Annotated in this window: 46 protein-coding genes, 2 riboswitches and 2 other annotated features (2 of these 50 running past the window's edge); of the genes, 39 read left to right on the top strand and 7 right to left on the bottom strand. The window is 35.4% G+C overall.

Annotated elements, in window-relative coordinates:
- Positions 1–11, top strand: the end of a protein-coding gene (locus NBE98_RS21090) for an MASE3 domain-containing sensor histidine kinase (protein WP_250816974.1). 2,062 nt of this gene lie to the left of the window's left edge; the window shows 11 of its 2,073 coding nt (coding positions 2,063–2,073); its start codon lies off the left edge, out of view; its stop codon occupies positions 9–11.
- Positions 12–54: 43 nt separating this feature from the next.
- Here the strand turns inward: NBE98_RS21090 and NBE98_RS21085 are convergent, their stop codons facing one another.
- The 3 genes from NBE98_RS21085 to NBE98_RS21075 all read right to left on the bottom strand — a co-directional run bounded on the left by NBE98_RS21085 (position 55) and on the right by NBE98_RS21075 (position 1,921).
- Positions 55–306: a hypothetical protein gene (locus tag NBE98_RS21085; RefSeq protein ID WP_250816973.1), complete on the bottom strand. Its 252-nt coding sequence runs from the start codon at positions 304–306 to the stop codon at positions 55–57.
- A gap of 73 nt (positions 307–379) precedes the next feature.
- Positions 380–694, bottom strand: coding sequence for a hypothetical protein (locus tag NBE98_RS21080; protein ID WP_250816972.1), 315 nt, complete (start codon positions 692–694; stop codon positions 380–382).
- 129 nt (positions 695–823) lie between these two features.
- A complete protein-coding gene (locus NBE98_RS21075; RefSeq protein WP_250816971.1) occupies positions 824–1,921 on the bottom strand; it encodes a GGDEF domain-containing protein in 1,098 nt (365 codons plus the stop codon).
- Between the two features lie 246 nt (positions 1,922–2,167).
- Between NBE98_RS21075 and NBE98_RS21070 the strand changes: the two genes are divergently transcribed.
- The 5 genes from NBE98_RS21070 to NBE98_RS21050 are packed head-to-tail and all read left to right on the top strand — an operon-like array spanning position 2,168 to position 7,774.
- On the top strand, positions 2,168–3,655 hold the full coding sequence (locus NBE98_RS21070; protein ID WP_250816970.1) for an efflux RND transporter periplasmic adaptor subunit: 1,488 nt from the start codon (positions 2,168–2,170) through the stop codon (positions 3,653–3,655).
- Positions 3,656–3,684: 29 nt separating this feature from the next.
- A complete protein-coding gene (locus NBE98_RS21065; RefSeq protein WP_250816969.1) occupies positions 3,685–4,401 on the top strand; it encodes an ABC transporter ATP-binding protein in 717 nt (238 codons plus the stop codon).
- Complete coding sequence (locus tag NBE98_RS21060; protein ID WP_250816968.1) at positions 4,398–5,567, top strand: ABC transporter permease; 1,170 nt, start codon at positions 4,398–4,400, stop codon at positions 5,565–5,567. Before NBE98_RS21065 ends, NBE98_RS21060 begins: the two co-directional genes overlap by 4 nt.
- Before the next feature lie 19 nt (positions 5,568–5,586).
- Positions 5,587–6,273 (top strand): response regulator transcription factor, encoded by a 687-nt coding sequence (locus NBE98_RS21055; RefSeq protein ID WP_250816967.1) that lies wholly within the window; start codon positions 5,587–5,589, stop codon positions 6,271–6,273.
- Positions 6,263–7,774 carry a sensor histidine kinase gene (locus tag NBE98_RS21050; RefSeq protein WP_250816966.1) on the top strand — a complete coding sequence of 504 codons (1,512 nt, stop codon included), beginning with the start codon at positions 6,263–6,265 and terminating at the stop codon, positions 7,772–7,774. The genes NBE98_RS21055 and NBE98_RS21050 overlap by 11 nt, the downstream gene beginning before the upstream one ends.
- Before the next feature lie 48 nt (positions 7,775–7,822).
- Here NBE98_RS21050 and NBE98_RS21045 read toward each other — a convergent pair whose 3' ends face one another.
- Entirely contained in the window at positions 7,823–8,131 is a 309-nt protein-coding gene (locus tag NBE98_RS21045) for a winged helix-turn-helix transcriptional regulator (protein WP_250816965.1), read from the bottom strand.
- 197 nt (positions 8,132–8,328) lie between these two features.
- Positions 8,329–8,667, bottom strand: coding sequence for an EamA family transporter (locus NBE98_RS22650; protein WP_490016181.1), 339 nt, complete (start codon positions 8,665–8,667; stop codon positions 8,329–8,331).
- A 186-nt stretch (positions 8,668–8,853) separates the two neighbouring features.
- Between NBE98_RS22650 and NBE98_RS21040 the strand changes: the two genes are divergently transcribed.
- The 8 genes from NBE98_RS21040 (at position 8,854) to thrS (ending at position 17,987) form a co-directional block, all read left to right on the top strand.
- Positions 8,854–9,636 carry a Cof-type HAD-IIB family hydrolase gene (locus NBE98_RS21040; RefSeq protein ID WP_250816964.1) on the top strand — a complete coding sequence of 261 codons (783 nt, stop codon included), beginning with the start codon at positions 8,854–8,856 and terminating at the stop codon, positions 9,634–9,636.
- 199 nt (positions 9,637–9,835) lie between these two features.
- Positions 9,836–10,699 carry an AraC family transcriptional regulator gene (locus NBE98_RS21035; protein WP_250816963.1) on the top strand — a complete coding sequence of 288 codons (864 nt, stop codon included), beginning with the start codon at positions 9,836–9,838 and terminating at the stop codon, positions 10,697–10,699.
- 101 nt (positions 10,700–10,800) lie between these two features.
- Positions 10,801–11,886 (top strand): Gfo/Idh/MocA family protein, encoded by a 1,086-nt coding sequence (locus NBE98_RS21030; protein ID WP_250816962.1) that lies wholly within the window; start codon positions 10,801–10,803, stop codon positions 11,884–11,886.
- 19 nt (positions 11,887–11,905) lie between these two features.
- Positions 11,906–12,652 (top strand): sugar phosphate isomerase/epimerase family protein, encoded by a 747-nt coding sequence (locus tag NBE98_RS21025; RefSeq protein WP_250816961.1) that lies wholly within the window; start codon positions 11,906–11,908, stop codon positions 12,650–12,652.
- A 14-nt stretch (positions 12,653–12,666) separates the two neighbouring features.
- Entirely contained in the window at positions 12,667–13,593 is a 927-nt protein-coding gene (locus NBE98_RS21020) for a sugar phosphate isomerase/epimerase family protein (protein ID WP_250816960.1), read from the top strand.
- A gap of 13 nt (positions 13,594–13,606) precedes the next feature.
- A complete protein-coding gene (locus NBE98_RS21015) occupies positions 13,607–14,635 on the top strand; it encodes a Gfo/Idh/MocA family protein (protein ID WP_250816959.1) in 1,029 nt (342 codons plus the stop codon).
- Positions 14,636–14,724: 89 nt separating this feature from the next.
- A complete protein-coding gene (locus NBE98_RS21010; RefSeq protein WP_250816958.1) occupies positions 14,725–15,603 on the top strand; it encodes a DMT family transporter in 879 nt (292 codons plus the stop codon).
- Positions 15,604–15,672: 69 nt separating this feature from the next.
- Positions 15,673–15,885 (top strand) — a binding site (T-box leader).
- A 164-nt stretch (positions 15,886–16,049) separates the two neighbouring features.
- Positions 16,050–17,987 (top strand): threonine--tRNA ligase, encoded by a 1,938-nt coding sequence (gene thrS / locus NBE98_RS21005; RefSeq protein WP_250816957.1) that lies wholly within the window; start codon positions 16,050–16,052, stop codon positions 17,985–17,987.
- Positions 17,988–18,054: 67 nt separating this feature from the next.
- Here thrS and NBE98_RS21000 read toward each other — a convergent pair whose 3' ends face one another.
- Both NBE98_RS21000 and NBE98_RS20995 read right to left on the bottom strand, forming a co-directional pair.
- Positions 18,055–18,801: a hypothetical protein gene (locus NBE98_RS21000; protein WP_250816956.1), complete on the bottom strand. Its 747-nt coding sequence runs from the start codon at positions 18,799–18,801 to the stop codon at positions 18,055–18,057.
- A gap of 167 nt (positions 18,802–18,968) precedes the next feature.
- The gene (locus tag NBE98_RS20995) at positions 18,969–20,168 is read right to left on the bottom strand and encodes a M20 family metallopeptidase (RefSeq protein WP_250816955.1); all 1,200 of its coding nucleotides are present in this window, start codon (positions 20,166–20,168) and stop codon (positions 18,969–18,971) included.
- An 86-nt stretch (positions 20,169–20,254) separates the two neighbouring features.
- Positions 20,255–20,360: riboswitch (SAM riboswitch) on the bottom strand.
- A gap of 169 nt (positions 20,361–20,529) precedes the next feature.
- Positions 20,530–20,631: riboswitch (SAM riboswitch) on the top strand.
- Positions 20,632–20,756: 125 nt separating this feature from the next.
- On the opposite strand from NBE98_RS20995, the gene NBE98_RS20990 reads away from it, so the two are divergent.
- From NBE98_RS20990 to larAH6, 25 genes are all read left to right on the top strand, one after another.
- Complete coding sequence (locus NBE98_RS20990; RefSeq protein WP_250816954.1) at positions 20,757–21,944, top strand: pyridoxal phosphate-dependent aminotransferase; 1,188 nt, start codon at positions 20,757–20,759, stop codon at positions 21,942–21,944.
- 105 nt (positions 21,945–22,049) lie between these two features.
- A complete protein-coding gene (locus NBE98_RS20985; protein WP_250816953.1) occupies positions 22,050–22,874 on the top strand; it encodes a MetQ/NlpA family ABC transporter substrate-binding protein in 825 nt (274 codons plus the stop codon).
- A gap of 20 nt (positions 22,875–22,894) precedes the next feature.
- Entirely contained in the window at positions 22,895–24,175 is a 1,281-nt protein-coding gene (gene larAH10 / locus NBE98_RS20980) for an NPN-dependent 2-hydroxyacid racemase, LarAH10 family (protein ID WP_250816952.1), read from the top strand.
- Between the two features lie 329 nt (positions 24,176–24,504).
- Positions 24,505–26,124 (top strand): ribosomal protection-like ABC-F family protein, encoded by a 1,620-nt coding sequence (gene abc-f / locus NBE98_RS20975; protein ID WP_250816951.1) that lies wholly within the window; start codon positions 24,505–24,507, stop codon positions 26,122–26,124.
- An 84-nt stretch (positions 26,125–26,208) separates the two neighbouring features.
- Positions 26,209–26,466 carry a cupin domain-containing protein gene (locus NBE98_RS20970; protein ID WP_250816950.1) on the top strand — a complete coding sequence of 86 codons (258 nt, stop codon included), beginning with the start codon at positions 26,209–26,211 and terminating at the stop codon, positions 26,464–26,466.
- 2 nt (positions 26,467–26,468) lie between these two features.
- Positions 26,469–26,849 carry a YkvA family protein gene (locus tag NBE98_RS20965; RefSeq protein WP_250816949.1) on the top strand — a complete coding sequence of 127 codons (381 nt, stop codon included), beginning with the start codon at positions 26,469–26,471 and terminating at the stop codon, positions 26,847–26,849.
- A gap of 105 nt (positions 26,850–26,954) precedes the next feature.
- Positions 26,955–35,570, top strand: coding sequence for a glycoside hydrolase family 94 protein (locus NBE98_RS20960; RefSeq protein ID WP_250816948.1), 8,616 nt, complete (start codon positions 26,955–26,957; stop codon positions 35,568–35,570).
- Between the two features lie 108 nt (positions 35,571–35,678).
- Complete coding sequence (locus NBE98_RS20955; RefSeq protein WP_250816947.1) at positions 35,679–36,053, top strand: desulfoferrodoxin; 375 nt, start codon at positions 35,679–35,681, stop codon at positions 36,051–36,053.
- An 86-nt stretch (positions 36,054–36,139) separates the two neighbouring features.
- Positions 36,140–36,374, top strand: a binding site (T-box leader).
- A gap of 57 nt (positions 36,375–36,431) precedes the next feature.
- Entirely contained in the window at positions 36,432–37,436 is a 1,005-nt protein-coding gene (gene trpS, locus NBE98_RS20950; protein WP_250816946.1) for a tryptophan--tRNA ligase, read from the top strand.
- A gap of 356 nt (positions 37,437–37,792) precedes the next feature.
- Positions 37,793–38,596 (top strand): DUF368 domain-containing protein, encoded by an 804-nt coding sequence (locus NBE98_RS20945; protein ID WP_250816945.1) that lies wholly within the window; start codon positions 37,793–37,795, stop codon positions 38,594–38,596.
- Positions 38,597–38,846: 250 nt separating this feature from the next.
- A complete protein-coding gene (locus NBE98_RS20940; protein WP_250816944.1) occupies positions 38,847–41,213 on the top strand; it encodes a helix-turn-helix domain-containing protein in 2,367 nt (788 codons plus the stop codon).
- A 293-nt stretch (positions 41,214–41,506) separates the two neighbouring features.
- Positions 41,507–42,499 carry a sugar ABC transporter substrate-binding protein gene (locus tag NBE98_RS20935; RefSeq protein WP_250816943.1) on the top strand — a complete coding sequence of 331 codons (993 nt, stop codon included), beginning with the start codon at positions 41,507–41,509 and terminating at the stop codon, positions 42,497–42,499.
- A 79-nt stretch (positions 42,500–42,578) separates the two neighbouring features.
- Positions 42,579–44,072, top strand: coding sequence for a sugar ABC transporter ATP-binding protein (locus NBE98_RS20930; RefSeq protein ID WP_250816942.1), 1,494 nt, complete (start codon positions 42,579–42,581; stop codon positions 44,070–44,072).
- A gap of 60 nt (positions 44,073–44,132) precedes the next feature.
- On the top strand, positions 44,133–45,152 hold the full coding sequence (locus NBE98_RS20925; protein WP_250816941.1) for an ABC transporter permease: 1,020 nt from the start codon (positions 44,133–44,135) through the stop codon (positions 45,150–45,152).
- A gap of 167 nt (positions 45,153–45,319) precedes the next feature.
- Positions 45,320–46,372 (top strand): LacI family DNA-binding transcriptional regulator, encoded by a 1,053-nt coding sequence (locus NBE98_RS20920; protein ID WP_250816940.1) that lies wholly within the window; start codon positions 45,320–45,322, stop codon positions 46,370–46,372.
- A gap of 185 nt (positions 46,373–46,557) precedes the next feature.
- Entirely contained in the window at positions 46,558–47,787 is a 1,230-nt protein-coding gene (locus NBE98_RS20915) for an NAD(P)-dependent malic enzyme (RefSeq protein WP_250816939.1), read from the top strand.
- A 103-nt stretch (positions 47,788–47,890) separates the two neighbouring features.
- Entirely contained in the window at positions 47,891–48,919 is a 1,029-nt protein-coding gene (locus NBE98_RS20910) for a type II glyceraldehyde-3-phosphate dehydrogenase (RefSeq protein WP_250816938.1), read from the top strand.
- Positions 48,904–50,166 (top strand): phosphoglycerate kinase, encoded by a 1,263-nt coding sequence (locus tag NBE98_RS20905; protein WP_250816937.1) that lies wholly within the window; start codon positions 48,904–48,906, stop codon positions 50,164–50,166. Before NBE98_RS20910 ends, NBE98_RS20905 begins: the two co-directional genes overlap by 16 nt.
- Before the next feature lie 166 nt (positions 50,167–50,332).
- Positions 50,333–51,232 carry a transketolase gene (locus NBE98_RS20900; RefSeq protein WP_250817649.1) on the top strand — a complete coding sequence of 300 codons (900 nt, stop codon included), beginning with the start codon at positions 50,333–50,335 and terminating at the stop codon, positions 51,230–51,232.
- Between the two features lie 27 nt (positions 51,233–51,259).
- Positions 51,260–52,240 carry a transketolase family protein gene (locus NBE98_RS20895; protein WP_250816936.1) on the top strand — a complete coding sequence of 327 codons (981 nt, stop codon included), beginning with the start codon at positions 51,260–51,262 and terminating at the stop codon, positions 52,238–52,240.
- Positions 52,241–52,303: 63 nt separating this feature from the next.
- Positions 52,304–53,095: a 5-deoxy-glucuronate isomerase gene (locus NBE98_RS20890; protein ID WP_250816935.1), complete on the top strand. Its 792-nt coding sequence runs from the start codon at positions 52,304–52,306 to the stop codon at positions 53,093–53,095.
- 24 nt (positions 53,096–53,119) lie between these two features.
- Positions 53,120–54,976: a 3D-(3,5/4)-trihydroxycyclohexane-1,2-dione acylhydrolase (decyclizing) gene (gene iolD / locus NBE98_RS20885; protein ID WP_250816934.1), complete on the top strand. Its 1,857-nt coding sequence runs from the start codon at positions 53,120–53,122 to the stop codon at positions 54,974–54,976.
- 147 nt (positions 54,977–55,123) lie between these two features.
- Positions 55,124–56,020, top strand: a complete 897-nt coding sequence (gene iolE, locus NBE98_RS20880; protein ID WP_250816933.1) for a myo-inosose-2 dehydratase — start codon at positions 55,124–55,126, stop codon at positions 56,018–56,020.
- A 16-nt stretch (positions 56,021–56,036) separates the two neighbouring features.
- On the top strand, positions 56,037–57,062 hold the full coding sequence (iolG, locus tag NBE98_RS20875) for an inositol 2-dehydrogenase (protein ID WP_250816932.1): 1,026 nt from the start codon (positions 56,037–56,039) through the stop codon (positions 57,060–57,062).
- A gap of 68 nt (positions 57,063–57,130) precedes the next feature.
- Positions 57,131–57,671, top strand: partial view of a nickel-dependent malate racemase, LarAH6 family gene (gene larAH6 / locus NBE98_RS20870; protein WP_250816931.1) — the 5' portion only. The gene runs 710 nt beyond the window's last position; only the first 541 of its 1,251 coding nucleotides appear in the window; the start codon lies at positions 57,131–57,133; its stop codon lies off the right edge, out of view.

The following is a 57,671-nucleotide window of genomic DNA, read 5'->3' as shown; positions in this document are numbered from 1 at the left end:
TCTACTCGTAAATAAAGAAGGGAGCCTTTTGAGGGCTCCCGTTTTTTTCTGTGTTTAGCAATCCATTGATTCTACAGTTCCACCAACTCTTCTTATTTGATCAAAGAGTTGTTCATGATGACAGTTAGGTTTGCATTCTCCGCCGAATATAGGTAACCTAAGAATTAAGCATATTCCTGTAGGGGAAGCAAGTTCAACAAGGTTTAAAATATTTATTGCAGCAGTTGCAGGTATATAGATACGAAATACTGTTCCGCATTTCTGTTTGCAGTTATGGTCTTGAATAGGTTGTAAATATTGAGACATAGTTAGCCCTCCTTTGAAAACTACTTTTCTTCAATAGCTTGTCAATGCTTGTTTGATTTTTTGGATAGCAATGTTAACATTCTCTGCATTCTCCAGCTAAGAATGGAAGTCTGAGAATTAGGCATATTCCTGTAGGTGCTGCTAATTCTACAATATTCAATACATTAATTTCTGCTCCTGCAGGAATGTTAATTCTAAATACTGTTCCACACTTTTGATTGCATTCACAATGATGCTCATGATGCTCATGGTGCTCATGGTGCTCATGATGTTGTTCGCAGTGATGTTCATTATTGTATTGTAGTGGTTGTGTTTGTGAACAAGGTCTTGTGTAGGAATTTTCGCGGTTTCCATAATAATTATCAGGTTGTCCAAATATATTGTTCATGGTTTGCACCTCCTTTTTGTAGTACATACTATTCGGCATCTCGATGGAATGTTACATATGGAATATAAAATTTTAAAATAAATAGAGTGCTGGAAGCACTCTAATAATCAATTTTATATTAAGTTGAATTTATGCACATACTTTGTTACGACCGCTGTGCTTTGCCCTGTATAATTCATTGTCTGCCTTCTCCATAATATTATCAATTTCTTTAATAGTCTCATCATAAGTTGCAACCCCTATAGAGATTGTAACTTTAATCTTTTGTCCATCAGAAGAAAAGAAATCATTTGAAGCTATGGTGGTCCTTATGATTTCGGAAAGTCGTATAGCTTCTATGCTTGAAAAGTTAGGAAGAATAACTGAAAACTCTTCCCCTCCCATTCTAGATATAAAGCCCGATTTTCCACAGGTTTCCTTAAGTACTAATGCCAATTCTCTAAGTACAATATCTCCGGTAGCATGGCCGTAAGTATCGTTTATTTTTTTGAAATGATCAATATCAAGCATTAAAACTGAAAGTCTATTTCCTTGTTGCAACGCTTCCTTAGTGTATTTATTAATTTCTGTATCAAAAGTTCTTACATTATTTAAACCTGTTAAAAAATCTGTAGTTGATTCATTTTTAAGTCTTTCGACATATATAAAGGAATTGTATAAATTATTAGTGATTATATATACTAAAAAATCAACGAATGCAGAACCAACCCAAAAACCAATAAGTGTTTCAACTAAAAGCACTTTATTGGGTATTAGAAAAAACAAGAGAACAGTGTAGCAGACTATTGAAAATATAAACATGTATGTCCATTTTTTTGTTCTAGATATTTTTCTTGATCCTATATGATAGCAGAAAATTGCTATAGTAAACATGGCAATAGTTGCAGATATTGAGTACATATTTAAACCTAGATAAATTATTCTAAAAGAAACTATCATAAATGTGGTGACTAAGATTGAGCTAAGAGAAGTAAACATGGACACTACTATAATAGGAACATATCTAAAGTCCAATATTAAGCCAGGCATAAGATTTACACTAAAGGTAATTAATAGTATTCCAGAAATACCTCCAATAAAGCCGGCAGTTAAGTGAAGTTTTTTTGATGAATTTTTATGTAAGCCAGTCTCGCTAAAGACTTGACTTGCGATAAATAGGGTTGTAACTAATATACAGGCATTTATGAATAATTGCCTTGTTATATAAGCTGAATTAAGTGAAAACATAGAACCCTCCACGTATTTCTGATTATGAAAATAAGAAATATTAATCCTTGCTATAGTGGTATTACTACCATAATACAAGATAATTTGAGTATAGTAAACAGTGGTTTGAAAGAACAACATTTGCTTGATTTGTTAACAGATTGTTTACAAAACTGCCATTCACCTGACACTGAACCTAAATAGAATTTAAATTAAGATAATTGTAGGGTTTATGCAATTTATAATATAGGTTTGGGAGGATAAAAGATGAAAAGTAAGCTAATTAAAGCGTTAATAGCTTGTGTAGTCGTTGTTGGAATTTCTGGAGGAGGCTATTATGGTTATAAGAAGGTGTTTGCAGCTAAGCAAGTTACAGCACCTACAGCTAGGTCCATAACAGTTGCAGCAAGAAAAATGAATCTTCAAGTAAATGTGCAAGGAACTGGTGCTGCATATTCATCAAATACTAAAGAAGTGATGCCCGGCAATAACGGAAACATAAAGGACCTTAGCTTTAAAATAGGAGATACAGTAACAGCTGGACAAAAGCTTTTTGTTTCTGATAGCGATGATGTTAGACAAGCTGTAACTACAGCTCAAAACAACTTAAATGATGCAAATTTAAACTTAACTTCAGCACAAAACGAGCTAACTGCAAGTCAAAAGGATTTATCTGATGCTGAAGCAGCTGCAAGTACTGCTGCTTCAACTAACTCTCAGTCAAGTGACACAAGCAAATCAAATAATAATCAGTCAAACAGCAGTCAAGGAACTAAATCAGTGGATTCACTGAAGCTTCAAGTTCAAAGAAATCAGGCATCTGTTGAGCAAGCTAAGCTAAAAGTGACAGCTGCAAAGGATAAGCTGACTTCAGCTAAGGATGCAGTTGGTAAAATGACAGTAACTGCTCCAATAGCCGGTGTTATTACTGCAGTAAACTTAACAAATGGAGATAGTGCTCAGCAAAATAAGGCAGTACTTACCATTGTAGATATGAGCGCAATTAGGGTTAAGGTAGCTGTCGATGAACTTGATATTGAAAAAATTAAGCTAGGACAAAAGTCTGAAGTAAAATTCGATGCTATAAAAAACAAGACCTATGAAGGTACAGTTGAAACAATTGCTCAGGAAGGAAAAAGCACTAATAACGTAACTACCTATGATGTAGTAGTCGCAATAACTAATTCTGAAGGAATTAAACTTGGCATGAATGCCAATGTAAATATTCTGGTTGAAAATAAGGAAAATGCTTTAGTAATACCTGCTGAAGCTTTAGTTGAAATGAATGGCAAAAGATATGTAAGAGTTGAAAACTCTGAGGGTAATACTGGAACACAAGGTACAGGTACTAATCAAGCAGCGACTGGAACTCCAGCAAATAATCAAGTAACTGCTAATAGTCAAGGTGCTCCAGCGCCATCGGGTTCGGCAACAACTCAGAGTGGTAAAAATAATAATGCTAATAACTCTAATAAATCTGCTAAACAGGCTGCAAGAACTAATCAAAGAAACACTGCTGCAACAACAACAAATACACAAAATGTAAGTGTGGGTAAATTAGTTGAAATAAAAACCGGACTTGAAAATGAGAATTATATTGAAGTCTTAGAAGGAGTTACAGAAGGTCAGAAGCTTTTAGTTGCCTTGCCTCAAACTAGTACAACAAATAACAATCAAAATCAAGGCAGAAATGCAATGGGCAGCTTCGGGGGAGGGGCGCCATCAGGAGCACAAGGAGGCTTCCCAAGAAACTAAATGTATTTTTGAAGAAAGGGGGAAGGTTTATGACAGATAACATAAAAGGCGAAGAAGTAATTAAAATAACAAATTTAGATAAAGTTTATAATATGGGCAGCAGTAGCTTTAAAGCATTGGATGATGTTAGCTTAAGCATCTCTAAGGGGGAATATGTGGCTATAGTAGGACCATCTGGTGCTGGTAAGTCAACACTCATGAATATAATAGGCTGTCTGGATACGCCAACAGAAGGCGAATATATTCTAGATGGATTAAATACAAAATGCAGTGACAACAAGCTAGCAGAAATAAGAAACAAAAAGATTGGCTTTATATTTCAAAACTATAACTTGCTGCCCAAATTAAATATAATGGAAAATGTGGAGCTTCCGCTTCTTTACTTAGGATATCCAAACAGCAAGATAAGGGAAAAAGCAAAGGAAGCTATTGAAAAAGTTGGACTTACAAGCCATATAAAGCATAAACCATCAGAGCTTTCGGGAGGGCAAATGCAAAGAGTTGCTATTGCTAGAGCCTTAGTTACTGACCCGCAGATTATTCTTGCAGACGAGCCTACTGGAGCCTTAGACAGCAAAACAGGAAAAGAAGTATTAAAGATGTTAGATGATTTAAATAAAGAAGGTAATACTATAATTATGATTACTCACGATAAGGAAATAGCATCAAATGCAAAGCGTATTATCACTGTAAAAGATGGAAAAATACAGTCTGACAGCCTCAATGATTGTGAGGTGGGAGCATGAGACTATCAAAACTTTTGAAGGTAGCAATGTCTTCTGTTTGGAATAATAAAATGCGATCCTTTCTTACGATGCTGGGCATAATAATTGGTATTTCTTCAGTTATAATACTTGTAGGCATGGGAGAAGGTACAAAAAAGAAAGTTACTGAGCAAATTGAAAAGCTTGGTACTAACTTAATTACCGTAAGTATAACAGGAAACAGAACATCACCCATCTCAGAGCAAGAAATAGAAGAATTAAAAACTAAACCTGGAATTAAAGAAATAGCACCTAGCATATCTGGAAATGCGAATTTAAAGGCCGGGGATAAATCTGGAACTGCAAGCCTTGAAGCATCTACGCCTAACTATACTTCAATTAGGAAGGTAAATGTAAGCCAAGGAAGATTTATTTCGCAAAGAGATATAGACAACAGATTCAAGGTGTTGGTTATAGGACCTGAAACAGCTACCAATATGTTTGAAACTACTAATGTTGTGGGCAAGACAATGTATGTTAACGGAATTGAGTTTACAATAATAGGCGTGCTTGAATCACAAGGAACTTCAAATGCAGGCTCGAACGATGATAAAATTATACTGCCAATATCAACTGCGCAAAGACTTCTTAAAAACTCTACAATAAGAACTTTTTATATAGAAGCAGAGAATAAAGACAAAGTAAGCGAAGCTATGGCTTACTTGCAATTGTTCTTAAATAAAAAGTATAATAATGATACAAAGAGCTTTAGGGTTATGAACCAAACCACTCTCCTTGAAACAGCTAACGCAACAACTGAAAGCATGACAACAATGTTAAGCGGCATAGCTGCTATTTCACTAGTAGTCGGAGGCATAGGCATTATGAATATAATGCTAGTATCAGTAATTGAAAGAACCAGGGAAATAGGTATAAGAAAAGCAATTGGAGCTAAGAGAAGAACCATACTTCTTCAATTTTTAATAGAGGCTGCAACTATAAGCAGTCTAGGCGGAATTGCAGGTGTTCTCACAGGATATTTAGGAGCTTACCTAGGGCTTAAGTACTTTAACACTACTATACTTATCTCTGGCAATATAGTTTTAGCTGCCTTTGGCTTCTCAGCAATAGTTGGAATTATATTTGGGATATACCCGGCAAATAAAGCTTCTAAGCTAAATCCAATCGATGCGTTAAGATTTGAATAAGACATAATAAAGGTGAAATATGAAAGAAAAAATTTTAATTGTTGATGATGAAGAAAGAATGAGAAAGCTTATTGCTGCTTATCTTCACAAAGAAGGTTATGAAACCTTTGAAGCTGAAAATGGTGTTCAGGCATTAAATATGTTTAAGAGCCAAAGCTTTCATTTAATAATACTAGACGTGATGATGCCTATTATGGATGGTTGGTCAACCTGTAGGGAAATTAGGAAGACCTCAGATGTTCCTATAATTTTTCTTACTGCAAAGGGTGAAGATGAGGATAAGCTTATAGGCTTTGAACTTGGAACAGATCATTATGTTACTAAGCCTTTTAATATGAAGCTTTTAATAGCAAGAATAAAAACACTTTTAAACAGAGCATATAAAACGGAAATGAAGCAGAAGAAGGAACATTTATATGATGGACTTCATGTAGATGAATTATCTCATAAGGTATCAATAAATGGAATAAGCTTAAATCTGTCTCCCAAAGAATACGATTTATTAATATATTTTATAGCAAATAAAGACATTGTTTTAAGCCGCGAAAAAATACTGGATTATATATGGGGCTTTGACTTTGAAGGTGATCTTAGAACTGTAGACAGCCATATAAAAAGGCTAAGAGAAAAGCTTGGTGAAAAGGCATACTTAATTTCAACGGTTAGAGGAACAGGATATAGATTTGAGGCAAAGAATGAAGAATAGACTACTTAATGATTTAAAGAGTAAATTTAATAGCAATACAAGTATAACTAGGAAACTATTTATAATCACAGCTATATTCTTTGCTGCTTTTGTTGGAAGCACTTTGATAATTCAATCATTGTTTTTTGAACGTTTTTATATAAGCAAGAAAAAAAGCGATTTAATAAATAATATTGAAAGTTTTAGAAGTGAATACAACAAGTCAAAGGATGTTGTTGCGGCTATGGAAGTGGCTGCTGAACATGAGGCAAATAATAATATTAAAATAGTAATTTTAGACAGCTCAAGCAGATTAAAATTTAATCAATCAAAATTTAGAAACGAAGGAAACAAAACAAAGGATCTTACTGACTTTATTAGATTATGGAGCGAGCAAACCAATAAATCAATTTTGGTAGACAACAAAACACAAACTTATCTAGTAAGCAATAGAGATGGTGATACAAGGAACATCGTTGCAGTGAATTATAATAGCGATAAAACAGAAGTTATCTTTGCTTTGTCTTCGCTTCAGCCAGTTAATGAAGCTGTGGGAGTAATAGAAAAGCTGTATTTTTATTTTACTCTCGTAGCAGTTTTGTTTACTATCCTTCTTGCATTTATATACTCTAAAATGATAGCTAAACCATTGGTAAAAATCAATAAGGTAGCTACAAAGATGGCACAGCTAGATTTTACTGAAAAGTGTCAGGTTGACAATAAGGATGAAATAGGAAATGTAGCTGCATCCTTAAATTTCCTATCAGAAAATCTTGATAATGCTTTAACTTCATTAAAGCAAGCCAATACTAAGCTTGAAGAGGATATCGAAAAGGAAAGAAAGCTTGAGAAAATGAGAAAAGAGTTTGTGGCAGCAGTTTCCCATGAGCTTAAGACGCCTATAAGCCTTATTGATGGTTATGCAGTAGGTCTGAAGGATGATATCTTTGAAGGCGCAGATAGAGACTACTATCTTGACATAATAATTGACGAAGCGGAAAAGATGGGAAACCTTGTTTCAGACATGTTGGATTTATCCTACCTAGAGTCAGGAAGCTTTAAATTAAAAAGAGAAAAATTTAATTTAACCGAGCTTATAGAGCACACCATTAAAAAATATGAAACTATTTTTGAGGAGAAAAGAGCAGAATTAAAACTAGACCTTCTACCGCAGGTTATAGTTAATGCAGATTGGAATAGACTAGAGCAAGTGCTTACAAACTTTGTTACTAATGCTTTGCGCCATGTAAATGAAGCTGGAAGTATATATGTTAACGCAAGAGAAATGGAAAACAGCTTTGTAGTCGAGGTGGAAAATACAGGTTCTTCAATACCTGAAGAGGATATTGGGAGGATATGGGATCAATTTTATAAAATTGACAAGGCAAGAACAAGAAAGCTTGGAGGTACTGGAATAGGGCTTTCCATAGTTAAAAATATTCTTGTGCATCATGATTACTCTTATGGAGCTATAAACACAGATAATGGTGTAAAATTCTATTTTGAAGTACCCAAACTTTAAATAAAAACAAGACCCGCAGCTTAGTTTAAGCCCTCGGGTCTTGTTTCTTTATGTCCATCTTTCAGCCCATTTTTGAATTTCATTCATAGAACTTTCCAAACTTCTGCCTTTTTCTGTTAGCTCGTATTCAATGCGCACAGGCATTTCAGGATAAACTTTTCTAACAAGAATACCTTGTTCTTCAAGTTCCTTAAATCGTTCTGTTAGCATACGAGCGCTCAGGTTTGGAATTATTTCCTGTATATCTGAAAATCGTTTTGCTCCACTAAGGAGAGAACGGATTATAAGTCCAGTCCATCTCTTTCCAAGAAGCTCAAAGGCAGCTTCAAATCTAGGACACATATGAATTTTTTCCATAGTAATCATCTCCTATGATTATTTTATCATATTTGCTTAAAAAAAATAAGTACCTAATTATTGAAGTTCAATTTTGTTGGTTTTTATAAGTATAATGAAATTGTATAAAGAATATACAGAGTTAAGATAATTTATTAATTAAAATAGATATAGCAATAAAAAATCTGGATTGAGTTTATTATATCAATCCAGACTATTTATTGCTTAGTTATTATAAAAACACCAACAACTATGATTAAGGTGCCTACCAGGGTGTTCTTAGTGATAGGTTCCTTAAACATTAAATAGCCAAAAAATAGTACCACTATATAACTGATGCTTTGCAGTGGGTATACTTTTGTTAAATCAAATTTTTTTAGTATAGAAAACCAGTAAAAGGTAGAAATGATATATACTGCTATCCCACCAAGCATGTATTTATTCAAAAGAAGATGTATAAGCTGTTTTATGGAGGACATGCTTTCTTGCTTTAATCCTGCCTTCCATAAGAGCTGTCCGCAAGCTAAAAGTATAGAGTTAAAGAAAACTAAAACCACAGCACTGATTTTAAAAACCTCCTCTGTTATGTTAAATAAAAATATAGCTAATTACTGATAGTGTATGAAAGTGGACGGTAAATATTCAAGTACAGATGCAATAACCTAGCAATATCACATTTGAAAAAATATATACAATGGTATACTATATTATTAATTCACTGAACTTAATTAAGGAGAACTATAATGATACAAGCTATATTTTTTGATATTGATGGAACTCTAATTTCCAGTAAGTTAAAAACTTGTTCAGCTTCTACTAGAAAAGCATTAGCAAAGCTTCGTGAAAAAGGAGTTTACACCTTTGTAGCTACAGGACGGCACATTTTAGAAATTGAGAAAGAACACTTAATAGATGGGCTCTATTTTGATGCATATATCACTTTAAATGGTCAGTATTGCTTTAATAGTAAAGAGGTAATTTACCAAAATGAAATTAATAAGGAAGATATAAAGAACTTAATCAAACAAATTGATGAATCTCCATATCCTTGCATGTTTGTAGAAAAGGATAATATGTATATCAACATAATAAACCAACGAGTGATAGAGGTTCAAAAATCAATATATTCGTCACTGCCTCCCATTATGGATATTCACAGGGCTTTAGAAAACCCTGTTTATCAAATAATTCCTTATATAGATAGCAAGCAAGCGGAACTTTATCCTTTAAGCGTGCTTAAGCATTGCAAGTCAATTCGATGGAATCCCTATGCAATAGATATCATTCCGGCTAGCGGCAGCAAAATGGAAGGTATCAAAAAGCTTTTAGAGTATTATAAGATTCCACCTGAAAATACCATGGCTTTTGGCGATGGAGAGAATGACATAGAAATGCTTGATTGCGTAGCTATTGGTATTGCTATGGGAAACGCTGGTGAGAAGGTAAAAAAAGTTGCGGACTATATTACTGACAGTGTAGAAAATGACGGTGTAGCTCAAGCTCTAGAATATTTTAATTTGGTTTAAAAAATAGAATAGGCTAAGAATACTTAATATAATATACTTAGCCTATTAAACGTAGAAAGGGCCTGTTTCATATAGCGATGATAATTATAATGGTACAATAATTATTTTGGCAGCAATATTAAAGTAAAGATGTAAAACTAAGAGATTGAAACTACAACAAGCTAGTAAGCTAAAATATAATAAAAGGGTAGGGTGAGATATGGAAGCTTGGCAGGAAAAAAATCTGCTTGATCCTAGTTTTCCATTCAAATTGATTATTGACGGTGGAAAGTGCCCTGTCTCTCATCATTGGCATGATGAAGTTGAAATTATATACATGACTAATGGCAGCGTTAAGGTTGGTGTCAATAACAAGATGTATAATATTAAAGCTGGTGATATCCTACTAATAAGCAGTGGAGATATACACTGTTTTTTGCCTGATTCCAGTATAGGGAGCCGAATAGTTATACAATTTAATCTTGCTATTTTTGACAGCCTTGGAGCTTTTATGAATGAGAGAAAAGAAATTAGGCCGCTGTTTGATTGCTCAAAAAGGCTTAGCTCAGAATGGAGAACTGAAGTTAAGCAGGAGATGGAAAATCAGATTAAGGGTATTTTTGAAGAGTATAATAAAAAAGAAGAAGGGTACAAGCTTGCTCTTAAAGCAAGGCTTTATGATTTAGTTGTGCTTCTGCTTAGAAAGGTTCCTATGGAGAGACTCAGCTTTGAAGAAGAAAACAGACACAGAGAGGCTCTAGGAAGACTGGAAAATATATTTAGGTTTGTAGAAGATAATTATTTATCAGATATAAGTTTGGAAGAAGCTGCAAAGACAGCAGGTTTTAGCGTATATCATTTTACAAGGTTTTTTAAAATGAAAACAGGCATAACCTTTGGTCAATATTTGAGCAGTTTTAGAGTAACAAAGGCCGAATGGCTTCTCATGAATAATGAGCATAGTATAACAGAAATAGCCTATAAGTGCGGTTTTAACAGCGTTAAAACCTTTAATAGAGTTTTTAAACAGCTAAAGGGCTACTCTCCTTCGGAGTATAAAAAGCAAAATATGAGAACAAGTTAGCAATCATCGGGGAGTAATTCCCGATGATTTTTTATATAATGAATTTGTAAACGAAAACAAGGTAAATTATAAATTTACTCTACATATAAAGGAGGATATATATGAAAAATAAAAAGCTTCGAATTGGTATTATAGGCTGTGGGGGAATAGCTAATGGAAAACATATGCCAAGCTTAGCCAAGCTTAATACAATAGAGATGGTGGCCTTTTGCGATATTATTGAAGAAAAGGCTAAGGCTGCTGCCGAGAAATATGGTAGTGAGAATGCAAAGTACTATACTGATTACAAAGAATTATTAAATGATAAATCCATAGACGTTGTACATGTTTGCACGCCTAACAAATCCCATTCGTTTATTACAGTGGATGCTTTAGAGGCAGGCAAGCATGTAATGTGTGAAAAGCCAATGGCTAAAACTGCTGCTGATGCACGTCTAATGGTTGAGGCTGCAAAGAGGACAGGTAAAAAACTTACTATAGGCTATCAGAACCGTTTTAGAGCTGATTCACAGTATTTACATACTGTTTGCGAAAAGGGCGATTTAGGGGAAATTTATTATGCAAAGGCCCATGCTATAAGAAGACGAGCAGTGCCAACCTGGGGGGTATTTTTAAATGAAGAAGAACAGGGTGGAGGACCATTAATAGATATTGGAACACATGCTCTAGATTTAACTCTTTGGATGATGGGGAATTATAAGCCAAAATCCGTAATGGGAACGGCTTATCATAAGCTTTCAGGCAGGAAAAATGCGGCTAATGCCTGGGGACCATGGGATCCTGAAAAGTTTACTGTGGAAGACTCTGCTTTTGGTTTTATAACCATGGAAAATGGAGCAACTATAGTTCTTGAGTCAAGCTGGGCTTTAAATAGCCTAGACGTTCGTGAAGCTCAAACAACTCTTTGTGGCACAGAGGGTGGAGCAGACATGATAGGGGGACTTAGAATAAATGGAGAAAATTTAGGCAGGTTATACGATACAAAAGTTGAGTTAAACTCTGGGGGGGTTGCTTTTTATGATGGTAAACAAGAAAGCGACGCAGATTTAGAAGCAAGGCTTTGGATTGATAGCATACTTAATGACACTGAAGTTGTTGTAAAACCAGAGCAGGCGCTAGTAGTTACAGAAATATTGGAAGCTATATACGAATCTTCAAAAACAGGTAAAGCAGTATATTTTGAATAAGCTAATGGGAGGATGCAAAATGAATATTCCTGTTGCATTACAGTTATACACTCTTCGTAGTGAATTAGAAAAGGATTTTATCGGTACACTGAAAAAAGTTGCTGATTTAGGCTATAAGGGAGTTGAGTTTGCAGGTTTTGGTGGATTTTCAGCTTTGGAGCTGAAGTCTTATCTTGATGCCTTTGGGCTTAAGCCTGCAGGTGCTCATATTGGAATTGAACAATTAACAGGTAATCTTGACCAAGTTATTGATTATAATCTTCAGCTTGGCAATAAATATATTGTCTGCCCTTGGGCAAGCTTTGAAGGCAAAGAAGACTATTTGAAAATGGCTGAGCTTTTAAAAGAGGTAGGAACAAAGCTTAAGAACTCAGGACTTCAGCTTTGCTATCATAATCATGCTCATGAACTTGAAAAGTTTGAGGGTGAATACGGACTAGATATTATATATAACAAAGTGCCTGCGGAACTTCTGAAAGCTGAGATAGATACTTATTGGGTGACTTATGCTGGATTAAATCCAGTTGAATATATTAAAAAATATGCTGACAGAATTCCGCTGCTTCATATAAAGGACATGGAAAACAGCGAAAATAGAGAGTTTGCTGAAATAGGAACTGGAACGATCGATATAAAAGCTATAGCTAAGCAGTCAGAAAAAAATGAAACGGAATGGCTTATTGTTGAGCAGGATGTATGCAAGAGAGAACCTCTTGAGAGTGTAAGGATAAGCCTTGAGAATTTAAGAAAAATGAATTTAGCTTAAAAGGAGAGATATAAATGCATTTAGGATTTTTAACAGTTTGTTTAGGAAAGATGCCGTTAAAAGAAAAAGCAAAATGGGCAAGTGAGGTTGGATTTAAGGCTCTTGAAATTGCCTGCTGGCCAAATGAAAATGACAGGGACTATTCCAGCTGTGATATAGATGTAGATACTTTGACTGCTGAGAAGGCAGAAGAAATAAAAGCCTATTTTGAAGAATACGGCTTAAAAATTTCTTCTCTTGCTTACTATGATAACAATTTGGACAAAGATCCTGTAAGAAGAGCTTTTATAAATAATCACACTAAAAAGGTTATTGATGCGGCAGTTATGCTTGGCACACCATTAGTTGGAACCTTCGTAGGACGAAACATAGAAAAAGATATGGAAGAAAACTTTAATGAGTTTGAGGTGGTTTTTACTGAGCTTGTAGCATATGCTGAGGAAAGAGGCATAAAGCTTATGATTGAAAACTGCGATATGAAAGGTTGGCAATATCCAGGCATACCAGGGACAATTTCTTACACTCCGGAGCTTTGGAGAGAAATGTTTAGAAGAGTACCAAGCAAGAGCTTTGGATTAAACTTCGACCCATCGCACTTAGTTCCTCAATTTATAGATTATTTAAGAGCTGCTGAAGAGTTTTCAGACAGGATATTCCATGTTCATGCAAAGGATGCAGAGATACTTCAAGAAGGCCTATATAACTATGGAATAAACAATAGAAAGCTATTCAAAGCTGGAGAAGACAATTTTGGCTACTGGAGATACCGCATGCCAAGTCTTGGACAAGTAGATTGGGAAAAACTAATTGACCTTCTAAGGAGCAAGGGTTATGATGGATTCATAAGCACTGAGCACGAAGACCCATTGTACGAAGGCAGTGAAGAGAAAGTTAAAGAAGGCTTAGTTATTGGGTTAAAACATTTAGAAAAATTTATATAGGGGAGTGAGAGGTGTGAAAAAATATAGAGTTGGTGTAATTGGGTGCGGCAATATATTTCCTATGCATGCCTTATCTGTAAACAGCCTTGAGAATGCTGAAGTTGTAGCTGTTTGTGATGTGAAAGAAGATAGGGCAAAGGAAAAAGCTAAGCAGCTTAATTGCAGTTATTATGTTGATTATAAAGAAATGATAGAAAAGGAAAAATTGGATGTAATCCATATTTGCCTTCCTCACTATCTTCATGCACCTGTAGCAATTTATGCTGCAAGTAAGGGAATAAATATTCTAACAGAAAAACCTATGTCAATAAAGCTTGAAGATGCAGAAGCTATGATTAGCGCGGCAAAAGATAATAACGTAGTTTTAGGAGTTATATTTCAAAACAGATATAATCCGGGTTCACAACTTATAAAGAGAACCCTTGAATCAGGAGAACTTGGTAAAATAATATCAGCAAAGCTTTCTGTAACCTGGAATCGTTCCGACGAATATTACAGTAAAAGCGATTGGAAGGGTACATGGGATAAAGAAGGCGGTGGAGTTATAATTGACCAAGCTATTCATACCATGGATTTACTGAGATGGTTTATTGGAAGTGAAATCGAATATGTAGATGCGAATGTAAGTAATAGAGCACATGAAATTATTGAAGTTGAGGATTCAGCTGAAGGTGTCATTAAATATAAAAATGGAGTAGTTACTGGTTTTTATGCCGTAAACTACTATGGGTACGATGCTCCTGTTGAGATAGAAATCTACTGTGAAAATGGAATAGCTAAGATGATTGCCGACAAGGGTATTGTTAAATTTAAGGATGGAAGAGAATTTACTGCAGATAACAATCCTAATGAAACTTTCAGCTATGGAAATGGAACAAAGGGTTATTGGGGAGTCAGCCATGTTAAGCAGATAAAGAATTTTTACAGTTCATTAGATGCAGGTGTAAGCCCTGAAATAACTGGGGACGAGGCAATAAAAACTCAAAAAATGATTTGTGCTGTGTATGAATCTGGCAAAGAAAAAAGAAGAATTATATTTTAATAATTTAGAAAGAGCTGTTATTCTAGCAAATAACAGCTCTTTGTTTTATAATATTATAGATGAACTTTATAAACGCTAAGGAGATAACTATGACAAAAGAATTAAAGGCAGACTTAAGCTTGATTGGGGTGACTGCATTATGGGGGTCAAGCTTTCCTATAATGAGCTTAGTTCTAAAGGATATACCGCCATTTACTTTTATCACCATAAGATATACACTTTCTGCACTGATACTTGCTATTGTATTTTTGAAAAGCTTTAAAAATATTAATAAACTCACAATAAAATCTGGTTTTATAATAGGGGGGACCTTATTTGTAGGCTGCGCTTTTCAGCTTGTTGGGCTTTTATATACAACTCCTAGCAAGTCTGGATTTTTAACAGGAATGAATGTTGTTTTTGTTCCGATTTTAATAGCACTGCTTTATAAAAAACTACCGGATATAAAAACTATTATAGGTATAGTTTTATCGGTTGCTGGTTTAGGTATGATGTCTTTAAACATCAGTATGAGTATAGGCAAAGGAGATATCCTAACACTTATAGCAGCACTATGTTTTGGAGTGCAAATACTTGTTGTTGATAAGTACACAAAGGATGTGGATATTGCACTTTTAACTTGTGTGGAACTTCTAGTTATTGGGCTGCTTGGTGCAGTTCCTGCAGTTGCAGTTGAAGGGTTTAAATTTACATTAAACTTTGGGATTATACTGGCGTTGTTATATACAGCTGTATTGTGTACAGCAATTGCTCATGGAATACAAAATAAGGTACAGGCGAGTATAAATCCAACTCATGCGGCTATAATATATTTGGCAGAGCCGGTATTTGCTGCGATATTTTCATTGTTTGTAGGCGATAAGCTTACAGGGAAAACTCTTGTTGGAGCTTTCATAATAATGCTTGGCATGATTGCAATAAGTATAAAACCTAAAAGCAGTGAAGAGAGAACACAGCTTGAACTATAATCCATATTAGCCTGTAAAAATATTGTTGACATACAGCCTTAAAATGTTATAATGGTCTCAATAAAATATTGCAATACATTGATGAGAAGAGTAAGCTTATAGAAGTTTTCAGAGAGAGAATACACAGCTGTGAGTATTCTTAAATGGATATTAGCCGAAGACCACCTCAGAGTGACTCTAATAAAGTCCGGTAATTCCGTTATAATTAATCAAGTGGCTTGTATTACAAGCAATTTGGGTGGAACCGCGGGAGAATTGAAGGTTTATGCTCTCGTCCCATTTCTTTAGGGATTTGGGACGAGAGCTTTTTGATTTGTCTAAATTCTCGCAGAATAAAAAGATAACAATTTAACTTTTTAACAACTTAACTTTTTTAAAAGATAACAATTTAACTTTTCGCATGTATAGAAAAACAAGTAACTGACAATATGAAAGGAGATACAAATATGATAAAAATTGCACTAAAAGACGGCTCAGTTAAAGAATATGAAGCTGGCATATCAGTAATAGATGTTGCTAAGGATTTAAGCGAAGGCTTAGCAAGAGTTGCTACTGCAGGAAGCGTTAATGGAAAAACTGTTGACTTAAGATTTGAGCTTAACGAGGATTGCGAGTTAAGTATATTAACTTTCAACGATGAAGAGGGTAAGAAAGCCTTCAGACACACTACAACGCATATATTAGCTCAAGCAGTTAGAAGGCTATTTCCAGAAGCTAAATTAGCTATAGGACCAGCTATTGAAGAAGGTTTTTACTATGATTTTGATAAAGAAGGTTCATTCTCAGCTGAAGATTTAGAAAAGCTTGAAGCTGAAATGAAGAAGATAGTTAAAGAAGAGCTTCCGATTGAAAGATTTGAACTTGCAAGAGAAGAAGCGTTAAAGCTGATGAACGACATGGGAGAAACTTATAAGGTTGAACTTATAAATGATCTTCCAGAGGATGCAGTATTATCCTTCTACAAAATGGGTGAGTTTGTTGATCTTTGTGCAGGTCCTCATTTGATGAACACAAAGTTTGTTAAAGCCTTCAAGCTAACTCAAGTAGCAGGAGCTTACTGGAGAGGCAGCGAAAAGAACAAGATGCTAAGCCGTATCTACGGAACTTCCTTTACAAAAAAGAATGAGCTTGAAGAGTATCTAACAAGAGTTGAGGAAGCTAAGAAGAGAGACCACAACAAGCTTGGAAGAGAACTAGAATTATTTACAACAGTAGAAGAAGTAGGTCAAGGACTTCCAATACTTATGCCTAAGGGAGCAAAAGTAGTTCAGCTTCTTCAAAGATTTGTTGAGGATGAAGAGGAAAGAAGAGGCTACCTTTTAACTAAAACTCCATTAATGGCTAAGAGTGATTTATACAAGATTTCGGGACACTGGGATCACTACAAGGAAGGGATGTTTGTACTTGGCGATGAGGAAAAAGACGATGAAGTTATGGCTTTAAGACCAATGACTTGTCCATTCCAATTCCAAGTTTATAAAGCTAAACAAAGAAGCTATAGAGATCTTCCTCTTAGATATGGTGAAACTTCTACACTATTTAGAAATGAATCCTCAGGGGAAATGCACGGTCTTATAAGAGTTAGACAGTTTACAATTTCTGAAGGACACCTAATAGTTAGACCAGACCAGCTTGAAGAAGAATTCAAGGGTGTAGTTGACTTAGTTAACTACATGATGGATACTCTAGGGATTAAAGAGGATATATCTTATAGATTCTCCAAATGGGATCCTGAAAATAAAGAAAAGTATATAGATAATCCAGAAGCTTGGGAAGATACTCAGGTTAAGATGAAGAATATACTAGACAACTTAGGCATCAATTACAAGGAAGCTATAGGGGAAGCTGCTTTCTATGGACCAAAGCTTGACTTACAGTTTAAGAACGTTCATGGAAAAGAAGATACAATAATAACTATACAAATAGACTTCTCACTAGCTCATAGATTTGACATGACTTATGTGGATAAGGATGGAGAAAAGAAATTCCCATATATCATTCACAGAACTTCAATAGGCTGCTACGAAAGAACTTTAGCAATGCTTATTGAAAAATATGCAGGAGCCTTCCCAACATGGCTTGCACCAGTTCAAGTTAAGGTACTTCCAATATCAGAAAAGTATCATGACTATGTAGAAAAGGTAACTAAGACTCTTCAAGCTAAGGGAGTTAGAGTTGAGCCAGACTACAGAGCTGAAAAGATAGGCTATAAGATTAGGGAAGCAAGAATGCAAAGAGTACCTTACATGCTTGTAGTAGGTGAAAAGGAAGCTGCCGAAAATACTGTATCTGTAAGAAGCAGAAAGAATGACGATGAAGGTGCAATTGCTTTAGAGGCATTTGTAGATAGAATCGTTAAGGAAATTGAAAGTAAAGAAAGATAGTTGGTTAAAGGCTATGGAAGCGTAAATAGATTTATTAAAACTATTTACGCTTCCATAGCCTTGCTCTTTAGTTACTTAACTTAGATGTGATATTTCCTGGGGTATCAAACTGTGTGCCATTTATCCAAATATATGTTGTATTCCTAGCTTCACTATAATGAAATAATACTTCTAAGTCTCCGTATAAGGATTTAATAACTTGGACATTCTGAATTTCTTTGTAGTTAACCTGAGATGTTGAAAGGGAGCTTTTTAATATGCTTTCTTTAAAATCATTAGAAACATTATCTAGCTCAAATTCAATTAGGCTTTTTATTGCCACATCACTTCTCTTGTTTAGTTTAAAATTCTCTAAATCAATTTTGCCATTGTTTAAGCTCACTATAATAGGATAATTTTGGTTATTCATATCACAAAGAAACACAATGTATTTATTTCCCTTTTTCATATTTTCGTAATCTTTTGGGTGGATTAATTCATTATTTTTGGTTAATACACATCTTTCAGCAATCTGAAGTTCCTCAGGTAAGGTATTTTCATTTTTAAAAAATTTATCAACCTTTATATTTCTTAAAGAATAATAATCAGAAATAGTGTTATCTAGATTATATTTTATATAGCTATTTTTTGGGGTTAATTTATCGGTAGTAGTTATCAAAGCTATTGTGTGTGCATAATTTTTTAATTCATTATAGTCATAGCTTTTATACTTAGCCTGTGTTTCAACAACAATTGGTTTATCTGAACATCCAGTTAGTAAGAGTAACAGTGTTGTTAAACTAATTGCTAAACTTCTCAATATTTTTTTACTCATAAAACATGCCCCTTTTAAAATTTATTTTATCATAACATCCTTAATATTCCAATTGATGCAAGGTGCGGTTATTCTATTTTATAAAAGTACTTTTTTAATTATACTGATGTTTATACTTGGTGTTCGTTTATTACGTCAAAATGCTATGAAGAAATTATGTAGAAGAATCAAAGCATTTGTTTTGAATTAGTAAATTCTTGTGCGATAACTTGTAATCTTTTCTTGTCAGTTAATAGGGTTAAGCCGGTGAGTGCAAGTACTTTTGAACTGATAAGCAAGGCTTCATCACCAGCTTTAGATTTAGCTGCCTCTTTGAACTCAATAGTGTGAGGTGATAGATTATCAGAACCTATGCTTATATAAGGGTGAATAGTTGGCACAACTTGGCTAATATTGCCTGCATCTGTGGAACCTAACCCAATTACATCTTTATCTATAACTTTCACACCAAGAGACTCTAAATTATCTTTAAAAACTTGATCGAAGGACTTTATTATCAAGAAATCATCTACAGGATTTTGATATGCAATAATATTAAGTTTTGAACCTGTTGCTAATGCAGCGCCTTCAGCTATAGCTTTTACTCGGGTTGTAACTTTGTTTAAGGCTTCTCTACTTGATGCCCTTATAAAAAATCTAGCCTTTGCATACTCAGGAACAATATTTGGGGCATCTCCGCCATGAGTTATTATTCCATGAATTCTAACATCACTTGTCACATGCTGTCTTAAAGCATTAATTCCGTTAAAGAGCAAAATAACAGCATCTAATGCATTTATGCCTTCCTCAGGACATGCAGCTGCATGAGCTGGCTTTCCTATGTATTCAAAATCTAATGGATCTACGGCTAATGTGCTTCCTGTAATAGTTGTTTTTGAATTTGGATGAATCATCATGCAGGCATCTATTCCAGAAAGCAAGTTTTCTCTTACAAAAGTAGCTTTAGCACTTCCGCTTTGACCACCTTCCTCAGCGGGAGTGCCTAAAACTACTATCTCCCCACCAATTTGGTCTAAAACCTTTGACAAAGCAATAGCTGCAGCAATGCTTGCGGTTCCAATTATGTTATGTCCACAAGCGTGACCTAAGCCTGGAAGAGCATCGTATTCTGCTAAATAGGCGATTACAGCACCTGGCTTTTCTGATTTCTTTCTAGCTATAAATGCGGTTTCGTGTCCAGGGATACCTCTTTGAACTTGAAATTCTTCAGCTTCTAAAGTATCAGAAAGGAGCTTTGAAGAAAAATGTTCTTCATTTCCCACTTCAGGCTTCTCATGAATTTGGTGACTTATACAAATAAATTTCTCTGATAGATTATCTATAGTATTTAAAATAATATTTTTTATTTCCTCTAAATTGAAAGTCATAGTTTATCCTCCTGCAGAATATACTTTATAAAAAATAAAACCTCTCCTTAAGATAAGAAGAGGTTAAACATTGTTAAACTTAATCTATCTTATCTGTCAAGCTTTTGCTTGCTGGAATTGGCACAGTATTCTACGCTAGAACCCGCTGCCGAGGCTTCAAAGGGCCGTTCCCTCCACCTCTCTGGATAAGAAATATATTTTATTTATTTAATATATTAAAGCTAATATCCAAATATGTCAATATAAACTAAGTAAAAAATATTTTTAGATAGTTTTACAAAATGATGTTGACAATGTTAAAAATTGCATATATAATCAAATGCAAGTAATGCGAATTACGAAAAAGAAAATTAAATAATAATCCTTATCTAGAGAAGCCTAGGGACTGGCCCGATGAAGCTTCAGCAACCACATACTTAATGTACGGTGCTAAATCCAGCAGATTTATTCTGAGAGATGAGGGAAGGCAGTAGTTAATAATAACCCTTCCACGGGTTTATTTTTTTACCTGTGCTCCTTATCGATTCTAAAGATAAGGAGCTTTTATTTTACAACAAGGTTTTTACGAAAAGAAAGGAGGACTAATAAATGCCGCAAGTTAGCAGCAGATTAGATGGATTCACAGAATCAGTCATAAGAAAGATGACAAGAGTCGCAAATGAATATGGGGCAATAAATCTGTCTCAAGGTTTTCCGGATTTTGATCCACCAAAAGAATTGGTGGAAGCTTTAAAAAAAGCAGCAGATGAAGGTCCGCATCAGTATGAAATTACGTGGGGATCTCAAGGGCTTAGAGAAGTACTGGCGAAAAAACAATCAAAATTCATGGGATTAGATATAGATCCTAATAAAGAAATTGTAGTGACCTGTGGAAGTACAGAAGCAATGATGGCGGCTATGATGAGTGTTTGTGAGCCAGGAGAAAAGGTTATTGTATTTTCTCCATTTTATGAAAATTATGTGGCTGATACAATTCTTTGTGGGGCAGAGCCAATATATGTTCCATTGTATCCACCAGAATTCAATTTCAATAGAGAAGAGCTTATAAGAGCTTTCGAGCAAAAGCCCAAAGCATTAATTCTTTGCAATCCTTCAAATCCAACTGGCAAGGTGTTTACAAGAGAAGAGCTTGAGTTTATTGCAAATCTTGCAATAGAGTATGATGCCTTTGTAATAACTGATGAAGTCTACGAACATATTGTGATGAAGCCTTATGAGCATGTTTATTTTGCAGCTTTGCCGGGCATGTTTGAAAGAACAATAAGCTGTAGTTCATTATCAAAAACTTATTCCATAACAGGATGGAGATTGGGCTATATTATAGCACCAGAACACATTATTAATAATGCAAAGAAGGTACATGATTTTTTAACGGTTGGTGCAGCAGCTCCGCTTCAGGCAGCAGCAATCTCAGGCTTCAATTTACCAGAAGAATACTATGAAAGCCTAAGAGAGCTTTATACTGAAAAAAGAGATTTGTTTATAAAAGGGCTTGATGAAGCTGGACTAAAATATACAGTTCCTCAAGGTGCTTACTACATTATGGTAGATATATCAGAGTTTATTCAGGACACTAGCCTTACGGATAACGAGTTCTGCGAATGGCTGGCAAAGGAAGTTGGGGTGGCAGCGGTTCCAGGTTCAAGTTTCTTTAAAGAAGAGGTAAATCATCTAATTAGATTTCATTTCGCAAAGAAGACTGAAACCTTATTAGCTGCTTTAGAAAGACTAAAAAGCCTTAGAGAAAAAGCTTCAAGAGGCATAATTATGTCCTAAGAGTTTAATAATGTGAATTTTTAATTTGTGAAATTAAGTTTAATAAGAAATGCGTAAAGAGTAATAGGCTATACGTGCAAAAAGTAATATTAAGGGGGCATAAAAATGAAAAAGGCAGTATCAATTTTATTATCAGTAGTATTAGGTGCAGTATTATTAACAGGCTGTGGGGCAAAGAAAACAGCAAGTGTAGGTAACAGCGTAAAATTAGATGCGCCATTAAAAGTTGGGGTTACAGCAGGACCTCATGAGCAAGTGGCGGAAAAAGTTAAGGAAGTCGCTAAAGCAAAAGGTTTAAATGTAGAGTTGGTTGTATTCAATGATTATGTTCAACCAAACAAACAGCTTTTCGAAAAGCAAATAGATGTCAATATATATCAGCATGAGCCATATTTAATAAAATTTAATGAAGACCAAAAGATGAATTTGGTTAAAGTTGCTAGTGCTGTGAATTTCCCAATGGGAGCATATTCTCAAAAGATAAAAAGCTTAGATGAGCTTAAGCAGGGAGATAAGGTATCAATTCCTAATGACCCAACTAATGAAGCAAGGGCATTAATACTTTTAGAAGCCGCTAAGGTAATCAAGCTAAAAGAAGGTGTTGGCGTAAAAGCCACGCTTCAGGATATAGCTGAAAATCCTAAGAAAATTAAATTTATAGAGCTTGAAGCTGCAATGGTACCTCGCTCGCTTTCAGAAGTCGCAGCTGCAGCTATAAATACCAATTTTGCTATGGAAGCAAAACTAAATCCAGTTAAAGATTCTATTTTTATAGAGCCTAAGGACTCGCCATGGGTAAATATAATAGTTGCAAGACCTGATAATAAGGATGATGAAAGAATTAAAAAGCTTGTAGAAGCATATCAATCCCAAGAAATTAAAAAGTTTATTGATGAAACCTTTAAAGGTTCTGTAATAACAGCTTTTTAAAAGAGATAGGGGGAAGTGCCATGGCAGCTTACGAAATAAAGTATGGCAAAGAAAAGCTAAAAATAAATATTAGTGATGAGTATATAGTAAACACGCTGCTTCCAAAGGAGGCAGCTAAAATGGTGGATATAGCTTCAGAAGTAAAAAAAGCACTTAAAGAGCCTATAGGTACATCTCCGGTAAAGGAAATTGTGAAGCAAGGGGATAAGGTGTTAATAGTTGTAAGTGATATAACAAGATTGTGGATAAAAACTTCTGAATTTTTAGTGTATATTGTAAATTACCTTAATTCTATAGGTATTAGAGATAAGGATATTTCAGTTCTTGTTGCATTAGGAACACATAGACCATCAACTGATTATGAAAAAGAGCTTATAGTAGGTAGTGAAGTCTACAGAAGAGTCAAGGTATATGACCATGACTGCTTTAATGATGATAGTCTTTCCTATTTTGGGAAATCAAGCTTTGGAACTCCAATTTATATTAATAGAAAAGTGCTTGAGGCAGATAGAGTGATTTTAACAGGGGGAATTGTTTTTCACTTGTTTGCTGGTTTCGGGGGCGGGGCAAAAAGCATGGTTCCAGGAGTGGCGGGACTTGAAACAATACAGCATAATCATCGGCTGACTTTTTATGAGGGAGAAAGCACAGGATTAAATCCTGCTGCTGCCTCAAATAAAATTAAAGGCAATCCAATGAGAGAGGATATAAATGAAATCTGTAGAAGAGTAAATCCGGATTTTCTTTTCAATGCTGTACTTGATGCAGAAGGAAATTTCATAGAGTTTGTTGCAGGAGATTTTGAAAAGGCTTGGCTAAGGGGCTGCAGCACCATAAGGGAGCTCTATGGAATAAAAATAGAAGAACAGTCTGATATAATGATTGCATCAGCAGGGGGCTATCCTAAAGATATAAATTTATATCAAACTGTTAAGACTATGGATAACTGCATATATGGAAGCAAGGAAAACAGTTCTGTGATAATTGCTTCTGAATGTATAGAAGGTCTTGGAGCGCAAGAATTTTTAGAGTGGTTTCAATATAAAAGTCTAGAAGACATGGAAAGAGCACTTAAGAAGAACTTTACTGTACCTGGTTATGCAGCCTATAAGACTGCTTACCTGGCTAAATTTAGAAAGGTATTTCTAATATCTGCACTAGATAAAAAAGTGGTGGAAGAGCTTGGATTTATTCCAGCAGCTTCACTTGAAGAAGCTCTGAAGCAAGCATATTCAATAAGTTCTTCAAAACCCAGAATAACCTTAATGCCTTTTGGAGGAAACACACTTCCGATACTCTAAATACCTCAGGAGAAAAAATAACTATATATATTGAAGTATATGGGAGTTTATGTTAGTATGAAGGTGAAGTTAGACTTTAACTATTAATAAACTATGAGGTGTGAAATGATTAAGAGTTTTTTAACTAATAACTAATTAAATAGTTAGTCCTTAGAATTGTGCAGGGATTTCTATGCGCATTTTTAAGAGATGATAGTTAAAAAACACGTACAGGTTTATTTCCCACAGGCAAAATTTTAATATGGCTTGTAGCTGTATCCTGCAATACGGGTACAGCTTTACTATTTTTTGGCTGTCATCTCTATTTAATCTTAAAAGGAGATGATTGTATGAACGTTATTTTTGAAAATTTATATAAGGATTATGAAGGTAAGATTGTATTTAGTAGTATCAGTGGAAGAATAAATAATAATGAAAAAATTGGACTTATAGGAGTAAATGGGATTGGCAAGACTACCTTGGCTAAGCTTTTAGCTGGGCTGGAACAATATGAGGAAGGAAGTATCAAATATAGTCCCAGTAATTTAAAGATTCATTATATGAATGAAGCTTTGGAAGGTAAGGACTTCTCAAATTTAAGCGGTGGAGAGAAAACTAAACAGCTATTAAGTGAAACGTTGAATAAAGACTATGATGTGCTGATTTTAGATGAACCAACTAACCATCTTGATATGGAAAGTGTAAGCTGGCTTGAGGGCATTATTAAAAACTTAAGAAAGACAGTACTTATAATTTCACATGATAGATATTTTTTAGATAAAACTACCAATAAGATTTGGGAACTTTCGTCTAAAGAACTAAGACAATATGAGGGAAACTATACAAGCTATAAGCTACAGAAGAAATCAGAGATTAGAAATCAACTTAAGGAATATGAAAAGCAGCAAAGAGATATAAAACACCTTAATGAGGTAATAAATGATAGAAAAGATTGGTTTGACAAAGCACATAAGGCTGCTGGTCAGAATGATTTTGCAAGAAGCAAAGCTAAAAAGCATGTTAGCGTTATGAGGGCAAAGGAAAAGCAGCTTGAGAGGCTTGAGGATAACAAAGTAGAGAAACCAAAAGAAGAGGTAGCGGCTTGCTTTGAATTGCTAAATAAAGGCATTGTTAATACTAAACTTTCACGGTATCTAGTACAAGGTAATAATTTGTATAAAAGCTATGGTGATAGAACTATTCTAACTAAAGCCTCTTTTAGCATTATGAGAGGCGATAAAATTGCTCTATTAGGTAATAATGGTGCAGGGAAAACTACTATCATTAAAATGCTGAATGGATTGGATAAGAATTTCGATGGCATCATAACTGTAAATCCTTCTGTTAAGATAGGATACTTTGCTCAGGAGCTTGAAAATTTAAATTACGACAAGTGTATCCTGGATAATTTGCTTGAAAGCGGAGCAACTCAAAAGGAAGCAAGGCTTCTGCTTGCGTGCCTTTTATTTAAAGGAGATGATGTTTTTAAAGAAGTTAAGAATTTAAGCATGGGAGAAAAATGCAGAGTAGCCTTTGCAAAGCTTATACTATCTTCTGCAAATTTATTGATATTAGATGAACCAACTAATTATATGGATATTGTGTCAAAAGAGAAGGTTGAGGAAATTTTAGAAGAATTTCAGGGAAGTATGCTTTTTGTTTCTCATGATAGATACTTTGTAAATAGATTGTCTAATAAAGTTTTGCAGCTTAACAACTATAAGCTTACTACTTATTTAGGTGGATATGAGGAATACTTAAATAAGATTGAAAATGATAGAAAGGCTGAAGCTTTAAGTGAGGACTATAATACTATTAAGGATACTATAAGCAGGCTTGAGTGTGAGTTAGCTTTCATAAGTGGACGGCTCAATGATAAGTTGACAGAAGAAGAAAGACAGATAGTAAATGATAAATTTCTTCTTACTGCAAGAGAAATTAACATGTACAAAAATAAAATCAAGGCTTAAAATTTAATAGCTGTAAAGTTATAATATTTATAGTTTGCACTTAAAAAATGTGTACTTACAAAAGCAATTTAGGAGGAAATAACAATGGACTTAGAGAATATAAAATCATCAATAGCAACTAATGTTTACCACATACCATCAGATAAGAAAGTGCCGCTTCACCAGCATCCAAAACATGATGAAGTGTTCTATTGCGTAAAGGGAGAAGGCTTTGGGGTGCTTGCTGATGGAGAAGAAAAACTTGAGGCAGGCAAAGCTTTTATAGTTCCTGCAGGAACTATGCATGCATTAAGGTCTGATAGCGAAATGTATGTAACATCCTTTTTAATTCCTAAGGTATAAATATGAAGATTATAGATTTTTTAAAACACAAAACAAAACTGCTTAAGAGAGAATTAAGGGTATTATCTATAGCATACAAAAAGCCTGGAGTACCCTGGTATACAAAGACTTTAGCGGCTATTGTTATTGGATATGCTTTAAGCCCTGTGGATTTAATACCTGACTTCATTCCTGTACTTGGATATTTAGATGATTTGTTATTGATTCCTCTGGGAATATATATGGTAATAAAATTAATACCTAAAAATGTGCTTGAGGAATGCAGAATTGAAGCAGAAAATGCTGCTAGAGATGACAAACCCAAGAACTGGATTGCAGGCTTTATAATATTAGCCATATGGATTTTTATAATTGGACTAATCATATACAAGTATATACTTTAGTTAAACAGCAGCGTTCAGGCTGCTGTTTTATTGTTCATATTTTACCACTTCTTCGGGCATACTAAATCATGTTATCAAAATTGAAGCTTTAAAGGAGTGGAGGGAATGTTCTATTTTTATATAGTAATAGCGCTTATAGCATTACTGGCAGCTTATACACTTCTAAGAAATAAAAATGATGAGGAACATAACTTAATGGAGGATGTTCCTACAATTAGCGTTAATAAAGAAGAGCTGGAAAAGCATGCTGCTCAGATTTCTCAATATTATTCTACAGTTGCAAGAAAAAGCAATTGCCGAAGAAGATTAATGCAGAGCCTGGACATAAGTTATAGTAAGATATTAAGGACCTATGAGTACATAGATAAGGAAGCAAAGTATAAAAGAGAAGTAGTGCCTGCAGCTGAATGGATGCTTGATAATTTATATTTAATAGAAAGAGAATATAAGGATATAAAGTATAACATGCCAAACTCTTATTATAGAGGGCTGCCTGTAATTAAAAAAGGTATATTGAAGGGATATCCTAGAGCCTATCATTTAGCAGTAGAGCTTGTTTCTCATACAGATGGAAGAGTTGATGAAACCACAATAGAAACTTTCTTAAATGCTTATCAGAAAAACACTATGCTTACTATGGGTGAGCTTTGGGCTATGCCTATAATGATTAGAATTGCATTAATTCAAAACATAAGCAAAATAGCTGAAAGAATAATTTACGCTCAGGAAGAAAAAAAGAAAGGAGATATATTAGCTGAGAGAATAATAAACGCTTATACAGAAAACAAACTTGAAGAAGAGTTAGTAACTTTGGCTGGTAATGGTGATGTATTAAGCTCACATTTTACAGAAAGATTTTTAAAGATATTAAGAGACAACGGAATAGATAATCTTGAAGTATATAAATGGATTGATGAAAAACTTGAATTTCAGCAGACTACAGCTGAAAAAATGATAAATATGGAACATCAAAAGCAGGCAGGATTTCAGATATCCATAGGAAATTCCATAACAAGCATAAGGGAGATTGGTGCACTTAATTGGAGAAATACTTTCGAGAAGCTAAGCTTTGTTGAAAGAATTTTGAGGGAGGATCCTGCTGATGTATATAAGGCTATGGATTTTGAGTCACGAGATAATTACAGACACAAGGTTGAGAAAATTGCTGAGCAGGTAAACCTAGCTGAAGCAGTGGTTGCAAAAAAAGCTGTAGAGTGCGCAGAAGCTGCTGGAGATAGTATAGATTATGAAAAACATGTTGGTTATTATCTTCTAGATGAGGGTGTAAGAAGACTGATTGGTTCCCTTAATTATCATTACAAAGGGCTTAGAAGAATAAAGGAGCTCATAGGAAGACATAAAGTCAGTTTCTATATCGGAAGTATATTGTTTGGCACACTTCTAATATGCTCCTTGGCAATAGGAATAGTAAGCTACGGCAGAAGCGAACCAATATGGAAATATGTAATTGCTGCACTAGCACTTTTAATACCCTGCAGTGAGATAGTTGTTTCAGTTTTAAACTGGAGTATTAACAGGTTAACTTCTCCTAGGTTTGTTCCTAAACTTGAACTAAAGGAAGGAATACCTGAAGAAAACAGTGCTATAGTTGTTATTCCGACCCTTCTAAATAGTGAAGACAGAGTACATCAACTAATAAGTGATATGGAAGTTTATTATCTTGCAAACCAAGAAAAAAATCTATATTTTGCGCTTTTAGGGGATTTTAAAGACAGTTTTTTCGAAAGGGAAGAAGATGACGATATCATAGTTGAAGCAGCACTAAATGATATTGAAACTCTGAATAAAAAGTATTCTCATAACGGAGAAGATATTTTTTATTTTCTAAATAGATACAGACAGTATAACGAAAAGGAAGAAGTTTGGCTTGGATGGGAAAGAAAACGCGGCAAGCTTATGGAATTTAATGCTCTTCTAAGAGGAGATACATCCACAAGCTATAATGTTATAAGCGGAAGTATAGCAAAGCTTCAAAATATAAAATACGTTATAACCCTAGATGCAGATACGGAATTAGCAAGAAGCGTTGCAAGAAAGCTAATAGGAGCAATGACACATATGCTTAACAAACCCCATATAGATTATGAAAACAAAAAGGTTTTAAGAGGTTATGGCTTAATGCAGCCTAGAGTCAGTGTAGGGATAATGGCAGCAAATAAAACTATGTTCTCTAAGATTTTTTCGGGGGAAACAGGTATTGACCTATACACTACTGCTGTGTCAGATGTGTATCAAGATGTTTTTGGAGAGGGTATTTTTACCGGTAAAGGTATTTATGATGTAGATGTCTTTAACTTCATGCTTAAGGATGAGATTCCAGAAAATAAAGTTCTTAGTCATGATTTACTAGAAGGCTCTTATGTGAGAACAGCTTTAGTTACTGACGTAGAGCTTATTGATGGTTATCCTGCTTACTATAACTCGAGTTCTATGAGGCTTCACAGATGGATAAGAGGAGACTGGCAAATAGCTGGATGGATAACTAAAAAATCTCCTCTAAATGCTTTATCAAGATGGAAGATAGTTGACAATTTAAGGAGAAGTCTTTTGACTCCGTCTATAATTCTTTTAGTTATTCTAGCTTTTTGGATATTACCACAAAGTGATGAATGGCTGATAATATCAGTGCTTGCGCTACTTTGCCCCATATTGTTTGATGTCTCTGAAGCCGTTGCAGCACCAATAAAGGGAATAAGTTTGTCAGGAAGAATAAATAGCGGAAAAATGGCAGTAGAACAGATTTTTTTGATCTTCTGCTTCTTGCCTTATCAAGCCTATCTAATGATGGATGCAATAGTAAGGACAGTTTACAGACTTAAAATAAGCAAGAGAAAGCTGTTAGAATGGCAGACAGCTGCCGATGTAGAAGCAAAGCTAGGAAGAAAAGCAGAAAACTTTATAGCTTCCATGTGGCCTGGCAGCTTAATAGCAGTTCTAATATTAGCTTTAGCTTTTAATAATTCAACTAGTTCAGGATTTTTGATGCTGCCTTCCTGCTTGTTTTGGCTTATAAGTCCGCTTATAGCTTATTTAATTAGCCTGGACAAAAAAGCAGCAGTAGTTGAGCTTGGTAAAGAAGAAGCTAAGCTGCTTAGGAAGTTTAGTAGAAAAACCTGGGCTTACTTTGAGGATTTCGTTAATGAGCAGAATAATTACTTAGCTCCAGATAATTTTCAAGAGGAACCGCCTAATGGTGTTGCACCAAGAACATCTCCAACGAACATGGGCATGGGGTTAACTTCAAACTTAGTTGCCTATGATTTAGGGTATATTGGAATTAATGAGACAGTAGAAAGACTGGATAAAATACTAAAGGGTATGGAAGCCTTAGAGAAATATAAAGGTCATTTTTACAACTGGTATGATACAGTTACTGCTAAACCTCTTAATCCTAAGTATGTATCAACAGTAGACAGTGGAAATCTTGTAGGATATTTATGGTTAGCAGCAGAGAGTTTGGAGGAATATAGTAATGCTCCTATATTATCCAGCAACAAACTGGAAGGTATTTGCGATACCTTGGAGCTAAGTAGTCTAGATATTGAAAAAGCTTCAGGAATTAAAGATTTCTACTCTATGATAATAGATAATATAAAAAAATCCCCCTTGGATATAGTTGGATGGAAAGACACCTTGTGGGAGATTTATAATAAGATAATTGAAGTAGAAAAAATAGAGGGTTGTGAAAATTTATATTGGAATTTAAAGGCTAAACATGATATAAGCAGATACATTGATGAAATTCAGAAGCTGTTTCCATGGACTGAACTCATTATTAAAGCACCAGAAGACATGAAAAACCTAATTGATATGCTTAAGCTATTACCAAGGCAAACTTCCTTGAAAAAATTTAATGAAGAGCTTGATAAAATAAAGTTTCCAAAAGCAAGTTCTGAAGGAAGAGAGTGGTTAGAGAAGCTTGAACTGCTGTTAGAGAAAGGTAAGAAAGAGATAGAGGATATATTAATTAGAATTGAAAATATAAAAGGCAGACTTAACAAAATGGCTGAAGAAACTAGCTTTACAATGCTCTATGATAAAAATAGAGAGCTGTTTGCTATTGGCTATGATGTGGAGAAGGATACTTTAGGAAATTCTCACTATGATCTATTGGCTTCTGAATCAAGGCAGGCTAGTTTTGTAGCTATAGCAAAGGGAGAAATTGGTCATAAACATTGGTTTAGACTAGGTAGAGCTATGACATTGATGGGAAGAAGTAAAGGATTAGTTTCTTGGAGCGGAACCATGTTTGAGTATTTTATGCCTCTATTAATAATGAAGAATTATCCTGATTCACTTTTAAATGAAACCTATAGAGCAGTTATTGAAGGCCAAAAAAAGTATGCAAGAGAAAGAAAAGTGCCTTGGGGTATTTCTGAATCTGCTTACAATACCTTTGACCCAGCCTTGAATTATCAATATAAAGCTTTTGGTATTCCAGGTATCGGACTTAAGAGAGGTCTTGCAAATGAGCTTGTAATATCACCATATTCTACTGTTATGGCGCTGCAAGTAGACTTGCATGGAGCTATAGATAACATGAAGAGGCTTATTGAAGAAGGTTTGGAAGGTCGATATGGTTTTTATGAAGCTGCAGATTATACGAAAGAAAGGATTCCAAAGGGAAAGCAAAAGTCATTAATTAAGTGTTTTATGGTTCACCATGAAGGAATGAGCCTAATGGCTCTTAACAATGTTTTAAACAATAATATACTTCAGGAGCGTTTTCATAGAATCCCTCAGATAAAAGCAACCGAGCTTTTACTTCAGGAAAGAGTTTCAAAAAGAGTAGTGTATGATAGAGAACAGAATTTTGAAGTTGTTGATTTAACTACAGAAAAACAAAATATTGTAGTTAGAACCTTTAATACTGCAAATACACCAATGCCTGAGACACATCTGCTTTCCAATGGTGCATATTCTATTATGCTTACTAATAGCGGAAGCGGTTATGGGAAGCTTAACGATATGACTGTTTATAGGTGGAGAGAGGATCTAACTCTAGATAATACTGGCATGTTTTTCTATATAAAGAACTTAAATTCAAATGAATACTGGAGTGCTTCCTATGAGCCCTGCAAGCAGGAGGGAGAAGGTTATGAGGTGATTTTTTCTCTTGATAAGGCAGAATTTAAGAGAAAAGATGGCGGTCTTTCAACGCATACAGAAATTGCAGTTTCTCAAGAGGATAATGCTGAGGTTAGAAAATTATCCATAACAAACCACAGTGAACACATAAGAACAGTTGAAGTAACCAGCTATTGCGAAGTAACTCTGGCACCATATAATGCAGATATTGTGCATCCAACCTTTAGCAATCTATTTATAAGAACAGAATTTATAGATAATCCTTGCTGCATTATTGCTAACAGAAGACCAAGGGCAAAGGGTCAGAAAAAACCTCATGTAGTTCAGACAATATCAATTCATGGTGAAACCGTGGGGACTATTCAATATGAAACCAGCAGAGCAAACTTTTTAGGAAGAGGAAGAGATGTTTCTAATCCTCAGGTAATGGAAAATGATGCTCCTCTTAAAAATTCTGTTGGTGCTGTATTAGATCCTATTATAAGTATAAGAAGAAGGATTAAGATTAAATCTGGTGAAACCGTTAAAATTGCGTATACTACAGCTGTTGCGGACACTAGAGAAGAGGCTATTGAGCTTGGAAGAAAATACAGTGAAATGCACAATGTTGATAGAGTATTTGAGCTTGCTTGGACTCAAACGCAGGTTGAGATGAAATACTTGGGTGTAAAATCTACTCAAGCAAATTTGTATCAACATATGGCTTCTAAAATTCTATTTATCAATACTAATTTAAAAAGCAGAGCAGAATTTATTAAGAACATTAAAAAGTCTCAGTCTGCTTTATGGCCCTATGGAATTTCAGGTGACTTGCCAATACTTCTTGTAGTTGTGAGAAAAGAAGAAGATATGGACTTGGTAAGACAGGCACTTCAAGCGCATGAGTATTTAAGCAATAAGGGTTTAAAAATAGATTTAGTTGTAATAAATCTTCAAAACACGCTGTATACACAGCCGCTGCAGGATGCAATTAGAGATTTGATATCTTCAAGCCATGCAAGAGATAAGCAAAACAAGCCTGGAGGTGTATTCCTTCACAGTAAAGGAAGCATGGCGATAGAAGATGTTGAATTTATAATGTCTATAGCCAGACTTGTTATTGATTCAGAGAAGGGAAGCCTAATGCATCAGCTTAGTGGAAGTGAAGAAACACAGGAAACTAGAGAACTAATGGACATAAAAGAGCAAAGCTACGATATAGTTCAACACAGCTTCCCGCATTTGGAACTAGAATACTTTAACGGACTTGGTGGTTTCGATACAGAAAATGATCAATATACTATAATTCTTAAAGAAAATAGAAACACGCCTGCACCTTGGATTAATGTTATATCTAATGGACAGTTTGGTTTCCATATTTCAGAAAGTGGAAGCAGCTATACCTGGTACAAAAACAGCAGAGAAAACAAAATTACTCCATGGTCAAACGATCCTGTAACTGATCCTCCTACTGAAGCCTTATATTTAAGAGATGAAGTGACAGGGGAGCTTTGGGGTATAACTCCTAAGCCTTTAAGAGGAAGTGGAGAATATATCATTGAGCATGGCTATGGCTATTCAAACTTTAAACACCAGGCTCATGGAATAGTTGGAGAGATGACTGTTTTTGCTCCTATGGATGAAAGTGTTAAGCTTTGTTTAATAAACCTAAAGAACAATAGCAAGCAGGAGAGAAAATTATCATTAACCTATTATGCACAGTTAGTTTTAGGTGTAGTTCCACAGCAAACAGCTCAATATATATCTAGCTACCTGGACGAAGATAAAAACTTTATTTACGCACAAAATCCATATAGCGAACACTTTGGAAGAGCTTATGCTTATCTTAGGATAGCAGGAGGGAGTGAGGAGTCCTATACAGGTAATAGAATTGAATTTTTAGGAAGAAATGGAGACGCTAATACTCCTCGGGCATTAAAATATAAAATGTTATCAAATGAAGTTGGTGCAGGCTACGACCCTTGTCTTGCCTCCAATGCAAAGATAACCATGGCACCAGATGAAGTAGCGCACCTTATAGTTATGCTTGGTCAAAATGAAAGCTTAGATAAAATTAAAGAAATTTCTAAGGAGTTTAGCAATATAGAAAGAGTTGAAGAAAAGCTTATAGAAGTTAAAAACTTCTGGAAGAGCTTGTTGCACAGAATTCAAGTCAAAACACCTGACAAAACCATGGATATTATGCTTAATGGGTGGCTTATGTATCAAACTTTATCCTGCAGATATTGGTCTAGAACAGCATTCTATCAGTCAGGTGGAGCAATAGGTTTTAGAGATCAGCTTCAGGATGTTATGGCTATAGGCTATCTAAACCCTGAATACACAAAGGAGCAGATACTCCACAGTGCTTCGAGGCAGTTTGTTGAAGGAGATGTTCAGCACTGGTGGCATCCTGTTGTCAACAGTGGTATTAGAACAAGATTTTCAGATGACCTTTTATGGCTGCCTTATGTAACTATAGATTACGTAAAGACTACAGGTGACTATAGTATCTTAGACGAAGTGGTTGGCTACCTTGAAGACGAACCTTTAAGAGAAGGGGAGGATGAAAGATATAAAATCAGTCCACCATCAGACAAGAGCGGAACCATTTATGAGCACTGTATAAAAGCTATAGAAATTTCCTTAAAGTTTGGAAAACACAACATACCTTTAATGGGCAGCGGAGACTGGAATGATGGTATGAGTACAGTAGGAAATGAAGGCAAGGGCGAGAGCGTATGGCTCGGATGGTTCCTTTACAGCATTTTGGATAACTTTAAAGAACTGTGCAGTTATAAAGGTGACAAGGAAAGAGAAGTTAAATATGAGGAGATGAAAGAGTTCATTGGAGAGAATCTTGAAAAGAATGCTTGGGATGGCGGTTGGTACAGAAGAGCTTACTTTGACGATGGAACTCCTCTAGGGTCTATGGAAAATGATGAATGCCAGATAGATTCCTTGTCTCAATCCTGGGCTGTAATATCTGGAGCTGGAAGACGCTCGCGTGTTGAGGAGGCTATGGAAGCTTTAGAAAGACACCTAGTTAAAGAAGATAAAGGAATGGTGCTTTTATTAACCCCAGCCTTTAATAATTCAAAGCTTGAGCCTGGATACATCAAAGGTTATGTGCCGGGTGTTAGAGAAAATGGAGGGCAGTACACCCATGCTTCAACTTGGGTGGTTCTGGCTCTTGCTAAACTTGGATACGGTCATAAGGCGTGGAAGATTTACCACATGATTAATCCTATAAACCATGCTAAATCTCATCTTGATTATGAAAGATACAAGGTTGAGCCTTATGTTATGACTGCAGATGTATATGCTACTGAAGGACATGAAGGCAGAGGAGGCTGGAGCTGGTATACTGGAGCTTCAGGCTGGATGTATAGGGTTGGCATTGAAGGGATACTTGGACTAAAGATGAAAGGCAATAAAGGCTTCACTGTTGAACCAGTAATCCCTGAGGAGTGGAAAGGCTACCAAATTTACTATCAAAAAGGTGATTGTTCATATCACATTGAGATTAAAAGAGGAGATAAAAAAGAAATCTATCTTGATGGGAAGCTTCTTGAAGACAGCATAATACCATACATGGAAGCAGGAGATCATACTGTAGAAGTAAATATTTAAATAGTAAACAAAATTTAAACAATGGAACTAAAGTAATATTTAGCCATCTTTATATATTATAATATAAAGGTGGTTAAATTTTTATTTAATGTATAGGGGGAATTGGTTATGACAGAACTAAAACAAGTTTTTAAATGCGAGATCTGCGGAAACATGGTAGAAGTAATTCATGCTTCTGGTGGAACCTTAACCTGCTGCAAGCAGCCTATGAAGCTAATGGTAGAAAACACTACAGATGCAGCTAAGGAAAAGCATGTTCCAGTTGCTGAGAAAGTAGAAGATGGTATATTAATTAAAGTTGGATCAGTGGACCACCCAATGCTTGAAAATCATTATATTGAGTGGATAGAGGTTCAAACAGCAAATAAGATATATAGAAAATATTTAAAGCCAGGAGAAAAGCCAGAAGCTTTCTTTGCTATAAATGAAGAAGTATTAGCAGTAAGAGAATACTGCAACCTTCATGGCTTATGGAAGGCCTAAGACAAGTAAATAATTTTTCAAAAGATTGTCAATAATATTGTTGACAATCTTTTTATTTGGGAATATTATAAGATAAAGACAATCGCATAAAGCCGTTAGAAGAGAAGCAAGTAAGTTTAAAAACAGATTCACAGAGAGCTGCAGTTGGTGAAAATGCAGCATTTATGCTTAAGCTGAATGGGTCTCAGAGGTTGGGGATGAATTTTAGTAGTCTTTCACGTAAGCCTTACGTTATAAAGGCAGGATATTATTGTATCTGTAACGAGGAAAAGCTATATGCTTTTCGAATTTAGGTGGTACCGCGTAAATTACGCCCTAAGGCTTGTAAAATGCCTTAGGGCTTTTTTAATGTAAATTTTTAAAATGGAGGAATTAAGCATGGATGAGAAGAAAAAGGTTATTTTCAGTGGAATTCAACCATCTGGGCAACTAACTTTAGGTAATTATTTAGGAGCTATAAAGAATTGGGTAAAGCTTCAAGATGAATATGATTGCTATTTTTGTGTTGTTGATTTGCATGCAATAACCGTAAAACAGGAGCCGAAGGATTTGAGAGCTAGAACCTTGGAGGTTATGGCTATATATATCGCTGCTGGAATTGTTCCAGAGAAAAATACTATATTTATTCAATCCCACGTTCCAGCGCACTCTGAAGCAGCATGGCTGTTAAACTGCTATACCTATATGGGTGAGCTGAGCAGAATGACACAATTTAAGGATAAGTCACAAAGGTATGGAGAATCTATTGCTGCTGGGTTATACAATTACCCTGTGCTTATGGCGGCAGACATTTTGTTGTACCAGACAGATTTAGTGCCAGTAGGAAGCGATCAAAAGCAGCACCTTGAGCTAGCTCGTGACATCGCTCAAAGATTCAATGGACTATATAGTGAAACCTTTGTAATTCCAGAGCCGTACATTGCTCAAACTGGAGCGAAGATAATGGATTTACAAACGCCTACAAAGAAAATGTCAAAGTCTGAGGATAATCCAAACAGCTATATTTTAATTATGGATCCACCAGAGGTTATAAGAAAGAAGGTGAGCAGAGCTGTAACTGACAGTGTAGGAGAAGTTAGATACAGCGATGAACAGCCAGGGGTTAAAAATTTAATTACAATATTAAGTACAATAACAGGTCAAACTCCAAAAGAAATAGAAAACAAGTATGCTGGTCAGGGATATGCTCAATTTAAAAATGATGTAGGAGAGGCAATAGTAGGTGAGCTTGAGCCAATTCAAAAGAAGGTTAAAGAAATTTTAGCTGACAAGTCATACCTAGAAAATATCTATAAAACTGGCGCTCAGAAAGCCGAATATTCAGCTCGCAAAACATTATCCAAGATGCAGAGAAAAATTGGTTTTATCCCTGCAGCTAGATAAATATTTATGATTTAGGCAATATTAAAAAGTAATTAATCTGTAAGTCATGCAGCAAATCTAATAGACAAAGGTATTTGCTGCATGATTTTTATATTTATAAATTGATGTAAAAAAATGATATAGGAATATATAAATATTTGAATAAAGGAACAAATAATAATTTAAAAAGATATTAGAATGTGTCTTAGAGGCTTAATATTAGTAAAGGATAGAAGGAAATTAAAATCTAATTAGGCTTCTTAAGATTTTGTTTAGAGAAGTTTAAGGAATAATATGTAGAAATGATATTTAAAAAAGGTTATAATCAAATTTGTGTGAAAATATACTATGAGTCTTTAATTACATAGGAGGTCAAAATGAAATATTTAGTTAACTTTTTAAAAGGCTTAGCTATAGGTATAGCTACACTAGTACCTGGTGTAAGCGGTGGTACTATGGCGGTAATACTAGGAGTTTATGATGATTTAATACATGCTGTAAGTTCATTCTTTAGTAACTGGAGAAAGCACATTGTTATACTTTTAGAAATTGGATTTGGAGGTCTTGTTGGTATAGCTTTATTCAGCAGGCTTCTTGAAAATGTAACTACAAAATATCCTTTTATTATGGGATTTTTCTTTATTGGAGTTATATTTGGAGGATTGCCTGTCTTATTTAAGAAGGCAGCATCAGGAACTAGAAGCAAGACCGACTGGATTTATTTTGTGGTAGGATTAGTAATAGTTCTTGTAATGGCTTGGGAGCCAAGTGCTACAACTACTTTGGCAACTAGACAGGACTTATTAAGTATAATCTTTCTTTTCATAGGTGGAATTGTTATAGCTATAGCGCTAATTTTACCTGGAATAAGTGCCTCCTTTATGCTTTATGTATTAGGATTATATAATGTTACCTTGAATGCTATTAATACTAGAAATATTCCATTCTTAATTCCATTAGGATTGGGTGTTGCATTGGGAACATTAGGAACTGCTAAAACTATCGAGAAACTTTTAGAGAAGCATCCAAGCAAAACTTATATGCTTATTATAGGTTTTGTTTTAGGTTCACTATTGCCTGTATTCCCAGGAGTGCCTTCAGGTATGTCAATAGTTACTTCACTATTAGCTCTTGCACTTGGATTCCTGTTAATAAACTGGCTAAGCAAGAAGGAAATTTAGATTATAACCAATAATAATACGCTTTTAACCAAATAGATTGGCAAAGCAGTTGCTTTAATAATAGTGTACTCGTTAGGAGATAATAAAAATATTAGGCTCCACGAGGAACACTATTTTTATTTATTGAAATGTTTTCAGTTAACTAATATAATTATAGTATGATTTTATGGGGCAATAATATCTACATAAATTAGTTTTTAGAAGTCTTTGTAAAGGTTTTCGTGAGGCTTTTAAATCATGGGGGGATTTAATGCAGAACGTATATTTACGATTTAGACGGAAAATACGACCTAAAAATACTTTTCATAAATTAATGCTTTCCTATGTTTTTCTCATATTTCTTATGCTACTAACTTCAATGCTTGTATTATATGAAGGTTATAAGCAGCAAATGATAGATCAGTCAAATACAGTATCAGAAAAGTTTATAAATCAAGGAGAATATTATACGCAGTATACTCTTGGATGGGCTAGATCTTACATATATCAGCTGTATTTGGACGAGCAGGTTTATAATTTGATGTTTGCTTCCAATGATGACTCGCAGCTGGTTTCTACACGATATTTAAAAATAAAACAAGCTGCAACTATGATTCCATCAGTTCAATCTGTATATGTATACAACCGAAATACTAAAATGATATACTCTTCAGACGGTAACACCTCCTATTATTCTTTATTTTATGATAGCGATATAGCTAACATAATTAGAGATACCAGCGAATCAATGAGCACTAAGTTTATTCCACGACAGATAACTGTACCTATAAACGGAACAGAATATAAGAAAAATGTGCTTACAATAATTTTATCTAATACCAAAGCAGACGCAGACGGCACACCCTATGGAGCGATAGTTTTAAACTTAGATGCTGATGCAGTACAAGCCTATTTTGAAAACATATCAGAAAAAGACTATAATTTAATAGCTGTAAATACAAAAGGACAAATAGTATTAAGCTCCAACAGGGGTACATTTCTACAGGATGTATCTAGGCTCGATTATGTAGGAATAATACTGAAGGCTGAAAACAAAACAGGAAGTTTTTTATCAAATATAAGTGGCAAGCCATCCATTGTAACTTACAGATATAGTGAAGAACTGGGCTTATTTTTATTAAATATAGTGAAGTATGAAACTTTCATGGGAAGTATTAAAGGAATGCTTAAAATTTTAATTTCAACATTTATAATTTTATTCATTTTTGGTGTAGCCTTTTCTGTGTTTTCATCAAAAAGAATATACACACCAATTGCTAATACCGTGAGTTCAGTGAAGCGTTATTTAAATGTTGACAACGACTTAAGTACTGAGCTTGGAGTTGATGAAGAATCAAAGAATGAAATGGAATATGTAACTAGAGTTATAGAGAGGCTTATGAATGAGCCTATATCCTTTGGTAAGCTTTCAGATAAAGATTTAAGTTTTATAAAGAAACAGCTTCTTAAGGGGCTGCTTTTAAATACAGTAACAGAACTTGAAGGTTTTAAGGAGAAGCTAGAGGAAGCTGGTTTTAGGACCGAAGGTGAAAACTTAATCGCTATTGTATATAAGATAGATTATTATAAGGGATTGCTTAAAACAAAAAGTAGCGATGAGATTAATGTGTTAAAAAGCAGTTTGTGCGAGGAACTCATGGTTATATCAAAAAGGTACTTTGAGGGTGAAGTTATAGGTATGGAAGAGAATGAAATATGTCTAATAATAAAAACTAGGGATAAATCGGAAGAAGCTGTATCTGCAAAATTAATAACACTAATTCAAGAAAGTCAATCAGAGCTTCTTAAAAATTTCAGTACTTCCTTATCTGTAGCTATAGGAAAAAGAGTTAGTACACCAGAAAAGCTAGCTGTATCTTATAAAACAGCTCAAGATTGCAGTCAGTATCGATTTAAATACGGCCAAAAATCAATATTGTTTAACGAAAAGATAACTGAAGGTATAATAAATTCTGCCAAATATGACGAGGCCATAGAGGAGTCTATTTTTAAGGCGGTTAAGCTAGGTAATATTGACGATGTAAAAGAAGATTTAGAAAAGCTGTTCAATACAATATTTAAAATGTCTTATAGCGATATTGTGATTTCAATCACTAAGTTTGGTATCAACTCACAAAAGGTTATAAACAATATTTATCAGTTGGGAAAAGAAAATGCCTATATAGACATAAGAGGATTTACAAATAACATATCTGACTACGAAACTATTGAAGAAGTCAAACGTTATTTTTTTGAGTTATTCACCAATGTAATCAATCAGCAAAAAGAAAAGAAAGCAAACAGAAAAAATGATGTTATTGAAAATGTAAAGAAATATATAAGAGATAATTATACCGACCCTTTACTTTCATTGGAGGTTATAGCTAATGAAATGAGATTTTCAACAAACTATCTGAGAACACTTTTTAAAGATGTTGAAGGAAAATCTATATCTAATTATATAAATGAAATAAGGTTTGAAAAAGCTAAAGAGCTTATAGAGACAACAGAGCTTACAGCTATAGAAATTTCATCAAAAATTGGATTTTCAAACTGCAATTATTTCTATACAGCCTTTAAAAAGCACTACGGCTTATCCCCTAACCAGTATAGAAATAATGTAAATAATGTATTTTAACAATTAAAATAAGAAAGTTTAGTAATAATAGAAAGGGTGATATGAAGATGGATTTATATCACCCTTTTCCTTTATTTATAGCTTTAAAGGGGTTACTTTATCAATAATTTAACAATGCTTTAAATTTTAAAGGAATAGTCAAGTTTTAAATATTATGAATTATGCCAATAGTAAATGTTTTCTTAAAATTTAAACTATAAAAAGTATTGATAGCATTTTATTATAATATCAACAGCAGGGACGAAAACAAAATCAATCAAAATATATTCTAATTAAAAAGGGGGACATATTAAATGAGAAAAAACTTATTAAAGGTACTTAGCCTGGCAGCTATTTCTGCATTATTGGTAGGTTCATTAGCTGGCTGCAGTAAGTCAGGGGGAACAAGCACAAGCGGACAACAGTCAACAGCATCCAAGGAAACTAGAATAGCAGTTGTATTAAAGGCTGTAAACAGCGACTACTGGAAAATAGTTAAGGCTGGAGCTGAAGATGCTGGAAAGGCATTAGGAGTTAAAGTAGATGTACTTGGACCAAATGCTGAAACTGACATAGCAGGACAGACTTCTATAATGGAAGACCAAATAGTTAAGAAGGTATCTGCTTTAGTAGTAGCTCCTTCACAGCCAAGTGCTGCAACAGCTACCTTTGATAAAGCAGATCAAGGAAAAATCCCAGTTCTTCTTATAGATACAAATGCTAATTGGGATAAGAAGAAATCCTTTATAGGTACAGGAAACCTTGCAGGTGGAGAGGTTGGTGGAAAGTTTATAGCAGGAAAACTTCAAAAGGGTGATGAGGTTGTCATTTTAAGAGGAGCTCTTGGTGATGGAACACACGATGAGCGTACAAATGGAGCTAAGAAGGCCATGGAAGATGCTGGTCTTAAGGTTGTGGCTGTACAACCAGCAAACAGTGACAGAAATATGGCTATGTCAGTTATGGAAAATCTAATTCAAACTTATCCAAATGTTAAAGCGGTATTCTGCTCAAACGATGAAATGGCTTTAGGTGCTAGCAGAGCTTTAATACAAGGTGGCAAGAAGAATGTTATAACTGTAGGCTTTGACGGTTCACCAGATGCTTTAAAGGCTATAAAGGCAGGAGAACTTACTGCTTCAGTTGCACAAAGTCCATACAACATTGGTAAATTCGGTGTAGAGGCAGCAGTTAAGGTTGCTAAGGGAGAGAGCATTGATGCAAGAATTGACACTGGAACATCGATGATTACAAGCGAGAATGTTGATAAGGCTCAAGCAGACTTAAATAAAATACTAGGAAAATAATATTAGAATACTTTGATAGAATTGAACCCAAGCCTTGGGTTCAATTCTTCAAATATTAAAGATTGGGGTGTTAGATAATATGCAGCCATTTTTGGAGTTAAAAGGAGTGTCGAAGGTTTTTCCAGGGGTTAGAGCTTTAGATTCTATTGATTTAGATATTTATCCAGGCGAAGTGCATGGACTTGTTGGTGAAAATGGAGCAGGTAAGTCAACCTTAATAAAGATACTTACTGGCGCACATAAAAATGAAGCAGGAAAGATACTTATAGAAGGCAAGGAAATACAACTTAATGGCCCAAGAGATGCAATGAAACACGGTATAACATCTATTTATCAAGAACTTAATATTGTTAAGCAACTTTCTGTGGCAGAAAATGTGTTTCTTGGAAGAGAGATTAAAAATGGTAATGGAAAAGGGCTTTTAAATATTAATGAAATGAGAAAAAAATCTGCTGAGCTTTTAGCAGAGCTCGGACAAAACATAGATACAAGAATGAACGTTGCTAAATTAGGAATAGGGCAGCAGCAGATGATAGAAATAGCTAAGGCACTTAGCATTAAGACAAAGCTTTTAATTATGGATGAACCTACTTCTAGCTTAACAGACAGGGAAGTGAAGGAACTTTTAAGAACTGTAAAAGAGCTAAAGGGCAAGGGAATAGCAGTAGTATATATATCTCATAGACTCGATGAGGTAATAGAAATATGCGATAGAGTTACTGTAATGCGAGATGGAAGAAAGATAGAAACTCTGCCAATCGAAAAGGTTAAGATAGATGGATTAATTAAGCTTATGGTTGGACGTAATTTGAATCATCAGTATCCCAAGATAGAAGCAAACCCTTCAGAAGAAGCGTTAAGAGTTGAAAAGTTACGCAAATTAGGAGTGTTTGAAGACGTATCCTTTAAGGTTAGAAGAGGTGAAATAGTAGGCTTTTCAGGGCTTGTTGGGGCGGGAAGAACAGAAGTTATGAGAGCTATCTTTGGGGTAGATGAATATGATTCAGGAGAAGTTTTTATAAATGGAAAGAAAGCCGAAATAACTTGCCCCAAAGATGCTATGAAACATGGAATAGCGTTTTTAACAGAGGATAGAAAGGGACAAGGTTTAGTGCTTGATAATACAATAGAATTCAATACGAATATAGCTTCATATGATAAAAATTCACCAGGAACTCTTCTAGATTTAAAAAGGCTAAAGAAGCTAACAAATGAAAAGATTAAAAAGCTAAATATAAATCCTCCCTCAGAAAGTTTTATAGTAAGACAGCTAAGCGGAGGAAACCAGCAGAAGGTTGTTATAGCTAAGTGGCTTAATACTCAAGCGGATATTTTCATATTTGATGAGCCCACAAGAGGAATTGACGTTGGGGCAAAGGTTGAAGTTTATAACGTTTTAAATTCACTTGTAGAGCAAAATTGTGCGGTAATAATAGTTTCATCAGAGCTTCCTGAAATACTTGGAATGAGCGATAGAATCTATGTTATGCATGAAGGTAAGATAACAGCAGAAATAGCTAGAAAAGATGCAAATCAAGAAAATATAATGCTTGCAGCATCAGGTGAAAATTAAGTGGTGTAAGGATTGATCGTTCTTACGTGCAATAAAAGAATTCAAAGGAGGATAAACAGCATGAGTAAAGTTGAAACTACAACCTTAAAGACAGAAAGATTTCAAATATCAGATAAAAAATCTACTAAGGATATAATAAATCAATTTGGTTCGTTACTTGGCTTAGTGATGTTATGTATTGCGCTTGCTTTTGCTTCAGAAAAGTTCTTTACATTGACTAATATCATGAACATTGCAAGGCAATCGGCTATCAACAGCCTAATTTCAGTAGGTATGCTTCTAGCAATATTAACCGCTGGTATAGACCTTTCGGTAGGTTCAATATTAGCTCTGTCAACTTGTTTAATGGGTGTTGCAATAATAAAATGGAACATCAATCCGTTCTTGGCTATGGGATTATGTCTCATAACCGGTGCAGGTTTAGGTTTTTTAAACGGAATTATGCTAACAAAGCTTAAGCTTCCTCATCCATTCATATCAACACTTGGTACAAAAAATATAGCTAGAGGCCTTGCACTTATATTAACAGCTGCATCACCGCTATCCGGTTTCCCAAAATCAGTTCAGTATTTAGGAGCAGCTTTTATAGGCCCAATACCTGTAAGTTTTATTTTAGTTATAATTGTATTTATAGCATTTTCTATTTTTCTAAACAGAAGTGCTCAGGGAAGATATATATACGCAGTTGGAGGAAATCCGGAAGCTGCAAAGCTATCTGGTATTAATGTAAGCTATACTCTAGTTCTTGTATATGTATTGTGCGGAACTATGGCTGCTTTAGGTGGAATTGTTCTTACTGGAAGAGTAAACGCTACATTCCCTCTAGCTGGCCTTGACTATGATCTAGATGCAATAGCAGCTTGTATCATAGGTGGAGCATCCTTCATGGGCGGCTCGGGTACGGTATGGGGAACTCTAATAGGTGCAATGATTATGGCTGTTTTAAGAAATGGTCTTAATCTTCTTGGAGTATCAGCTGATCTGCAGACTATTGCAATTGGAGCTGTTATTATCGGAGCTGTTTATGTAGATGTATTAAGAAGACAAGCATCAAATAAAGCAAAGACACAAGCAATTTAATGGAATTTGGGGTCTTTTAAGGACCCCAAACTTATAACAAAAAATGCATTGCAACCGTGTACAATTTTTGAGCAAAAACCTTTACAATGGGAATTTATAGAATTATAATTGAATTATGATAATAAAGAAAATTATCAAAAATATAGGAATATGATATGGTGATTAATATGCCAATTACAATTAGAGATATTGCAAAACTTGCTGGTGTAAGCCATGCAACTGTATCGCGAAGTCTAAATAACAGTCCTCTTGTTGCAGAGGAAACTCGGAAAAAGATAAATGAACTTGCTCAAAGTTTAGGTTTTCAGTTTAACGCAAATGCCAGGAGTTTAAGTACAAATAAATCTGGGACAATCTGCATTATTTATCCTGAAGCAAATGATGAACAAGTAGTTAGCATGTACTATTCATCTCTTATTAATCAGTTAAGGGATAGCCTTGAAAAAGTTGGTATAGATATAATAGTTACATTTCCAAGAAATAATTTTACCGGCGAAAGCAACATAAAAAGACTTATAGTAAGCAGGAAAATTGACGGGATTATGATTGTGCATCCTAACTTGGTCGATGTGGACGAGCAGGTTCTGCACTTTATTGAAATGTCTAAGGTGCCTTATGTATTTCTTCACCACTATCCTAGCTATGCACGTGAGAATACAGTTGATGCTATCTATACCGATCACGTAAGGGGAGGATATTTAGCAACAGAGCATTTAACAAAGCTAGGACATAAAAATATTGCTTGTATTACCTCCTTTAACCAGTCAAAGTCAACTGAGTTTATACAAAGAACAGAGGGGTATAAAGCGGCACTCAGCAGCTACGGTATACCGTTTGACAATGATCTGATTTTTAATGGAAACAGAGATATATTGTCTGGCTACAACATTATTAAGGAGAATATGGATAAGCTCTTGAGTAAATCGGTAACTGCAATATTCGCGCAAACAGACTTAATGGCAATAGGGGTAATGGAAGCCTTAAGGGAGCTTGGATACAGCATTCCAGAAGATTTTTCCGTAGTGGGCTATGATGATATAGAGCTTGTAAAAAGCTTTAAACCAAATCTTACAACAATACATCAGCCGAGAGAGGAAATTGCTTTTCTAGGCTGCGAAAGGCTGATTGATCTTATAAACGGCAAGAAAAAAAAGAAAACAATAAATATAATGCTTCAGCCAAAACTTATTGTAAGAGAGTCTACTAAAAATCTTATATAGATCATATATTTATATAGGAATGCACCCGGTTACATTGCTAGCATGTTCATGCTCTGCCCCAACTGTGGAGCTAAGTATAATAATATTATGGAGGCTAAAGATTTAAATAGTTTAGCTGGTAGTTTACCAATGAAAATAAGCATTTCTAGATACCCAGTGCTTATCAATAAGAGGAGGAAAGAAATATGGATTTAAGAGAAAGAGCCTTAAAAATGCATAAAGACTATGAAGGTAAAATAGCGCTTCAATGCAAGGTCCCATTAAAAACTAGAGAGGATATGACCCTTGCATACACGCCAGGGGTAGCAGAGCCTTGTTTGGAAATAGAAAAGGACTACAGCAAAATATATGATTATACTTCAAAAGGAAACCTGGTAGCAGTTGTTACTAATGGAACAGCAGTATTAGGATTAGGAGACATTGGAGCAGGAGCTGGAATGCCAGTTATGGAAGGAAAAGCAGTATTGTTTAAAGCCTTTGCGGGCGTAGATGCTTTTCCAATATGCCTAGATACTAAAGATGTAGACAAAATAATTGAAACAGTAAAACTTATGGAGCCAACCTTTGGTGGAATTAACCTTGAAGATATTAAAGCTCCAGAGTGTTTTGAAATTGAAGACAGATTGAAGGAAATATGTGATATTCCAATTTTTCACGATGACCAGCATGGAACAGCAGTAGTTACTGCAGCAGCTATGATAAATGCAATTAAGCTTACAAACAAAAAAGCTGAAAGTTTAAAGGTTGTTGTTAATGGTGCAGGAGCGGCTGGAACAGCAGTGACAAAGCTTCTTTTATCCATGGGAGTTAAGGATATAGTGGTATGTGATAGAAAAGGTGCTATATCAAAAGACAACCCAAAGCTAGACAGTGTAAAGGGAAGGCTAGCAGAAATAACAAATCCAGAACTGAGAAAAGGCCCATTAGCTGATGTTATTAAAGGAACAGATGTATTTATAGGAGTTTCAGCACCAGGTTCATTAACAACTGAAATGGTAAAGACCATGAATAAGGATAGCATGATCTTCGCTATGGCAAACCCAGTTCCAGAGATATATCCAGAGGAGGCAAAAGCAGGGGGAGCAAGAGTTATCGGCACAGGACGTTCAGACTTTCCAAATCAAATCAATAACGTACTTGCTTTCCCGGGGATTTTTAGAGGAGCTCTTGATGTGTGGGCAAGCCAAATTAATGAGGAAATGAAGATAGCAGCTGCTGAGGCTATAGCTAATGTTATAAGCGAGAAAGAACTTAACGAAGATTATATAATTCCACAAGTTTTTGATGAAAGAGTTGCACCTAGAGTTGCTGCTGCAGTTGCTGAAGCTGCAATAAAAACTGGTGTAGCGCGAAGAAAGGATATAACACCTGAATGGGTATTCAATCATACAAAACAGTTAACTAATAGCAAATAATAATACTAAGCAGGGGGCTTAAGGATTAACAAGCCTTAAGTACTGATGCATAAAAATTGATAATCTTTATGTACTAATAAGAAATACGGGAGGGTTATTTAATATGATTAAAGTTGGAGTAGTAGGCTATGGAGTTATAGGACAGAGATTAGCAGATGGAGTAGCACTTCAAAAGGACATGGAGTTGATAGGTGTAGCAGACGTATCACCAACACTTGCAATAAGAGCCTTAAAGGAAAAAGGAATGCCTTACGCGTTCTATAATGGAATGCCAGAAAATACGGCTAAGTTTGAGGAGCTTGGAATTCCTGTTTCAGGCACATTAGAAGAATTAGTTCAAAAGGTTGACGTTATACTAGACGCAACAAGTGCAGGCGTAGGAGCTAAAAATAAAGAACTTTATACAAAGTATAACAAGAAAGCAATATTTCAAGGTGGAGAAAAGAACAGCGTAGCAGATGTATTCTTCCATGGTTATGCAAATTACGAAAAAGGACTTGGAAAGCAGTTCTTAAAGTTAACTTCCTGCAATACTACAGGACTTATAAGAGCAATTGACTGCTTGGATAGAGAAGTTGGAATTGAAAAGGTAGCTATTACAATTATAAGACGTGTGGCTGACCCAGGAGACTACCACAGAGGATTAACAAATGCATTGCAGGTAGATAAGGCACCAAGCCATCAAGCTTTAGACCTTATGACAATAATGCCTCATATATATGCAACAGGGATATTAGTTCATACCCCTGTAACTCATGGACATATAATTACAGTTGTTGCAACTCCTAAGGAAGAAATGACTAAGGATCAAATAGTAGCAGCCTTCTCAAAGCACCCAAGAATTAGAGTTGTTAGACTTGAAGACGGTTTCCTTGGAAATGCTTCCTTATTCAGATATGCTAGAGACCTTGGTAACCCAAGAGGAGACATGTATGAGATAGCTGTATTTGAAGAGACAATAGTTAACTCAGGAAAAGACATTATGTTTGCTATAAACATTCCACAAGAGTCAGTGACAATTCCAGAAACAATGGACGGAATTAGAGCAGTTATGGAAGCTCAAACTGACAGTCTTGAAGCAGTAGCAGAAACTAATAAGCATTTGGGGTTAGGAAAATGGATGCAAAAGTAACAAAAATAAGGTCTATGGATGAATTCAACTATGAAAATAAAACAGTAATACTTAGAGTAGATATTAACTCTCCAATAAATCCTGAGACTAAGAAAATAATGAGCGACAACAGAATTAAGAAGAGTATACCTACTATTAAGTACCTGATAGATAGGAAAGCAAAGCTAGCTATAATAGCTCACCAAGGAGATACTCTAGACTATCATAATTTGATTCCTCTAGAGGAGCATGCTGAAAAGCTTTCAAAACTGTTAAACCAAGAAGTTAAATATATCGATGATGTATGTGGACTTGCAGCACGAGAAGCTGTTAAGAGCTTAAAGCCAGGAGAAGCAATTCTCCTTGGCAATCTGAGATACTTATCAGAAGAGATATCAAGCTTCGAGGATGTAGTAAAGCTTGAGCCAAAGAATATGTTAAATACCTATCTTATAAGAAGCTTAGCTCCACTAGCTGATTACTATGTAAACGATGCCTTTGCGGCAGCACATAGAAATGCTCCTTCAATGGTAGCCTTTCAGGAAGTGCTTCCTACAGCAGGAGGACTTCTCTTAGAAAAAGAGATACAGGCTCTTGTGAAGGTTATGGAAGCACCAGATAGACCGAATGTATTTGTGCTTGGAGGACTAAAGATTTCTGACGCCTTCGGTATGATGGAGCAGGTTCTTGAGAATGGCTCTGCAGATAAGATACTTGCCTGTGGAGTTACTGGAAACATAATGCTTATGGCTAAGGGCTATGACCTTGGAGAAAAGAATGCAAAATTTATAAAGGATCGATCCCTAGAAGTATTTATTGAGCCAGCTAAGGAATATTTAAGAAAATATGGACACAGAATAACTTTTCCTGCAGATTTAGCCTTTGAAAAGGATGGGCAAAGACAGGAAATAAGTGTAGAGGAGCTTCCAGCTAATGAGATGTACTTGGATATTGGAAGCAAGACTATAGAAATATTCAAGGATGCTTTAAAGAGTGCAGGAACGATATTTGTTAACGGACCTGCAGGGGTTTATGAAAATAAACTTTTTGAAAACGGAACGAAGGAAATTTGGAACTCTATTGCAAAAGCTGAAGGCTACTCTGTAATAGGGGGCGGAGATACCGTAAGTGCAGCTCAGCACTTTATAGACACAAGCAAGATTAACTATGTATGTACAGCTGGCGGGGCTATGGTTAGATTCTTATCAGGAGTTAAGATGCCTTTGATAGAAGCTATGAAAAATGCCTACGACAGAAAACATATATAAATTAAACACGGAAGAAAGGTGATGCACTGAGAACACTGAGGGATTATAGTAAATAACTTTACTTTAGTAAAAGGTTTATTAAATATAATGTCTTCTAGGTTCAAAGTGACCTCCTATATTTCGTGTTTAAATTTTTTTCTAAGGAAATGGAGGGTTAAATTTGGAGATGAATAAAATTCAAGAGCTAAAAAAATTAGCTGCTGAAATTAGGATAGAGACTATAAGAATGATTGGTCATCTTGGTTTTGGACATATAGGCGGAGCATTATCAATCGCAGATACTTTAGCTGTTTTATACGGTGAGGTAATGAGATACGATGTTAAGAACCCTAAGTGGGCAGATAGAGACTGGTTAGTTTGCTCAAAGGGACACGGCGGTCCAGCGATTTATTCTTCATTAGCAATTAAGGGTTTCTTCCCTAAAGAAGAACTACTAACTTTAAATACGCCAGGAACACATCTTCCAAGCCACTGTGACAGAAATCTTACAACTGGAATAGATATGACAACAGGATCACTTGGACAGGGTTCCTCACTTGCAGTAGGAGTTGCTTTAGGAAACAGACTTAGTGGAAGAAACAGCTATACTTATTTGATACTTGGCGACGGAGAACTTCAAGAAGGTCAAATATGGGAAGCAGTTATGTTCTCAGCGCAGAAGAAGCTTGATAACTTGATAGCTTTTGTTGACTATAACAAGAAGCAGTTAGACGGATATACAAAAGACATAAATGACCTGGGTGATGTCAAGGCAAAATTTGAATCCTTTGGATGGCATGGCCAAGAAGTAGATGGCTCAGATGTAGAACAAATAATTAATGCTATCGAAAATGCTAAGGCAGCAAAAGGACAGCCTTCAGTAATAGTACTTCATACAGTAAAAGGAAAAGGCGCTGCCTTCGTAGAAAACGAATTATCAAACCATCATATGGTAGTATCTAAGGAGAAAGCTGAGGAAGCTATAAAGATACTTCAAGAAGAGCTGGAAAGCATGACAATTAATAATTGTCATGTGCTCCAGAGCAATGCAGAAGGGATGACAATTGATAATTGTCATGCACTATAGATGGATACAGGAGGGATGGTGTTATAAATGAATGCAAGATTAACTGAAAATAGAGTAAAAGAAGCTAAGGAAATGAGAGCTGTATACTGCGAAACATTAATGGAGCTTGCAGCTGAAAATAAAGATGTAGTTGTACTTGATGCAGACTTAATGAGCTCCATGGGAGTAGCTAAGTTTGCAAAGGAATATCCAGAGAGAACCTTCAACGTTGGTATTCAGGAAGCAAACATGATAGGAGTCGCGGCAGGACTTTCAGCAACAGGAAAAATTCCTTTTGCACATTCCTTTGGGCCCTTTGCTACAAGAAGATGCTTCGACCAGTTGTTCCTATCTATTGGTTATGCAAAGAATAATGTAAGGGTTATAGGCAGCGACCCTGGGGTTACAGCAGCCTATAACGGAGGAACTCATATGCCTTTTGAGGATATGGGTATAGTTAGAAATATACCAACTGCAACAATACTTGAACCAGTTGACTCAGTAATGCTTAAGGATATTATGAAGCAAACTGCAAAGCTTCATGGATTATTCTATATAAGACTTTTAAGAAAAAACGCAGTAAAGATTTATGAAGATGGTTCAACCTTTCAAATAGGAAAAGGTGTAACACTTAAAGAAGGGAAGGACGTAACTATTATAGCTACTGGAATTATGGTAGAAGATGCTCTAAAGGCAGCTGAAATGCTTGGAAAAGATGGAGTAAGCGCAAGAGTAGTTAACATGTTTACTATAAAGCCAATAGATACTGAACTAATAGCTAAGTGTGCCAAGGAAACAGGCGCCTTAGTAACTGTTGAAAACCATAGTGTAGTAAATGGCTTAGGCTCAGCAGTTTCAGAGGCAGTAGTAGAAAATTTTCCTGTACCAGTTGAAAGAGTGGGAGTTAAGGACAGATTTGGTCAAGTTGGACCTGTAGACTATTTAAAAGAAACCTATGGATTAACAGCTGAGGATATATGCAGCAGTGTTAAAAAAGTCCTTGCTAGAAAAAATAGCTTAAGGCTTTAGGGGGCATAACCTTGAAGGGGTGTCCCAAGTTGCCCAGTGTTTCAAGTGAAAGGGGAAATAAAGATGATTATAAGACAGAAGGAACCATTTAAAACTGGTTATACTCCTATTACCAGTCTTGATGATAAGGAAAATAAAACCCAAATGGATTTTGGAATTCTAATATTGGATAAGGGTATGGAAGAGATAAATTCTGATAATAAGGAAAGAGCATATTTGCTCATGTCCGGAGAAATAACTTTAGAATGGGGAAACAATAAGGAAACCTTTAGAAGAGATTCATATTTTGATGAAGATCCAATTTGCCTTCATTTACCTGCGGGGGAATTGGTAAAAATAACAGGCGTATCCGAGAAATCAGAAATTAACATTACAAAGACATATAATGACATCAAGTTTGAAGCAAAGCTTTATACAAATAAAGATTACAGAGTTGAGGAATTTGGTAAGGGAACAATGGGAGAAACCTCAACAAGAATTTGCAGAACTATATTTGATTTTTCTACTGCACCTTATGCAAATCTTGTAGTTGGAGAGCTAATTAATTTCCCAGGAAAATGGTCAAGTTACCCACCTCATTATCATCCACAGCCGGAGATATATTTATATAAGTTCGACCATGAGCAGGGATTTGGTTTTTCAGAATTCGGTGAGGAAGTAAACAAGGTAAAAAACAATGATGCATATATAATTGATAAGGAAGTTACACACGCTCAGGTAGCAGCTCCAGGATATGCAATGTACTATATATGGGTAATAAGAAATTTAGAAAACAACCCATTTAATGAAAGAATTTATACACCAGAGCATAAATGGCTGCTTGATAAAAACACAAAAATTTGGCCTGATAGATAATATTTGAAAGATTGGAGTGTAAGCATGAAAACTATAAGACTTACGATGGGTCAAGCACTTTTGAAGTTTCTTGATAACCAATATATTAATTTTGATGGTGAAGAAAACAAATTTGTAAAAGGCGTTTTCACGATATTTGGTCATGGAGTAGTAGTTGGTTTTGGGGAAGCTTTAGAAGGATATAAAGGTGATATTAGAGTTTACCAAGGCCGTAATGAGCAGGGAATGGCTCATGCAGCTATAGGCCATGCAAAACAAAAAAATAGAAGAGAAATAATAGCGTGTACATCTTCCATAGGGCCAGGAGCTCTTAATATGGTTACAGCAGCAGGTACAGCTACTGTTAATAGAATTCCTCTCCTGCTTTTACCTGGTGATGCATTTGCCTGCAGACAGCCAGATCCAGTGCTTCAGCAGGTTGAGCAGCCAACAAGCGCGTTAATTACTGCTAATGATGCTTTTAAAGCAGTTTCAAAGTATTGGGACAGAGTAACAAGACCAGAGCAGCTAATGTCTGCAATGATAAATGCTATGAGAGTTTTAACTGACCCGGCGGATACTGGGGCAGTTACAATCTGCCTTCCACAGGATGTTGAGGCAGAAGCTTATGATTATCCAGTAGAATTCTTTGAAAAGAGAGTTCACTATATAGAAAGAAGAATGCCAACTAAGGGTGAGGTTGAAAGAGCTGTAGAAATTATTAAGGGCAAGAAGAAGCCAATAATAATCTGCGGTGGTGGAGTAGTTTATTCTGAAGCTTCAGAAGCTTTAAGAAGCTTTGCAGAAAAATTTAACATACCATTTGCTGAAACCCAGGCAGGAAAAGGAGCAATTGAGTGGAACCACTCCTTAAACCTTGGAGGTATGGGAGTAACAGGAACAGCCGCAGCAAATATAATTGCTAGAGATGCTGACCTTGTTATAGCAGTTGGAACAAGACTATCAGACTTTACTACAACTTCAAAATGGGCTTTCCAAAATTCTGAGGTTGAAGTGCTTTCAATAAATGTAAATTCCTTCGACGCTCACAAAATGAATGCAAAGATGATTCTTGCTGATGCTAAAGAAAGCTTAAATGCTTTAGAGGCTGCACTTGGCGATTACAAATCAGCTTATACAGATGAAGTTTTAAAGGTTAAGAAGGCTTGGGATGCTGAAGTTGACAGATTGTTCAGCATTGAGCTTGAAAATGGACTTTCACAGACAAGAGTACTTGGGGAATTAGATAAGCTTATAGGAAAAGATGCTGTAGTAGTTGGTTCTTCAGGAAGCTTGCCAGGAGACCTTCAAAGAGTATGGAGACCAGAAAAATATAAGACCTATCATATGGAATATGGCTTCTCCTGCATGGGCTACGAGGTGTGTGCAGCATTAGGAGCTAAAATAGCTGAACCAAACAGAGAGGTTTACTCAATGGTTGGTGACGGAAGCTACCTAATGCTTCACTCAGAGCTTATAACAAGCATACAAGAGGGTAAGAAGATAAATGTAGTTCTTTTTGACAATACTGGCTTTGGCTGCATTTATAATCTTCAAACCTCACAAGGCATACCAGGCTTCAACACAGAATTCAGATATAGAAATGAAGAGTCTGGAAGGCTTGACGGTGCTTATATTCCAATAGACTATGCAGCAAGTGCAGCAGGCTATGGAGTTAAGACCTACAGAGTTACAACAATTGAAGAGTTAAAGGCTGCTGTTGAAGATGCGAAGAACAGCAAGGTATCAACGCTATTTGACATAAAGGTGCTTCCAGGAACGATGACTGGCGGCTACGAAAACTGGTGGAGAGTTGGAGTTCCAGAGGTTTCTGAAAAGGAAACTGTACTAGAGGCTCATGAGAAAATGTCAGCTGAAATTGCTAAAACAAAGAAGTTCTAATTAAGGGTTATGTCTAAGTGTAGTGCTGAAATTACGCAGGCGCTGTGATGCCTAGGAAAGCTTGCACTACACTTAAACATTGACAATTAAAAAGGGAGCAACAATATTTTTGCTGCTTTCCTATAAAGGAATATAGGGGGAAATATTATGTTTGATAGTGAAAAAGTAAAGTTAGGGATTGCACCAATAGCATGGACAAACGATGATATGCCAGAACTAGGAGGAGAAAACACCTTCGAGCAGTGCGTTAGTGAAATGGCTTTAGCTGGCTTCACAGGCAGCGAGGTTGGAAATAAATATCCTAGAGATACAATAGTGCTTAAAAAAGCACTTGAGCTTAGAGGAATAAACATAGCAAGTGCATGGTTCAGCTCATTCTTAACTACAAAGCCATTAGAAGAAATTGTTGAAGCTTTCATAAAGCACAGAGATTTCCTGCATGAAATGGGAGCTAAGGTTATAGTAGTTTCTGAACAGGGGCACAGTGTTCAAGGGCAAATGGATACTCCAGTATTTGAAGGCAAGCCTCACTTTACTGAAGGAGAGTGGATAAAGCTTGCTAGAGGCCTTGAAGAATTAGGAAGACTTGCTGCAGAAAAGGAAATGAAGATAGTTTACCATCATCATATGGGCACTGGAGTTCAAACAACTGAAGAAGTTGATAAGCTAATGTCCATGACTGATGAAAGCTTAGTATATTTATTATTTGATTCAGGGCACTTTACCTTCTCAGGAGAAAATCCAGAAGAAATTCTTAGAAAATATGTTAACAGAATTAAGCACGTACACCTTAAGGATATAAGAAAAGAAGTGCTTGATAGAGTTAGAGAAGAAAAGCTAAGCTTCTTAAAGGGAGTTAAGCTTGGAGTATTTACAATACCTGGTGATGGAATGATTAATTTTGAACCGTTATTTAAAGTATTGGATGAAAACAATTATGAAGGCTGGTTTGTTGTTGAGGCAGAGCAAGATCCAGCACTGGCAAATCCATTAGAGTATGCTATAAAAGCTAGAAAATATATAAAAGAAAAAACGGGATTATAGGATGGGGGATATTACTATGAACAAGAAAGTAAGAGTAGGTGTCATTGGAGCAGGTAGAATAGGAAAGATTCATGCTGAAAATATTGCGAAGCGATTAGGTGCACAGGCTGAGCTTGTTGCTGTAGCAGATGTGTTTTTAAATGACAGCATAAAGGAATGGGCAAAGTCTTTAGGTGTAGAAAATGTATATGATGATTATAAAAAAATTATAGATGATCCAACAATAGATGCAGTAATAATTTGTTCTTCAACAAATACACACTCAATAATATCTGTTGAGGCTGCTAATTCAGGCAAGCATATTTTCTGTGAAAAGCCAATAGACTATGATTTGGAAAAAATAAAGGAAGCTTTGGACACAGTTGCAAAGGCTGGAGTTAAGTTCCAAGTTGGCTTTAACAGACGTTTTGACCATAACTTTAAGAAGGTTAGGGAATTGGTTAAAGACGGAAAGGTTGGAGACGTCCATATAGTTAAAGTTACTGCAAGAGACCCACAGCCTCCAACTCCAGAATATGCAAAGGTGTCTGGTGGAATGTTCCTTGATATGACTATACATGATTTTGATATGGTTAGATATTTAAGCGACAGTGAGGTTGAAGAAGTTTACACAAATGCTGCAGTACTTGTTGATCCAGCTATAGGAGAAGCAGGAGACGTAGACACAGCATTGATTTCCTTAAAATTTAAGAATGGAGCAATTGGTATCATAGATAACAGCAGAAAAGCTGCTTATGGCTATGACCAAAGAGTTGAAGTGTTTGGCTCCAAGGGTTCTGCAGAAGCAGCAAATGACAGACCATCAACAGTTGTATTAAGCACACAAGACGGAGTACAATCCGACAAGCCATTATATTTCTTTCTAGAGAGATATATGGAATCCTTTGCTGAAGAAATGAAGGAATTTTTCAATGCAATAATTAATGACACAGATACAGTTGTTTCTGGAATAGATGGATTAAAGCCAGTGCTGCTTGGAATGGCTGCTAAGAAGTCTTACCTTGAAAGCAGACCAGTTAAGATGTCAGAATTTGAAGTTTAGCCAAATGAGATACGGTAGGTAGAAGCTTTTATCTACCGTAACTTTTTAGTTTCTAAAGGAGGCTTGTTATGGAATACAGTTTAGGTTTTGCTAAGACATCAATGAAGGTTAGCATAGAGGGTAAAAATTTACTTAATGTACTTCATGCAAACGAGGTTCAAATAGAGCTCACTGGTCCTGCAGAAGTTAAAAGAGCTATAGAAAATCCAATAGGCTCTGACAGACTCTATAAAATAGTTAAGCCAGGAGAGAAAATAGCCATAATAACCAGCGATATAACTAGGCCAATGCCAAGCAAGGTAGTGCTTCCGGTAGTGCTTGAGGAACTTTATAAAGCAGGGATAAAAGATGAGGATATAACTATTGTGTTTGCTTTAGGCAGTCATAGAAAGCATTCTGAAAAAGAAAAACAGTACTTGATTGGAGAGGAAATCTACAGCAGAATAAGCTGTATAGACAGTGATGTAAAGGATTTTGTTCACTTTGGCTATACTGAAAATAAAACGCCTATAGATATTTTTACTCCAGTAGCAAAAGCCGATAGAAGAATTTGTCTCGGAAATATTGAATACCACTATTTTGCTGGCTACAGTGGAGGAGCTAAGGCGA

This window comes from Clostridium swellfunianum (assembly GCF_023656515.1).
In the GTDB taxonomy this organism is placed as follows: domain Bacteria; phylum Bacillota; class Clostridia; order Clostridiales; family Clostridiaceae; genus Clostridium_AT; species Clostridium_AT swellfunianum.
The sequence above is the reverse complement of the archived record's forward strand: the minus strand, read 5'-3'. Positions and strand labels throughout refer to the sequence as shown.

Coding starts and splice junctions, on each gene's coding strand:
- thrS (WP_250816957.1), top strand. CDS start 16,050: ATGATAAAAATTGCACTAAAAGACGGCTCAGTTAAAGAATATGAAGCT.
- NBE98_RS20925 (WP_250816941.1), top strand. CDS start 44,133: ATGAGTAAAGTTGAAACTACAACCTTAAAGACAGAAAGATTTCAAATA.
- NBE98_RS20960 (WP_250816948.1), top strand. CDS start 26,955: ATGTTCTATTTTTATATAGTAATAGCGCTTATAGCATTACTGGCAGCT.
- NBE98_RS20935 (WP_250816943.1), top strand. CDS start 41,507: ATGAGAAAAAACTTATTAAAGGTACTTAGCCTGGCAGCTATTTCTGCA.
- NBE98_RS21080 (WP_250816972.1), bottom strand. CDS start 694: ATGAACAATATATTTGGACAACCTGATAATTATTATGGAAACCGCGAA.
- NBE98_RS21050 (WP_250816966.1), top strand. CDS start 6,263: ATGAAGAATAGACTACTTAATGATTTAAAGAGTAAATTTAATAGCAAT.
- NBE98_RS21040 (WP_250816964.1), top strand. CDS start 8,854: ATGATACAAGCTATATTTTTTGATATTGATGGAACTCTAATTTCCAGT.
- NBE98_RS20995 (WP_250816955.1), bottom strand. CDS start 20,168: ATGACTTTCAATTTAGAGGAAATAAAAAATATTATTTTAAATACTATA.
- NBE98_RS21075 (WP_250816971.1), bottom strand. CDS start 1,921: ATGTTTTCACTTAATTCAGCTTATATAACAAGGCAATTATTCATAAAT.
- NBE98_RS21010 (WP_250816958.1), top strand. CDS start 14,725: ATGACAAAAGAATTAAAGGCAGACTTAAGCTTGATTGGGGTGACTGCA.
- larAH10 (WP_250816952.1), top strand. CDS start 22,895: ATGGCAGCTTACGAAATAAAGTATGGCAAAGAAAAGCTAAAAATAAAT.
- NBE98_RS20910 (WP_250816938.1), top strand. CDS start 47,891: ATGATTAAAGTTGGAGTAGTAGGCTATGGAGTTATAGGACAGAGATTA.
- NBE98_RS20905 (WP_250816937.1), top strand. CDS start 48,904: ATGGATGCAAAAGTAACAAAAATAAGGTCTATGGATGAATTCAACTAT.
- NBE98_RS20940 (WP_250816944.1), top strand. CDS start 38,847: ATGCAGAACGTATATTTACGATTTAGACGGAAAATACGACCTAAAAAT.
- NBE98_RS21055 (WP_250816967.1), top strand. CDS start 5,587: ATGAAAGAAAAAATTTTAATTGTTGATGATGAAGAAAGAATGAGAAAG.
- NBE98_RS20930 (WP_250816942.1), top strand. CDS start 42,579: ATGCAGCCATTTTTGGAGTTAAAAGGAGTGTCGAAGGTTTTTCCAGGG.
- NBE98_RS21030 (WP_250816962.1), top strand. CDS start 10,801: ATGAAAAATAAAAAGCTTCGAATTGGTATTATAGGCTGTGGGGGAATA.
- NBE98_RS20945 (WP_250816945.1), top strand. CDS start 37,793: ATGAAATATTTAGTTAACTTTTTAAAAGGCTTAGCTATAGGTATAGCT.
- NBE98_RS20985 (WP_250816953.1), top strand. CDS start 22,050: ATGAAAAAGGCAGTATCAATTTTATTATCAGTAGTATTAGGTGCAGTA.
- NBE98_RS20970 (WP_250816950.1), top strand. CDS start 26,209: ATGGACTTAGAGAATATAAAATCATCAATAGCAACTAATGTTTACCAC.
- NBE98_RS20900 (WP_250817649.1), top strand. CDS start 50,333: ATGAATAAAATTCAAGAGCTAAAAAAATTAGCTGCTGAAATTAGGATA.
- trpS (WP_250816946.1), top strand. CDS start 36,432: ATGGATGAGAAGAAAAAGGTTATTTTCAGTGGAATTCAACCATCTGGG.
- NBE98_RS21035 (WP_250816963.1), top strand. CDS start 9,836: ATGGAAGCTTGGCAGGAAAAAAATCTGCTTGATCCTAGTTTTCCATTC.
- NBE98_RS20890 (WP_250816935.1), top strand. CDS start 52,304: ATGATTATAAGACAGAAGGAACCATTTAAAACTGGTTATACTCCTATT.
- NBE98_RS21070 (WP_250816970.1), top strand. CDS start 2,168: ATGAAAAGTAAGCTAATTAAAGCGTTAATAGCTTGTGTAGTCGTTGTT.
- NBE98_RS21085 (WP_250816973.1), bottom strand. CDS start 306: ATGTCTCAATATTTACAACCTATTCAAGACCATAACTGCAAACAGAAA.
- abc-f (WP_250816951.1), top strand. CDS start 24,505: ATGAACGTTATTTTTGAAAATTTATATAAGGATTATGAAGGTAAGATT.
- NBE98_RS20915 (WP_250816939.1), top strand. CDS start 46,558: ATGGATTTAAGAGAAAGAGCCTTAAAAATGCATAAAGACTATGAAGGT.
- NBE98_RS21060 (WP_250816968.1), top strand. CDS start 4,398: ATGAGACTATCAAAACTTTTGAAGGTAGCAATGTCTTCTGTTTGGAAT.
- iolE (WP_250816933.1), top strand. CDS start 55,124: ATGTTTGATAGTGAAAAAGTAAAGTTAGGGATTGCACCAATAGCATGG.
- NBE98_RS20895 (WP_250816936.1), top strand. CDS start 51,260: ATGAATGCAAGATTAACTGAAAATAGAGTAAAAGAAGCTAAGGAAATG.
- NBE98_RS20920 (WP_250816940.1), top strand. CDS start 45,320: ATGCCAATTACAATTAGAGATATTGCAAAACTTGCTGGTGTAAGCCAT.
- NBE98_RS21000 (WP_250816956.1), bottom strand. CDS start 18,801: ATGAGTAAAAAAATATTGAGAAGTTTAGCAATTAGTTTAACAACACTG.
- NBE98_RS20955 (WP_250816947.1), top strand. CDS start 35,679: ATGACAGAACTAAAACAAGTTTTTAAATGCGAGATCTGCGGAAACATG.
- iolG (WP_250816932.1), top strand. CDS start 56,037: ATGAACAAGAAAGTAAGAGTAGGTGTCATTGGAGCAGGTAGAATAGGA.
- NBE98_RS21025 (WP_250816961.1), top strand. CDS start 11,906: ATGAATATTCCTGTTGCATTACAGTTATACACTCTTCGTAGTGAATTA.
- NBE98_RS21065 (WP_250816969.1), top strand. CDS start 3,685: ATGACAGATAACATAAAAGGCGAAGAAGTAATTAAAATAACAAATTTA.
- NBE98_RS21045 (WP_250816965.1), bottom strand. CDS start 8,131: ATGGAAAAAATTCATATGTGTCCTAGATTTGAAGCTGCCTTTGAGCTT.
- iolD (WP_250816934.1), top strand. CDS start 53,120: ATGAAAACTATAAGACTTACGATGGGTCAAGCACTTTTGAAGTTTCTT.
- NBE98_RS20965 (WP_250816949.1), top strand. CDS start 26,469: ATGAAGATTATAGATTTTTTAAAACACAAAACAAAACTGCTTAAGAGA.
- NBE98_RS20990 (WP_250816954.1), top strand. CDS start 20,757: ATGCCGCAAGTTAGCAGCAGATTAGATGGATTCACAGAATCAGTCATA.
- NBE98_RS21020 (WP_250816960.1), top strand. CDS start 12,667: ATGCATTTAGGATTTTTAACAGTTTGTTTAGGAAAGATGCCGTTAAAA.